The organism is bacterium, assembly GCA_022616075.1.
Taxonomy (GTDB): Bacteria; Acidobacteriota; HRBIN11; order JAKEFK01; family JAKEFK01; genus JAKEFK01.
The window spans coordinates 1-42,455 of record JAKEFK010000179.1 but is presented as its reverse complement, the minus strand read 5'-3'; the positions used below and the strand labels follow the sequence as shown (position 1 = coordinate 42,455).

33 protein-coding genes and 3 pseudogenes are annotated in these 42,455 nt (G+C 48.9%); 25 read left to right on the top strand and 11 right to left on the bottom strand.

Annotation, left to right across the window (positions count from 1 at the left end; all coding sequences use genetic code 11):
• The coding region (locus tag L0156_14190) for an ABC transporter substrate-binding protein (protein ID MCI0604144.1) at window positions 1-2,130 on the top strand (2,130 nt) is incomplete at its 5' end.
• 7 nt (window positions 2,131-2,137) lie between these two features.
• Here L0156_14190 and L0156_14185 read toward each other — a convergent pair.
• From L0156_14185 to L0156_14135, 11 genes and pseudogenes are all read right to left on the bottom strand, one after another.
• Window positions 2,138-3,556: a DUF2079 domain-containing protein gene (locus tag L0156_14185; GenBank protein MCI0604143.1), complete on the bottom strand. Its 1,419-nt coding sequence runs from the start codon at window positions 3,554-3,556 to the stop codon at window positions 2,138-2,140.
• A 13-nt stretch (window positions 3,557-3,569) separates the two neighbouring features.
• Complete coding sequence (locus L0156_14180) at window positions 3,570-5,204, bottom strand: FAD-dependent thymidylate synthase (GenBank protein MCI0604142.1); 1,635 nt, start codon at window positions 5,202-5,204, stop codon at window positions 3,570-3,572.
• A gap of 225 nt (window positions 5,205-5,429) precedes the next feature.
• Entirely contained in the window at window positions 5,430-6,803 is a 1,374-nt protein-coding gene (locus L0156_14175) for an MBL fold metallo-hydrolase (GenBank protein ID MCI0604141.1), read from the bottom strand.
• A 74-nt stretch (window positions 6,804-6,877) separates the two neighbouring features.
• A complete protein-coding gene (locus L0156_14170; protein ID MCI0604140.1) occupies window positions 6,878-9,415 on the bottom strand; it encodes a sigma 54-interacting transcriptional regulator in 2,538 nt (845 codons plus the stop codon).
• Window positions 9,416-9,426: 11 nt separating this feature from the next.
• Complete coding sequence (locus L0156_14165) at window positions 9,427-9,840, bottom strand: dCMP deaminase family protein (GenBank protein ID MCI0604139.1); 414 nt, start codon at window positions 9,838-9,840, stop codon at window positions 9,427-9,429.
• Window positions 9,841-10,092: 252 nt separating this feature from the next.
• Window positions 10,093-10,419 (bottom strand): annotated as a pseudogene (locus L0156_14160) (AAA family ATPase).
• Complete coding sequence (locus L0156_14155; GenBank protein ID MCI0604138.1) at window positions 10,416-11,396, bottom strand: bifunctional oligoribonuclease/PAP phosphatase NrnA; 981 nt, start codon at window positions 11,394-11,396, stop codon at window positions 10,416-10,418. The pseudogene L0156_14160 and the gene L0156_14155 overlap by 4 nt, the downstream one beginning before the upstream one ends.
• Complete coding sequence (locus L0156_14150) at window positions 11,386-12,318, bottom strand: MBL fold metallo-hydrolase (GenBank protein MCI0604137.1); 933 nt, start codon at window positions 12,316-12,318, stop codon at window positions 11,386-11,388. Before L0156_14150 ends, L0156_14155 begins: the two co-directional genes overlap by 11 nt.
• 80 nt (window positions 12,319-12,398) lie before the next feature.
• Window positions 12,399-12,509, bottom strand: a pseudogene (locus tag L0156_14145) (cytochrome c biogenesis protein CcdA).
• 144 nt (window positions 12,510-12,653) lie between these two features.
• Window positions 12,654-13,109 (bottom strand): annotated as a pseudogene (locus tag L0156_14140) (cytochrome c biogenesis protein CcdA).
• A 63-nt stretch (window positions 13,110-13,172) separates the two neighbouring features.
• The gene (locus L0156_14135; protein ID MCI0604136.1) at window positions 13,173-14,621 is read right to left on the bottom strand and encodes a leucyl aminopeptidase; all 1,449 of its coding nucleotides are present in this window, start codon (window positions 14,619-14,621) and stop codon (window positions 13,173-13,175) included.
• Window positions 14,622-14,747: 126 nt separating this feature from the next.
• Between L0156_14135 and L0156_14130 the strand changes: the two genes are divergently transcribed.
• The 24 genes from L0156_14130 (at window position 14,748) to L0156_14015 (ending at window position 42,347) form a co-directional block, all read left to right on the top strand.
• The gene (locus L0156_14130) at window positions 14,748-15,398 is read left to right on the top strand and encodes a hypothetical protein (protein MCI0604135.1); all 651 of its coding nucleotides are present in this window, start codon (window positions 14,748-14,750) and stop codon (window positions 15,396-15,398) included.
• Window positions 15,399-15,546: 148 nt separating this feature from the next.
• On the top strand, window positions 15,547-15,918 hold the full coding sequence (locus L0156_14125) for a polymer-forming cytoskeletal protein (GenBank protein MCI0604134.1): 372 nt from the start codon (window positions 15,547-15,549) through the stop codon (window positions 15,916-15,918).
• 18 nt (window positions 15,919-15,936) lie between these two features.
• The gene (locus L0156_14120; GenBank protein ID MCI0604133.1) at window positions 15,937-16,527 is read left to right on the top strand and encodes a phospholipase D-like domain-containing protein; all 591 of its coding nucleotides are present in this window, start codon (window positions 15,937-15,939) and stop codon (window positions 16,525-16,527) included.
• A gap of 77 nt (window positions 16,528-16,604) precedes the next feature.
• The gene (locus L0156_14115; GenBank protein ID MCI0604132.1) at window positions 16,605-20,045 is read left to right on the top strand and encodes an MASE1 domain-containing protein; all 3,441 of its coding nucleotides are present in this window, start codon (window positions 16,605-16,607) and stop codon (window positions 20,043-20,045) included.
• A complete protein-coding gene (locus tag L0156_14110) occupies window positions 20,045-20,647 on the top strand; it encodes a threonylcarbamoyl-AMP synthase (GenBank protein ID MCI0604131.1) in 603 nt (200 codons plus the stop codon). The genes L0156_14115 and L0156_14110 overlap by 1 nt, the downstream gene beginning before the upstream one ends.
• A 2-nt stretch (window positions 20,648-20,649) precedes the next feature.
• Window positions 20,650-21,495, top strand: coding sequence for a hypothetical protein (locus tag L0156_14105; protein MCI0604130.1), 846 nt, complete (start codon window positions 20,650-20,652; stop codon window positions 21,493-21,495).
• Window positions 21,492-22,055 (top strand): hypothetical protein, encoded by a 564-nt coding sequence (locus tag L0156_14100; protein MCI0604129.1) that lies wholly within the window; start codon window positions 21,492-21,494, stop codon window positions 22,053-22,055. Before L0156_14105 ends, L0156_14100 begins: the two co-directional genes overlap by 4 nt.
• Window positions 22,052-22,540, top strand: a complete 489-nt coding sequence (locus L0156_14095; protein ID MCI0604128.1) for a tetratricopeptide repeat protein — start codon at window positions 22,052-22,054, stop codon at window positions 22,538-22,540. Before L0156_14100 ends, L0156_14095 begins: the two co-directional genes overlap by 4 nt.
• A 2-nt stretch (window positions 22,541-22,542) precedes the next feature.
• Window positions 22,543-23,262: an SDR family oxidoreductase gene (locus L0156_14090; GenBank protein MCI0604127.1), complete on the top strand. Its 720-nt coding sequence runs from the start codon at window positions 22,543-22,545 to the stop codon at window positions 23,260-23,262.
• Between the two features lie 5 nt (window positions 23,263-23,267).
• On the top strand, window positions 23,268-24,296 hold the full coding sequence (locus tag L0156_14085) for a hypothetical protein (GenBank protein ID MCI0604126.1): 1,029 nt from the start codon (window positions 23,268-23,270) through the stop codon (window positions 24,294-24,296).
• A 1-nt stretch (window position 24,297) separates the two neighbouring features.
• Window positions 24,298-24,720 (top strand): heme-binding protein, encoded by a 423-nt coding sequence (locus tag L0156_14080; protein MCI0604125.1) that lies wholly within the window; start codon window positions 24,298-24,300, stop codon window positions 24,718-24,720.
• A 67-nt stretch (window positions 24,721-24,787) separates the two neighbouring features.
• Window positions 24,788-27,097 carry a 3-hydroxyacyl-CoA dehydrogenase/enoyl-CoA hydratase family protein gene (locus L0156_14075; GenBank protein ID MCI0604124.1) on the top strand — a complete coding sequence of 770 codons (2,310 nt, stop codon included), beginning with the start codon at window positions 24,788-24,790 and terminating at the stop codon, window positions 27,095-27,097.
• Between the two features lie 92 nt (window positions 27,098-27,189).
• Window positions 27,190-28,362: an acetyl-CoA C-acyltransferase gene (locus L0156_14070; protein ID MCI0604123.1), complete on the top strand. Its 1,173-nt coding sequence runs from the start codon at window positions 27,190-27,192 to the stop codon at window positions 28,360-28,362.
• 70 nt (window positions 28,363-28,432) lie between these two features.
• Window positions 28,433-30,208, top strand: a complete 1,776-nt coding sequence (locus L0156_14065; GenBank protein ID MCI0604122.1) for an acyl-CoA dehydrogenase family protein — start codon at window positions 28,433-28,435, stop codon at window positions 30,206-30,208.
• Between the two features lie 39 nt (window positions 30,209-30,247).
• The gene (locus tag L0156_14060) at window positions 30,248-30,787 is read left to right on the top strand and encodes a hypothetical protein (protein ID MCI0604121.1); all 540 of its coding nucleotides are present in this window, start codon (window positions 30,248-30,250) and stop codon (window positions 30,785-30,787) included.
• 41 nt (window positions 30,788-30,828) lie between these two features.
• Window positions 30,829-32,307, top strand: coding sequence for a lysine--tRNA ligase (gene lysS / locus L0156_14055; GenBank protein ID MCI0604120.1), 1,479 nt, complete (start codon window positions 30,829-30,831; stop codon window positions 32,305-32,307).
• A gap of 85 nt (window positions 32,308-32,392) precedes the next feature.
• The gene (locus L0156_14050; protein ID MCI0604119.1) at window positions 32,393-33,622 is read left to right on the top strand and encodes a lipoprotein-releasing ABC transporter permease subunit; all 1,230 of its coding nucleotides are present in this window, start codon (window positions 32,393-32,395) and stop codon (window positions 33,620-33,622) included.
• Window positions 33,615-34,304 (top strand): ABC transporter ATP-binding protein, encoded by a 690-nt coding sequence (locus L0156_14045; protein MCI0604118.1) that lies wholly within the window; start codon window positions 33,615-33,617, stop codon window positions 34,302-34,304. Before L0156_14050 ends, L0156_14045 begins: the two co-directional genes overlap by 8 nt.
• 255 nt (window positions 34,305-34,559) lie before the next feature.
• The gene (locus L0156_14040; protein MCI0604117.1) at window positions 34,560-36,962 is read left to right on the top strand and encodes an ATP-dependent Clp protease ATP-binding subunit; all 2,403 of its coding nucleotides are present in this window, start codon (window positions 34,560-34,562) and stop codon (window positions 36,960-36,962) included.
• A gap of 58 nt (window positions 36,963-37,020) precedes the next feature.
• Window positions 37,021-39,357, top strand: coding sequence for an outer membrane protein assembly factor BamA (gene bamA / locus L0156_14035; protein ID MCI0604116.1), 2,337 nt, complete (start codon window positions 37,021-37,023; stop codon window positions 39,355-39,357).
• A gap of 265 nt (window positions 39,358-39,622) precedes the next feature.
• Entirely contained in the window at window positions 39,623-40,162 is a 540-nt protein-coding gene (locus L0156_14030) for an OmpH family outer membrane protein (protein MCI0604115.1), read from the top strand.
• Between the two features lie 14 nt (window positions 40,163-40,176).
• The gene (gene fabZ, locus L0156_14025) at window positions 40,177-40,617 is read left to right on the top strand and encodes a 3-hydroxyacyl-ACP dehydratase FabZ (GenBank protein ID MCI0604114.1); all 441 of its coding nucleotides are present in this window, start codon (window positions 40,177-40,179) and stop codon (window positions 40,615-40,617) included.
• Between the two features lies 1 nt (window position 40,618).
• Window positions 40,619-41,395 carry an acyl-ACP--UDP-N-acetylglucosamine O-acyltransferase gene (gene lpxA, locus L0156_14020; GenBank protein MCI0604113.1) on the top strand — a complete coding sequence of 259 codons (777 nt, stop codon included), beginning with the start codon at window positions 40,619-40,621 and terminating at the stop codon, window positions 41,393-41,395.
• Window positions 41,396-41,405: 10 nt separating this feature from the next.
• Entirely contained in the window at window positions 41,406-42,347 is a 942-nt protein-coding gene (locus tag L0156_14015) for a Gfo/Idh/MocA family oxidoreductase (protein MCI0604112.1), read from the top strand.
• The last annotated feature ends 108 nt before the right edge of the window (window positions 42,348-42,455 follow it).

Here is a 42,455-nt window from a genome sequence, read left to right as displayed (position 1 = left end):
GATCTGGTTCCGAGTACTGTCGGTCGATTGGCACAGCCGGCTCAAGGATTACTGCCCCCGGGAATTCTTGGTCATGATCCAGGCAAAAGACAATCCTCACTGCCCATGGATAAAGCAAAAGAACTGATTGCATCCACCGGTCTTCCACTTCCGATCAAGATGCGGGCTTCCGTGCAACCGATTCTGCAAGACAGGTACTCTGCTTTGACTCGCGCCCTCTTCAAAATATGGTCAGATATCGGTGTCGAAATTTCGATTCAAACTACGGATCAGGATTCTTTCAATGAAAGCTATCTGAAGAATGAAGGCATCGATCTCCTATTCAGCCGATGGATCGCCGATTATGATGACCCGGATACCTTTACCTACAGCTTGTTTCATTCAGGCATCGGCGAACTGCGCAAATATTTTTCTTCCGCTGATCTGGATGAAAAGATGGAAAGGGCTCGAATGGAAAGAGAACCTCAGACGCGTGAACGTGTCTATCGTGATATCGAGAATTGGATGCTACAGAACGGAATCATTCTTCCCCTTTTTCACGATATTGACTACCGGGTTGCACATCCTTCTGTTCAACATCTTTCTCTTTCCAATATTCCTCCATTTGTGAATTATTCTGGTCTGGCGAAAGCCGAGAAAAATGTTGCCACTCCCGCGCAAAAAACGCTTAAGGGAATCCTTCAGGTTCCCATCTGGGGAGAACTGCATGCTCTCGATCCTGCTCTTTCCGATAGCGCCACACATACAACAGTCTTTCCAGCCGTTTTTGAAACTCTGACCCGTTCTACGGACGGCGCTCACATTTCTCCCTGGCTCGCTTCTTCTTTTCAAGTCGAAGACGGCGGGAAACAGTTTCGCTTTCGACTCCGCGAAGGTGTGAAATTTCACGACGGAAGAAGACTCACGTCAAGAGATGTTCGCTATTCTTTCGAGCGTGCACTCCAGTGCAAACAGGGGCAAAGCCCATGGTTGCTTGCTCCGATTCGCGGCGCTTCTAAGGTGACTGGCGGTGAATCTACAGAATTAGAAGGTTTTCGAATTCTTTCCGCATCTGAATTTATAATCTTTCTGGAAAAGCCACTCTCTTTCTTTCCTTCTATTCTGGCATACACTCCGACCGCTATTATTCCCGAAGGAACTGAAAATTTCGGCGGGGACTGGCGTTCCGGTTGTGTCGGGACCGGACCCTTCCGGATGGTTGATTTTCAGCCAGGCCGCAGGTTGAAGCTCGAAGCAAATCCAAACTACTGGATGCCGAATCTTCCGAAAATGGATGGTATCGAGTTTACGTTTGGCGTTTCTCCCGCCCAAGTATTTTCCGGCTTTCAAAGCGGACAATATTCCATCGCCTGGAACCTCGCCCCTTCCGATTTTGAGCATTTGTTGCATGAATCGGAATTCGCTGCGCATTATCAGGAAATTCCCAGCCTGTCTACTCAGTACGCCTGCTTCAACATTCATCACGGTCCATTTGCAGATGAGAATCTCCGGCAAAGGTTTATCCAGAGCCTTGATTGGAATTCGCTCATTCGAAGAAAAATCGGACGAGGCGTCACCCATGCCCGAAGTTTGACCCCTCCCGCTTTACTCGGATATGAACCTTCAAATCGGATGCCCGGCGTTCCGTTTCAGCAAAAATCGCCGGAACCTATTGAAATCATCGTGGCGATTCATGGCAGTTATGAATCGAAACACAAAGATTTTTTACAAGAAGTGGTTGAGCTTCTGCGTGAAAAAGGATTTTTACTCCACATCCTTGAGGGAAGAATTGAAGAATCTTCAAACTTAAGGAAGATGAAATGCGACCTTCAGTTCACCAACTGGATTGCTGATTACCCGGATGCCGATACGTTTCTTTACAGTTTGCTCGACTCTCAAACTGGATTCATCGGTCATTTTTGCGGGACACCTGAAGTCGACAGATTGCTAGAAAGAAGCCGCACAGAAACTGATCCACTCACGCGGCATGGGATTTACCGGCAAATCGAGGAGATCATCCAGCGGAATCACTATGTTTTGCCTTTGTTCCATGAACAAACTTACTGCTTCTTCCGGCCGGAGATTAATATGGTTCCGCTGAATTTCTTCGACCCCGTCTTGCCATACGAAGAGATCTCACCTCGCGGCTAACTGGTTATTACTTACTGCGCTGAAGAACAATCCAGCCGTTTTCTCCAAAAATGGTACGATATCCCGCCGCTTTTCGTTCTGCAAGGAGGGTTTCTATTTCCTCCCAGTTTTGATTGGGCCATGGTTTGAGGCGCTGAGATGCCACGACAAAATCTGCCTCAGGAGCTCCCGGTCGAAGAGTGTAAATGAAATCACGGCGGCTTAAATGCGGAACAATACCATCTTGAGCTACAACTGATGCACTTTCTGGAATGAGTGAAAGCGCTCTCGGACCGGTTTTTTCGACATCGGAAAAGTGGTAGTACTTCGGGGAGAGGAGTCGCCAGACCGGCAGCTTGCCCGGCAGAATCGCGCACATCAGCAAAATGAAAGTAACAGCTACCACGGCTACCCGTTTCTTCAAAATCTCAGGATGAATTCGATCCAGAACACGACGCAGCCCATCCGCCGCCGCCATTGCAAGTATCGGAGCTAAGGGCGCTGAGTAATGAAATCCTGCAGTCCAGTGATTCGGACTTGAAGAAAGAAATCGTGCAAGAACCAACGGAACGGCTAAGATGGATATTCGCGAAATTAGCGGAAGAAACAAGAATGGCCCAACCCACAATAGGAAGGTACGGATTTTAATCGGGGGGTCTACCAGGGATTTGATCACGACCCATGGTCTGGAAATCATGCCGATTAGCAACGCAAATGGGCCCTGTCCGAATTCACTGTACGTGTTGAGAAATCCCGATTTGTCTGGGTCTCCGAACATCGGCATCAGCCACGTCACCACAGCTGCAAAACTGATGGAAGCAAAAACTACTACCAGAATGCCCTTCAAATATTCCCTGGACAGGATAAGAAGGAATCCAAAAAAGATGACGAGCAGATGCAAATCTTCCTTTGTCAAAAGGATTCCGATCAGCGCGGGGAACAGCAGTCTCCATTTGCGGGTCTCTAATCCTAAAATTGCAGTCGCAATCAGCAAGGGAGAAAATGCCAGTTCGTGAAAATCAAAGGCCACCGTTTTTTGTATTCCCCAGAAAAGAACATAGGCAAGACTTAAAACAAAACCGAAACGGGACCCGACTCTCGATCGCGCGTAAATGTACACGGGCAACGCGGATAACGACAGAAGGACTGCCTGCAATACCAAAAGTATTTCCGGGCGTGGCAGCACACGGTAGAACGGTACAAGGATCAGCAAAATAGGATGAAAGTGCTCCGCCAGAATATGTGGATAATCTGCAATGGTGTTTCGCGGTATTTCGAACCGGCTGTAGTGCCACATCGCCTGATCGAAGATTCCCAGATCATATCCACTACTGCTGTAATGCCAGTGTCGCAACAGGGAATACGTTGAGTACAGGATGGCCATCACTGCAATGAGAATGAGGATGGGACGAAGCGAGTGAAGTGAGTTTCCAGATCCGTTTTGCACTGAAACTCCGTGGTTATTTTTTATAGCGGTCGTCGATTTCGCGATCCTTGCGTCGCTGTCTGGCCTCTGATTCACCGCGTGCCCAGTAGTATTCGTTGAAGTCTGCAAAACGAATCGTTTCTGCCAGCTGCGGATGCATTAACTGGATCTCCTTCATCATCTTCTGGCAGACGTGACGATAACTGGGATGCCCCTGGGGAGTCGTGCGTAGTTCGATCATGTGCATGGCCTCCCGGAAATTCATTCCCATCATCCATCGAATTTTATAGCCGAACAGCACTGCATATTGCGCCATCACGGGACCCAACTCGCGGTTCATGAGATCGTAAAGTGCGGCGGATCGTTGAAAGCATTCTTCGGCTTTTTCGTGCATTCCAATGGTCCTGAGTTCTTCTTCAATTTCGAATCCCAGACCGCATTGCAACAATTGCCGTTCCTGGGTCAGCATCCGGTGCCGTTGCAAGTCCCTGTAGGCGCCAAAGTCGGCTTGAATATCGAACGTCAGCGGATAACCCATTTCCAGAGCGCGTCCCGGACGATTTCTTCTGTGCACCCGGTTCCCCGTGAAAGTTCGCAAGAGCTCTTCTTTCTGATCGTACGACATTTGTCGTACGATGGCGAGTAACTGTTGTAAAGGATGCTTGCAGTAAGGATAGAGAGAGGCAGCGAGCGTGTGTTCGAATAAAGTTTCCGGATCACGTGCCATGGGCAAAAGAAAGCAATCCTGTTCATCTTTCGGCGGAACCCCACGCAATAATTCTTCGGTCACTTTTCTCATCTGATGTTCTCGCGCGACTACGTACTCATCACGCTTCGCGCGTTTCACGAATTTCGGGATGATCTTGTTCAACTCGCCATGTGCTTCCGACCCGCGCCTGTTGCATTCGGGTAGATTGTGACTGTAAAGACGCGTAAGCAAACTTTGATAAAAGCGCCCGTTCCCATAGAGTCCGACATTTGTGAGCGTTGCGGCCGGCAATAGACCCCGGAGAACATCACAGGCTTTCGTTTTGAGGTCCGCGTTGTACGTCATTCGAAACTGTTTCTGATAGACCTCTGAATCCATTGCGGCGTATTTTTCCGGAATCCCCTTGCCTCGAATGTTATATTCGGCTTCGTCCAGAGTTTTAAGCCGGCGGAAATATTCGGTCAGTGGCTCCACGGCCGCCGCGTACGTATCAAAGATGAAGTCCATCGCGCGGACATATTCAGAGCCAATAGGGCTATTGAAAATCTCTTCGCCGCGGTAGTACTTGTATTTTCCTTCACTATCCTTCTGGTAGTAGAAAACATACCGCGTGGATTGTTCGATCGGTGAACCTCCGATGCGGCAGTCCTCTACAATCTTCGTCACAAGATTGGAGATCTGTTCCAGGGCCAAATGAGCGCCTTCAAGCTCACCGACACTGTCATCTCCGTATTCGTTGAGGATCCGTTCAATCAGCTCCTGGGTTCGAGTGACATTTAGCTCTCCATCCTTCAAGAACTCTTTGAGCAACGTGCGACGAAGGCCCGTGATTGCGCGGCTGTACCGCGCATAGATCGGTCCCGCGAGACCTGGAATGTTTACGCAAAAAGTATCACCGGTTGCGTTGGTGACGTATCGGGAAAGGATTTCTATTTCTTCCGGAGTGAATTCATCAGTCATAGCGCCTTATTATAGCTCGTAGTGGCAGTGCATTTGCCGTTTGTAGTGAACAGATTTGCTACTTCGAAGAAGTCTGAACCAGCACGAACAAATTGTCGACGGGCAAATGCTCTGCTTCTTCTGCAATGCTAGCAGAGCATTTTCACGTAGATACAAATTTCGGGGAAGCGGCAGAGTTAAGGTAGTTAAGATACGAACACAAGCAGTGTGGAAAATGCTCTGCCACTACAAGTCAACCGATTCCATATATACAGGCACATGAACGTTCCAGCCGTAACTTTCTGCAATTTTCTGCGACAGACTTTGGCTTGCGGAAGTCTCTCCGTGAACAAGAAAGACTTTTTCCGGCGGACGCTGAAAGTTCTGGAGCCACTGCAAAATCTCTTCGTAATCCGCATGGCACGATAGCGCGTCCAAATATTCGATCTTCGCTTCGACAGGGTATTGTTTGCCGTGCACCTTAATCTCCTTGATTCCGTCCACAAGGAGTCTCCCTTTTGTCCCTTCCGCTTGAAATCCAATGAATAATACAGTGTTGAAATGCTCGCTGATTCTGCGTTTTAAATGATGCAGGATTCTCCCGGCGCTTGCCATCCCGCTTGCTGAAATGATGATGCAAGGCTGGGTTCGTGTGTTCAGACTCATAGAATCCTGAACTGTCCTCAACGGACGAACTCCATCCCATTGGAATGGGGTATCGTCTCTCAATTGCAAATGTTCTAATTCTTTAGAAGAATCGGAACGATGATGGTTGTAAATGGACATCGCATCGATTGCCATAGGGCTGTCCACAAAAATAGGAAGTTTCGGAATCTGGCCATTCTCTACCAGATTGCGGAGCAGGAACAGCAGTTCTTGCGTTCTGCCGATGGCGAACGCAGGTACCAGAACGCTTCCCCCATTAGCAAAAGTTCGTTTGATCAGCTCAGTCAGCTTTTTCTTAACATCGACCCTTTGATGCAAACGGTTTCCGTACGTGGATTCCATCACAAGATAATCAGCGGAACGAACTTCATCCGGCCGTTTAATGAGGAATTGGGAAGGTCTGCCAAGGTCGCCGGTAAAGAGGATTGTCTTGTCGCGATACCGGAATTCAATCATGGCAGAACCCAGGATGTGTCCGGCGCGGAGAAAACTGAACGAGAGATTGCTGGACAACTGAACCGGTTTGTAATATTCGAGCTGCTGAAGCTGCTCCAAAACTTTTTTTGCGTCCTCTTCTGTATATAAAGGAAGGGCAGGATCGTGCCTTGTATATTTCTTTTTGTTTGCGAAAGCGGCGTCTTCTTCCTGGATGTGTCCGGAATCCGGCAGAAGCAGCGAGAGCAGGTCCGCTGTCGCGGGTGTGCAAATTACCGGACCGCGAAAGCCAAGTTTTGCAAAGCGGGGCAAGAAACCTGCATGATCAATATGCGCATGCGTGAGCACCACGCAATCGAGACCAGCCGGCTCAAAGGGAAGCTTTGCCCAGTTCCGCTCTTTCCAGATGCGCGGTCCCTGAAACAAGCCGCAATCAACGAGAACTTTCTTTTCCGGGGTTTCAATTAGAAAGCGGGAACCGGTAACGGTCTGTGCTGCACCATAAAAGCTAATTTTCATTTTTTTAACAGAAGAACGCAAAGATCGCAAAGAATATTTAATCTTAGCGCTCTTCGCAACCTTCTGTTCTAAAATTAAATCATTGCAGGGAGCGCGATGTGAAATTCGCTTCCGACGCCCAGCTTGCTTCGAACAAATACAAGGCCGCCGTGCGCAGAAACAATTCGTTTTACAACCGCGAGGCCGAGACCAGTGCCGACACCCTTTAGCGGCGTTTGCCAGTAAGGGTCGAATATGTAGGAAAGGTGCTCGGTAGGAATACCCTGGCCTGTATCTACGACACAGACATCCACGTAGGTGCTGTCTGAATTTACGCCGGATCCTTTGCCGGTGGTCACGCGTAGAATCACTTTGCCACCGGCTGGCGTGAATTTGAACGCGTTACTCAGAAGATTGGAGACTGCGCGCATCATTTTGGGACTATCCACAGAAACGGGCGGCAGGTTCTCGTCCAATTCACTGTAGAAGTTGATCCCTTTCTTTTCCGCCTGTAAAGAAGCTTCTTGCATTGGATCGTGCAAGAGCTCCGGTATCGTGAGGACGCTTCGCCTCAATTCCATTTTATTTGACTCAAATCGGAAAATATCAAGCATATCTTCAACGAGCTGTAAGATCGTTCGTCCCGAAGTGAGACCGGTTGCAATGACCTCTTCAATACGGTCTGCTTTTCCGCCAAATCGCTCTTGCAAGAATTCCAGAGCCAGAATCATTGTGGCTGCGGGCGTTTTCAAATCGTGAACAAGCATGGCAGTAAAGTCTGCTTTGATCCGGTCGAGCTCTTTCAGTTTTTCATTTGACTCTTCCAGCTCTTTCGTACGGTTGCGAAGTTCCTGCTCCAATTCTTTCGCTTCAGTAACATCCCGCATAATTCCACGGGCACCGGATGGATCGCCGTTCTCATCACGCATCAACGAGACGTTAAATTCCAGGTGTCGCAGTTTGCCATTCCGGTCCATCATTGAAACAACAGAACGATCCACACCCTGTTTGATGAGTCTTTCATTGGTTGCTCGCAGGTTTTTTTCAATATCAGGATCGTGAAACAATTCATGAAGCGTGCCGCCAACTATTTCGCTTCGCGGATGCCCGAAGAAACGTTCCCCGGCCGCATTCAAGCTCGTAATCGTTCCATCCAGATCCCTCGTGTAGATGATATCGTTTACATTATCGAACAAGTCATCCAGTCCTTTTTCAACTTCTTGTTTTTTTTCTAACTTAGGTTTCCTGTCTCTTGCTTCCAAGGTTAGATGATCCAGATCGATACCCAACCGGTTTGCCATTCGATAAAGTGAATACCGGCCGATTCCAAGAATTTGCGCGGTCCGAAGTTTGTTTCCGCCGGTCGATTTGAGCACTGTAAGAATGTGATCACGCGTCATCTCATCGAGTGATCGCGACTCCTGTTCGATCGTCTGCTGGCTTTTTTCGGATTCCGGCGCCACTGAAGAAAAAGTGGAAACTGTTTCCGGTCGAAGGCCGAAACTGATCAGATCCTCGATTTGAACGACGCCCGTCCCGTTCAACGTAACGGCCCGTTCGATCGCGTTTTCAAGCTCACGAATATTTCCTTCCCATGGAAGAGTCTTAATCCATTGAATGGTGGCATCGGGAATTGTAACCGATTTGCGCTGGCGGTTATTGCATCTGATTAAGAAATGATGTGTCAGCAGTGGAATGTCATCCTGGCGTTCGCGAAGCGCAGGAATATGGATGTGGATCACGCTCAGCTTGTAGAGCAAGTCTCTTCGAAAGGAAGAGAGCAGGAGCTTTTCTACAGGTTGAGTGGTTGACGCGATCACGCGAATGTCCGCAGGGCGTTCTTCATTGCTTCCAACCGGTTTGATCGTCCGCTGCTGTAACATGCGCAACAGTTTTACTTGAAATGCAGGAACCGTTTCGTTGATTTCATCCAGAAACACGGTGCCACCTGACGCACTTTCAAGAATTCCGCGGTGTGCGACCGAAGCTCCGGCCAGTGCGCCTTTAACGTGTCCGAATAGCTCGCTTTCCAGCAAAGCTTCAGTGAACGCGCCGCAGTTGACTGTAATGAAGGGTTTCCGGGACCTCGTGGAACCCTCATGAATCGACCTGGCCGCAAGCTCCTTTCCTGTGCCATTCTCTCCGGTAATCAGAACAGTGGAATCCGTTTTGGAAATGCGAGCAATCGCCTTGTAGACTTCAATCATCCGAGGGCTCTGTCCGATCATCTGAATCGTTTTGCCGGTGATCTCTTTTTTCGTTTCTCCTTTCTGTTTGTTGGAAAGGAGCGCGCGGCGCAAAACTTCCAGGATTTGATCCTTCGCAAAGGGTTTCGTCATGTACTCAAAAGCATTCAGTTGCATTGCTTCGGCAACCGTTTCAATAGAGCCCTGCCCCGTCATGACCACAATGGGAGTTGTGCTTCCGGATTCATGCAGTTCGCGAAGCACGGACATGCCTGACTGATCCCCAAGCGTGAGATCCAGCAGGATCGTATCAATGGGAGTCGCCATCAGTTTTTCAAATGCTTCGGAAGGGTTCACTGCAAGCTCTATTTCGATTCCTTCAGTTTCCAGAAGGTTGCGAACCATGGATCCAAATTGCGGGTCATCTTCTACAACGAGCACGCGCATTGTTACACCGATTACAGTTTGCGCACCGTAATGCCGGCTTCTTGAAGCAGATTGAGTGCGGTCTCACCCAGCGGGTAATCGTGGTTGTAAATTACTTCACTGATTCCGGCATTGATGATCATCTTCGTGCAGAGCAAGCAGGGAGAGAAGGTGGAGTAGAGCGCCGAACCTTTCAGCGAAGTACCGTGATAGGCTGCCTGCGTAATTGCATTCTCTTCGCCATGGGAGCAGAAACACTCTTCGAGCGAGGTTCCGCTTTTCGCCAGTTGATTGCAGCGTGGACAGCCTCCTTCGTTGCAGTTTCTTGTTCCACGCGGAGTTCCATTGTAGCCGGTTGAAATGATCCGGCGGTCTTTTACAACCACTGCAGCCACTTTTCTTTTTACGCAGTTGCTTCGACTGGCAACAACCTGCGCAATCGACATAAAGTACTGATCCCAATCCGGCCTTCTGGCTTGCTGGAGCACTCTGCCGACAATCTCCGTAGTTTTTTGATGCAAGTCTTCGACGGAACCGTCATTGAGGATCGTATGATCCGCCATCGCCTGGCAATCCTCGATGCTTTGTTTGTGCTCTGAGCTGCTCTGTTTTTCCGCTTCTTCCAACAATAGAAAATCTTCTAATGTTTGCGGGTCCTGTTCTCGTCCGCGGCTCCGAATCCTTTGGAATCGCACTTCCGGAAGCGCGTCCACACTCAACAACACAAAATCTCCTGCGGATCTTAAGGCCAGGACTTCAGCAGGATTTCGGATCGAATCGACAACATAATTCCGATTGGGATCGATTTTTTTTAAAGTCAGCCGCGCGAGAACGTCGGCTCCATATCGTTGCCGCAGTTCATTTCCGGCAAGAATGAGTGTCTCGCGGGTAACCGGAATACTTTTCGAGTGAAGTTCTTCGCGGATTACATCGGACAACGAGTAGTATTCAAAGCTTTTGTCGCGGAGGAACTGAGCAACTTCTCCTTTTCCGGAACCATTCTTTCCCGTGAGGCCGATGATCATGCTAATGGAAAGAGGGCAGGACTTTCGCGCAGGACCCATTCGATCACGGTTTGCAAAGCACCTTCCATCAGAAAACCGGATGCATGGCGGTGACCACCACCTCCAAAGCGGGAGGCGAAGCAGTTCACATCCACGTTTCCACGCGAACGCAAACTCACCTTCACCTTTTCCTGGGGCAACTCGATGAACAATAAAGAAGCTTCCACGCTGTGAATACCGCGCGCGATGTCAACGAATCCTTCGATCTCTTCGACTTCCACACCGGTTTGTTCCATCATGGATTGTGTTATGGCCATCCACGCCAAACGTCCTGCATGCAAATATTCCAGATGAGTCAATGCGCACCCGAGCAACTTTACGCGGGCAGGGGAGCATCTTTCGTAGATTTGATCGTAGATCAATTCTGAACGTATTCCGGTGGAGAGAAGTTGCGCAGCGGCAGCGTGCGTTTGGGAACTGGTATTCGGAAACCGGAATGCGCCCGTATCCGTGAGAATGGATGCATAGAGAGGTTCGGCAATTTGCGCGGTGAGCTCCGATCCCATGAAGTTGATAAACCGGAGAACAATCTCACCGGAGGCGCAAGCATCTTCGCAGATCAGGTTGACGTCTGCGAAATTGCCGTTCACCGGATGATGATCGATGCAGATTTTGATGCCAGGGTGATTCCGGATGAGTTGCGCCATGTTCCCGAGTCTTTCCCAGCGGCTGATGTCAAGAATGAAAACAACTTCGGCATCCGGAAGAGGTCCGGTGCTGTCGAAAAGGCGAATCACGTTCGCCGGATCGAGAAAACGATATTTCCTGGGCGTGGGTGTCGAGTTCACAACTTCAACAGTTTTTCCCATTCCTTGCAGGAGCCTCGCGAGAGCAAGTTCCGAACCGATGCCGTCCCCATCGGGATGAATATGTGTGGTGATCAGGAAACTTTGATGCTGGAGAACTACTTCGCGTGTTTTTTGGAGTTCACAATTCAATTTCTAACCCTTCATGTGATGCGATCGAGTCCTTGAATATTTCTTGAGCTTTCATTTCCATTCTTTCAATGATGGAATCATCGTAAAGCGGATCATAATGAAAAAGAGCCAATCTTTTTGCGCCTGCCTGTGCTGCAACTTCTGCAGCCATGTCAACAGTGCTGTGTCCATAACCCTGAACGACCATATCTCCATGGACATAATCGTCAGTCATGTATTGGGAATCGTGGATCAATAAGTCGGCACCTTTCGCAAAACGGATCAGTTTCTGATCACCGCCCGAGTAACCCTCGGTATCCGTCGCATAAACTAAGCTTTTCCCATCCATTTCTATTCTGTAAACAAACACGCCCCCATTCGGATGAGCAAGACTATGCATCACGCGCACACAAACCTGGAAGGGAACTTGACTGTGATTGTCTCGATAGTAGTTGAAGACCTTCGGTTCACTGCAAGAATCCTCGAGCAAAATGATTTCGGTCTCATGAAGACTACGAATGTTCAGCACAGAGGAAAGTTCAGACAGTGCCACTGGAAAATAAGGGCTAAGCATCGCTGTTGCCAGTCCCTCTTCCAGTTCAACATCTCTCAATCGCGGACCATACAGGTAACAGGTGGTTGTGGGAAGGTAAGCTGGTTTAAAAAATGCAAATCCCTGCGTGTGATCGTGATGGGTGTGGCTGAAGAGAATCGTCATTGTGGTCAGCTGGCGTTCGCTCTTGGATGGCAGATGATTCTTCATCATCTCATTGCCAAGGCTAACAATACCTGTTCCAGCATCCAGAAGAATGAGATGATTTCCAGCGCGCACCTCCACGCAGGAAGTGTTGCCACCATAACGAACCGTTCCGGAACCAGGTGAGGGATGGCTTCCGCGGACTCCACGAAATCTAACTGTGAATTTGTTGCTGCCCGCTGTCATATAAGGTCCTACAGGACCCGTTTCAAGCTAACTCATGTTAGCAATAAAAGTTCAAGGGTTCAAGGGTTGGTTCAAGCCGCCTTCAATTCATCGATAGAAACGCCCGAAATGTAGGAAATGTAAGCGGGCACAAGAGGTAAAACACACGGAGAAATGAAAGAAAGAAATCCTGCAGCAATTGCAGTGATCATGTTGGCCTGGTGGCCCAGACTCGCTTCGAGACCTACGCCAAAAGCGGACGCAAGCCAGCCGCTCATGCGCGTAAACTGATTTGTTGCGACCAGAATTCCGATGAAAATCAACAGCAAACCGCTGACCAGCTCAATCGCTTTGTAGTTTCGCTTGATCACTTTGAACACGCTTACCGCATAGTTGAAAGCGATGCCGGTCAATAGAAAGGGTACGCCGAGTCCTGCTGAGTAAAGAACTAGTAAGAAGATTCCATCCGCGATTGTTTCTTGGTTTGCAGCAATCAACAAAATCGAACTTAGGATCGGGCCGATGCAGGGGGTCCATCCAAAGGCGAATGCGCCTCCGATGAGAAAGGAGCTGAGCATCCCGAGTGGTTTCCCCTGCACATTGAATCTTTTTTCGTATGTAAGAAAGGGGATCTGAAAAACGCCTGCGAGATGCAGTCCAAGAACAATGATCAGCATGCCACCGACAACATTGATGTAAGTCTTGTACAGGACGAGGTATTGTCCAAGCAGGCTTGCGGTTGCTCCCAGTGAAGCGAAGACAACAGTAAAACCTGCTACAAATAACAGTGTGTTGATAATGACTTTACGCATAATCCATGTAGCGCAGGCGTCCCGCCTGCGAGATTCGCAGACGAGACGTCCGCGCTACTTTGTTTACAAATTACTGAGAAACGTTAACAGACAGCGGGCGCCGAAACCGCTGGCGCTGCGCGGATAAATAGACCAATCCCTTTCCTGCCAGGAAGGTCCTGCAATATCCAGATGAGCCCAGCGCGGATGATCCACAAATTCAGACAGGAATAACCCGCCTTGAATGGATCCGGCTTCCGGAATCCCGCTAGAATTTTTCATATCCGCAATATCGCTTCTGATCAGATCTCGATAATGATCCGGCATCGGAAGCGGCCACATGATTTCTCCTGATGATTTTCCTGCTTCCACAATCTGCTGAATAAAAGTATCGTTGTTGCCCATGACCGCTGCAACAAGGCGTCCTAAACCGATTACCTGAGCTCCCGTTAGGGTTGCAATGTCGATCAGGTAGTCCGGTTTTAGAGATTGTGCGTACACGAGTCCGTCCGCGAGAGCCAATCTTCCTTCCGCGTCTGTGTTCGTGATTTCGATGGTTTTGCCGTTCATCGCGCGCACAACATCGCCAGGACGGTTTGCGGCATTATCCGGCATATTTTCGGTTGCCATCAAAAGCGCCGTAATTTTCACAGGCATTTTCAATTCACAGGCTGCGCGAATGCAGGCCAGGGCTGTGGCGGCGCCGGCCATATCCGATTTCATGCTTTCCATTCCCTTTTCTGTTTTTAATGAAAGGCCGCCGGAATCAAATGTTAATCCCTTTCCCACAAAACAAACATGCGCTTTTGACTTGCCCTCCGGCTTGTAAGTGAGATGAATCATTCGTCCCGACACCACGCTTCCTTTTCCGACGCTCAAAAAAGCGTTCGCTCCCATTTTCTCAAGCTGAGCCGTTTCAAAAACGCGAAGATTCAAACCATTCTTCCTGGCAACGTCTGTGGAGATTTCAGCAAGTCTTTCCGCATTGAGAATGTTTGGTGGTTCATTCACAAGATCACGAACGAACATTGCGGCAGAAGCAAAAATTTTTGCTTTCTGCAAAGCGGAAGCTTTTGCGTCTGAGGCGATAAGGAACACCGTTTGAAGAACCGGCTTCGGATCCTTTTGAGGCTTGAATCGCTTGAACGAGTAAGAAGCCAGGATGCTTCCTTCCGCGATGGCCTGTACTTCTTGTTCATTTTGAGGATCAAATGCCAGTGATATCTGTCTGAGACTTTTTTGCTGCGCCGATCGGACCGCGGAATAGGCGGCTTCACGCAGTTCATTGGCGCGCAGATCTTTTCCAGGGAAAGAGGTCAGAATAATGCGCGGGATTTTCTTGTTACCCGTGTAATAAACGGCAGCATGCTGCCATTTTACGAGAAATGCCTCTTCCTTCCGGAGCCGGCTGATCGCACCTTTCGTTTGCGCATCGAATTTCAGCCCGGCCGGGGTCAAAGCGTTACCCGGCAAGGCAAGAATAGCCACGGCGTCAATCTCCGCAGGGCCCTTCCAGAATCTCACACTCGGCATAAGGAGCAAGATTATATTCCGATTCTCATTGTTTGCAATCTCTTTAATCGATTGAACTGCCTTGATTTAGATTGCAAAACTCTGATAGAATGCCTTTCATCTCTACGGGAGCGTGTCCGCGCGCCAATGAACCAATGGCGGTCGAAGTCTGACCAGATTTCCGATCTGGCAAATCAGGTCTCGGAACTTAAAAGAGAACTGGATCAAACCCGCCAATCACACAGAGCTCTCCAGCAACAACACCACACCTTAAAACTTCAGAACGAACGTTTGATGAAAATGGAAGCGCAACATCAGAACGCGCGCAAGAGTATGCTGGAAAAGCGGATTATCTTTTCCCGCGCTGTGATGCTATTTCCTTCCAATGTAGTGATCGGGGACCGCCTGGAGAATTGCATTTTGAAAATTTATCGCGGCAACCATTTGCTGATCGATGATACAGCAGAATTGATCAACTGCCGGATTATCGGACTGGAACACTATGCCGATCAAACTCTTCCACGCCTGAATCGTCCTTTCGGCACAATTGAAATTAAAGGAGTTTTCTACAATACAAATTCCAGGCGATTTGCGATTTCCACTTTTGAACGTGTTGTGATCCATAGAGGAGTGCGGTTCCGCGGAAATGTTTGCGCTTCCAGCATTGTGATTCCTGAGTTAACAAAGATCCGCGGACGTTTTGCCAGCAGAGAGCTGCTGGAGCAGAGAAAGAAGCGGAAACAGCTCATGCGGCTCCCTTCTAATCTATTAGACAATCGGATTGATGAAGAATTGTAAAATGCAGATGTATAATCGGAATGTTGAACTACCTGTTGTTCTTCTGAATTTCACATAACAAAGTAGCGCGGCCGTCCCGGCTGCGAAGCTTCGCAGGCCAGAGGCCCGCGCTACCTTGTTTATTTTTCTATAGAGGTGATGTGCTGTTATGAATCAAGACCGAGTTACAAAACTGGCTGAAGGAACAATTGTCAAAGGTGAGGTTTCATTTCCCGGTGGAAAACTGCGAATTGAAGGCGAATTGCATGGCAATGTGAATTCAGCGGATAGTGTGGAAGTGGTGCAAAATGGGCGGCTTCTCGGTGATGTGCTGGAAGCCAACGAAATCGAACTTTTGGGAAAAATCGAAGGAAACATAAAGACCAAAAAACTGGTAGTTAGGCCGACCGGCATCCTGACCGGGAATTTAGAGGTGGAGCACTTCGTAATGGAGGAAGGCGGAAAAATACTGGGCGAGGTAAAGATGAACCTCGGCGAAGTCCGCGAAGCATGGAAAGCGGTCGCCGGAAATAAGCGTTAAACCGGCTGCGACTGCGTCATGCGGCGTCGTCAGTGGCTTATTTCTGCGTTCCTTTTCCTGACATCGGTTATTTTTTTGCTCTTTTCCAAGACACTTTTCACGTCCGGCACGTCGGAAAGGAACGGGGCGCTGGCGCTCTCTGAAGCCAGCGAATGTCATGCGTTATTATTGCCGAACAGGGAGTACTATCCTTATTTGAAGGGCTTTTTCCAGAAAGCGGAAAAAAGCATAGTTGGAACTGTCTATCTGGTGAGAGCGAACAGCTTTCCCGACAATGAACCCTCCGATTTGCTTCGGGAATTGATTGCCGCCAGCAAACGGAATGTGCAGGTGGAGATCCTTCTTGAAAATTCAGAGGATAAAGATTCTCTGGAATCCAACCGGTTCGCGGCTCAGATGCTGGAAAAAGCGGGAGTGCAGGTTCGTTTTGACAGCGCAAAGATTGCTACTCACGCCAAGACTTTTGTCATTGATGGGCGTTACTGTTTTCTCGGCAGTCACAATCTCACGCACGCCGCCATGGCCCGCAATGCTGAACTTTCCATCTTCGTGGATTCACCTGAAATGGGCGAAAAGATCACGAACTTTGTTCGGCAAATTCCCAGATAGCAAACCAGCCTGCTATAATTGATTCACTTTTTTGCGGGGGCATATTGGCTTATTCTTCCGTTTCCAGAGCTTTGCTCTTGTTTAGAATCCTCGTTGTAGCCATTCTCTATTTCGTTTTTGCTCGAATTGGCCTTTCGCTGTCGATCGCTGCCACAAACGTTTCTCCTGTCTGGCCAGCCGCCGGCATCGCTCTCGCGTCGATGCTCTTGTTTGGTTTCCGAATCTGGCCCGCGATTATGCTCGGCGCATTCATCGCGAATTACCTCGTAGGATCATCACTCATTGATTCCTTCTTGATATCCACCGGAAACACTTTGGAAGCCTGCCTCGGTTTCTATTTGTTGAATCGCTATGCGAACGGACCGAACTTTCTGCAGCGGGTAGAAGACGTTCTAAAATTTGTGCTTTTGGCCGGTTTTGTTTCTACTGTTGCAAGCGCCTCTATCGGAACTGCTTCTCTTTTTCTGACGGAGTCGAACGACCGCATTCCTCTGACATATCTATGGTCGACTTGGTGGCTTGGTGACATGATGGGGAACTTGTTGATTGTGCCGGCTGTTATGGCCTGGAGAAAAAGAGAAACGCACGAAACAAAGGCGAGCGAGATTGCGGACGCGATTGTGGTCTTTGCTTCGATCGTGGCGGTGACTGTCCTGGTATTTAACGGAAACTTTGAAGTCGGAATACCGCTGGTGTACCTGACCGTGCCGCTCTTTATTTGTGCAGCCGCTTTTCGGTTTGGCCAAAAAGGGGCAACCCTGGCAATTTTAATTGTTTCGACTATCGCAATTCTGGGAACCACGCAAGGAGAAGGGCCTTTCGACAGACCGAATTTAAATGAATCGCTTCTATTGCTTCAAGTTTTTATTGGCTCGATTCAACTCACGGCACTGATTCTTGGAGCCAGCCTGATAGAAAGAAAATCCGGGGAGGCGGTTCTGCGTGAATCGGAAGCGAAATCCCGTTCGCTTGTGGAACGTGTTCCCGCGATCGTTTATCAGGTGGAATTCGGTGAGACTCTTTCCTGGCGATACGTCAGCCCGCGAATCAAATCCATTCTTGGTTTTACTGCGGAAGAATGGACTTCCGACTCACAACTCTGGTCCAGGCATGTTCATCCGGACGACCGCGAAGAAGTACTCAGCAAAGGAATGCGAAGCAGCCTTTCCGGAAAACCGTTCGTCTGTGAGTACAGAATGTTTGGGCGTGACGGCAACATCGTCTGGTTTCGCGATGAAGGGAACGTCATCAGAGATAAAGGACGAAAAACCGTATTCATTCAGGGAATCATGCTGGACATCACGGAAAGGAAACGCGCCGAACTTCTTCAGGCCATTTTGCACCGTCTTGCAGAAAAAACAAGTGTCACGCAAAATATGGAGCAGTTCTACGCAGTAGTGCACGAAAATATTTCCGAGTTGATCGATGCCCGGAACTTTTACATTGCTTTGTATGATCCGTCTACGCAGACATTTTCTTTCCCTTACATATCGAGCGAAAAAACAGACACTTTGGATCTCAGGCGCGCGGCAAACGCTCTGAACTTTTACGTACTTTCTAACGGGGCCTTGTTGGCCGATGCCGAGAAAATCCGGGAACTCGTGAAGAGTGGAGTCATTCCTGAAGAGGAAACGTCGTATCTTTCGTGGTTAGGCGTGCCTTTGAAGTCCGGTGAGAATACTCTGGGTGTCATTGCAGTTCAAAGTTATCTGGAAGAAAAGAAGTTTCTACCTGCGGACCTGAACGCTCTGGTGCTTGTTTCTGACGAAGTCGCAACTACTCTGGAGCAAAAACGCGCGGAAAAAGCTTTGCAAGTCAAATCTGCGCAGCTCCAGTCCATTAATCAGGCGATGACCATGTTTTTGGAAACGAACAGCTGGAAATCCGCAAGCCATTTAATTCTCCAATCTGCTCTCCGGGAAACCGGGAGTGAATATGGTTTTATTGGTATTGTTACCGATGAATCTACTCTACGGGTCCTTGCCCATGAAGGAATCGTCTGGGATGCCGATGTCAATCGCGAGTTTTATGAAGAAGCGCAGCGAACTTATGCCGAAAAGGGGTATCTTGAATTTCCCAATTTAAAAAACCTTTTTGGCTCCGTAATCACACAGGCTTCTCCTGTGATTTCAAACGATCCGCTGCGCGATCCGCGATCAGCCGGTTCCCTTCCGAAAGGCCATCCTCCTCTGAATTGTTTTCTGGGAGTTCCTTTTCACTATGCAAACCAGGTTATCGGTATGATCGGTGTCGCCAATAGACCGAACGGATACACAAGCACTGATCTTGAAAAACTCGATTATCTTTCGCAGACAACTTGCGTACTTTACCAGAGCTATCTGCAGGCTCAGAAACAGGAAGCGCTTCAGGAGGAGCTCCGCCAATCCCACAAAATGGAAGCGATCGGTCGTCTGGCGGGAGGTGTGGCTCACGATTTTAACAATTTGCTGATGGCGATTACGGGATACTGTGAACTGGTGTTGATGAGACTAAGCACCAATCCATTGAACCGTGAAATGAATGAAATCTTGAAAGCCGCCGAGCAAGGAGCGGCTTTAACACGCCAGTTGCTCGCTTTCGGAAGAAAACAGATTCTCATGCCGCGCGTTATCCATCTCGATAAGGTCGTTAGAAACATGGAGGACCTTCTCCGTCGTTTGCTTGGTGAAGACATTGAATTGATGATTGTTTCTCAGAACAATCTTGGGAATGTGAAAGCAGACCCCGGTCAGATTGAGCAGGTCATCATGAATCTTGCTGTGAATGCCAGGGATGCGATGCCGGATGGAGGCAAACTCTTTCTGCAGACGTTCAATGTAACGGTCCGAATCGACGATACCAGGAAGCCCGTTGGTGTTTCAGCTGGAACCTATGTGCTTCTTCGAGTCCAGGATACGGGTCAAGGAATGGATGAGGATACGTTGAAGCGAGTTTTTGAACCATTCTTTACGACGAAACAAACCGGCAAGGGAACAGGTCTTGGTCTGGCGACCGTTTATGGGATTGTCAAACAGAGCAGTGGATATGTGAATGTGGAAAGTAAGCGAGGTTCCGGCACAACTTTTGATATCTACTTGCCACAGGTTGATGAGCCTTTGGAAATGCCGGCGATCACTGCCGGTTCGCGGCCGGATTCTTCAGAGCTTTTACGAATGATTTTGCTGGTTGATGATAATGAAGCTGTAAGAAGAGCGACTTCTGCGTTATTGCAAGCGCGTGGTTTTGCAGTTCTGGAGGCATCGAACGGACAGGAAGCCGTCATCATAGCCGAACAGCATCCTGGCGCGATTGATTTGCTGATCACAGACGTGGTAATGCCCCGGATGGGCGGAGCGAATCTAGCCGAAGCAATTTTGGAAAAGAGACCCAATACAAAAATTTTATTCATGTCGGGTTATTCGGAAGAGTCTGTTCTTGGTCGTAACCCCAGCGCGACATTCCTTCAAAAACCATTCTCTCTGGGAACCTTCTTGGAGCGCATTAGCGAATTACTCGATTATCCGGACAAAGCAATTTAGTGCGAACGATTCAAATCAACGGCGGAATTCTGGATAATGCATCTCTAAGACTATGCGTAGATGCTTTGCGGAAAAGTGAAATTCTTTGCTATCCAACGGAAACCTTATACGCGCTTGGAATAGATTTATGGGATGAGGATGCGCTTCATAAGCTGTACGCGTTAAAAAACAGACCTCCCGAAAAACAACTTGCACTCATTGCCTCCGACATTTCAATGGTTGCGACCGTTTGTGACACTGGGGATTCACGTTTTGCTGCGTTAGCCATGCGGTTTTGGCCCGGTCCTCTCACCATCGCGCTTCCTTCTACGGACCGGTCCACGTCTTTTGCGATCCGTGTTTCGTCGCATCCGGTTGCGCGCCAAATCGTTGAAGCCTTCGGTTCACCATTGGTTTCCACGAGTGCCAATCTGACGGGAGAGCCGGCGGTCAGCGATCCTCAATCGTTATCAGAACAGATTACGGCCGGAGTCAGTATCCTCGTCGACGGCGGAATCTTAGCAGGAGGAGCACCCTCGACAATTGTTTCTTTGGTCGAACGGCCCGGAAAAATTTTACGCGAAGGAGCCATTCCGGCAGCAGAAATTGTATCCTTATTATAGTGATGCAAAAAAACGAGATTCGACTGTCCGAAAACCATCCATCGCTGCTGGAAAAAGGTTTTGCAGAATTCGGAATTTATTCGCCGCTCATTGTCAGTCCTGATTCCTTTCTGATCGATGGCTATCGAAGGTTTCAAATGCAGCAAAAGGATGTCGTGAATGCAATTGAGATGGATGTGCCTTGTCTGTTTTCCGCGGCGGTGGAAATGAATCGCAACACGCGTAAATGGGATGAGATCGACTGTTTTCTCTGGTCGCGATGGGCAAAATTCCTGCAGGTTGAGAACCATCCTCTTGCACGGCGGAATTTTCCCCCGGATTTGAATCAGGCGCCGGACAGGATGCTGTTTGCTCTGGCGAATCGTCGCATTGAACTCGGACAAGCGCTCAGAATTCTTCAAGCGCCCGCAGGCAGCTGGTCATTTTTTGTGGAATTCTTATCTTCAAACGTGCGTTTGAACGTGAACGAAACCGCCATTTTTATTGAAATGACTTTTGATCTTGCAAATCGCTGGCAAACGAAAAATCTGAAACAGGTGATGGAGAATGAAAAACTGCAAGCCGTGCTGGACGGGGCGGGAAACACTTCTCGGCGTGCAGGCGAAGCCTTGTTGAAAGAAATGCGTAATTTACGCTATCCTTTACATCAGCAGAAAACTCAAGAATTGTCCTCAGCCTGGCAACAGCTCAATTTGGAGAATTTGCAGGCAAAGAAAGGCCTGTTCCTTGACAAGGGCGTGCTTGAGATTACAATCAGGGCTCGCTCTCAGGAGGAAATGTCTAAGAGGATAAGGGAACTTTCTGAAAGCCTGACTTCACCGGCCTGGGACAGAATTTGGGAATCATGAATAGCAAATCAAAAAATGAGTTACTCGTTTTAATTGTTCTGCTGGCCTTACTATCTATTTCTGTCTATTCCCAATTCTCAAGTAATGAGCAGTCCAACAACATTTCGAGCAGATCAAAGTCAAGCTCACGTGGAACGGTGGCAGTGAACGAAGTCCTGAATGTGGATTCGCTATCAAACGAGGTTCCGCAATTTTCCGGTGTGAAACGGAACATATTTCAGTTCGGTGCAGGCGCTGGATCTGCCGAGTCACAAACTCCAATGATTCGTATTCCTGAAGCTGAGCCTGAAGTGGATGAGCGCCCTTCCGTTCCAACCGTTCATTACCTCGGTTTCTACTATGAAAAGGAAAGCGGTTTAAAATTGGCGGCGCTATCCAATAGCGGGAGAATTTATGTTGGAAGGGTCGGCCAGATTCTTAGCGGAAAATATGAGGTGATGCAGATTGCCGACGATCATGTGATTCTCAAAGTGCTCAACGAAGAAGCGAAAACTATCCGCGTTCCCCTGGGCAAAGCCCCTGCCTCATTTATTGATTGGAAAAAGGAGCAAGAAGAGTGAAAGAAGATCGCGAGGCCATCGATCTCGCTTCCGAACTTTTTCGTCGCGCTTACGAATGTCAGATGTCGGGCAGACTGGAAGAGGCGATTGAATTGTACAAAGAATCGATTGAAGTTTACCCAACAGCCGAGGCATATACCTTTTTAGGTTGGACTTATAGTTTTCAAGGACTTCTGGATGAGGCAATCGACGAATGTAAAAAAGCGATTGAAACTGATCCCGATTTTGGAAATCCATATAACGACATCGGTGTTTACTTGATTGAAAAAGAGATGTATGAGGATGCGATTCCCTGGCTCAAAAAAGCGATTCAAGCCAAAAGATACGAGTCGTACCACTATCCCCATTACAATCTCGGCCGTGTTTATCTTCAGCAGGGAATGTTGAAATGGGCACAGCAGGAATTTGAAAAAGCGCTTGTGATCGCTCCCGACTACGGACTTGCGCTCGATGCGCTGGAAGGGTTAAAAAGGCAAATCAACTAACCATGAATCTTGCCGGCAAGACAGCTTTCCTTACCGGCAGCGCCCGTCGTTTGGGACGGGCCCTCGCGATTCACTTGCGTAAAGCCGATTGCAGCATCGTTGTTCACTATAATCGTTCCGAAGAGGAAGCGAAATCGCTGCAGGCGGAAACCGGATGCAGGCTGTTTCAGGCGGACTTCTCCGAAATCTCAATCAAAAATTTGCAGAACAGGCTTAAGGAGGAAATCGGTTTTGTAGACATTCTTGTGAATAATGCCTCTTCTTTTTCCCATTCCGACTGGGAGGACGTAGGGGAAGAGCAGTGGGACCACGACATGTCTGTAAATCTGAAAGTCCCATTCTTTTTGGCGCATTTTTTCGGCAGGCAAATGAAAGTGAATGGCTTTGGAAAAATTATCAACCTTACTGATATTGCCGCTGAACGCGCCTACTTGAACTACCTTCCTTACAGCGTTGCCAGATCGGGCGTCGTTGCGTTCACCCGGGCGCTTGCAAGAGCGCTTGCGCCCGAAGTCCAGGTGAATGCGATCGCTCCCGGTTCGATTTTGTTTCCAGAGGATATGCCGCTATATCTTCAAGAAAAGATTCTGAGCAAGATTCCGGCCGGCAGACTTTGCACGATCGAAGAATTTTTGAACACGGTTGATTTTTTGCTGGTGGATGTGGATTATATTACCGGCCAAACGATTATTCTCGATGGTGGAAGATCACTGACATGGTGAATTTGATGCGAATTCCTACTTATGGTTGGCATCAACAAAAAGGTGCCGTTTTCGAAGATTATTTCGGTTTGGAAATCCCTTCTCATTACGGAGATCCGGGGCAAGAATACTGGCACATTCGAAAGGATTCAGGCGTGCGAGACGTGAGCCATTTCGGAAAAGTTCGCGTTACCGGGCGGGATCGTCTTCGTTTTCTCAACGGGATGCTGACCAGTGAGATTAAAACTCTGGAACCGGGTAAGGGAACATACGCTTTATTTCTGGATGTAAAAGGCCACATCCAGTGCGATATGAAGGTTTACGCTTTCCCCGATCATCTTCTCCTTGTTTTGCAGCACTATCTGGTGGAGAAACTGATGACCGGTCTGGACCGGTACATCATGAGCGAAGACGTCAAGATGCAGGATGTGACGTCCGAATTCGCAATGATTCAGGTGCTCGGTCCCGGATCCGGGCCCTTCCTGACAGAAAAGGGGTTGGACAATTTACCGGAGCCTTCCTACAATCATCGTACTATTGATATAGCAGGATCGCCGTCAAATCTGATACGGCTTCCTTCCGGTTGTGCTCTGCTTGTCCCGGTTTCTGGAGGTGCTGATGTCCTCTCGTTTCTGGAAGGTGCTCCGATCGGCGCCAGGGCTTTTGAAGTGTTCCGGATTGAATCCGGTCTTGCTTTGATGCACCGGGACATGGACGAATCCAATTTTCCACAGGAGAGCGGCCTGAAACACACGCTCGATTTTCAAAAGGGCTGCTATCTGGGACAGGAGACTATGGCGCGGATCGATGCCCAGGGTCACGTGAACCGTCATCTGATGGGCTTTGCCCTATCAGCCCCGGTGAACGCCGGAGATAAAGTGTTTCGTGACAGCAAGGAAGTGGGAAGAATCACAAGCGCAGCCCATTCGTTCCTCCTGAACCAGCCTTTTGCCATAGGCTACATTCGCAGAGAATTCGCCAGGGAAGGGGAACGGGTGGAAGCGGGCCTGAGTAATACTACAGCAATAGTACGGCAACTGCCACTGAAGAGTTGAAATGCGAAACGTGCCGAAACTCGAATTGGAAGACGTGAAAATCATTCTTGCAGCCGCCGAGTCGGAAGCACGAAAAATAGGCGTGGACATGGATATTGCAGTGGTGGATGCTGGAGGGCACTTGCTTGGTTTTTACCGCATGGATCAGGCGAAGGTAACGAGCATTCAAATTGCAATTGATAAGGCTTTTACATCGGCAGGAACGCGTAAAGCCACACGCGATTACAAACCGGTCGGAGCTCCAGGCGGACCAGCCTTTGGAATCCATGCCAGCAACCAGGGGCGATTTGTGATTTTCGGCGGGGGATTGCCAATCATCGTAAACGCGGAATGTATCGGAGCTGTCGGATGCAGCTCGGGCAGCCCGGAACAGGATGAACAGGTTGCACAGGCCGGGATCGAAGCATTTATGACGGGCTTGTAGTAGCGCGGGTGTCCCGCCTGCAGCTTGCGCAGACGAGACGTCCGCGCTACACACAGGTGATACTTTTATGAAAAAAGTTGCTGTTCTGGGAGCCGGCACGATGGGTTCGCAAATTGCCGCTCATCTTGCAAACGCTTCGATTCCTTGTTTGCTTTTTGACCTTCCCGGTCTGGCTCTGGCATCGCTCGAGCGTCTGAAAAAAATGGATCCTGCGCCGCTGTTTGACCCATCTCTGCTTTCACTCATTGAACCACTTGATTTTGGAACTCATTTCCCGCGCTTAAAGGAAGCGGATTGGGTGCTCGAAGCGGTGATTGAGAATCTCGATACAAAACGAGAATTGCTCCGCGCGATCGCTCCCCACCTTCGTCCGGATTCCATTGTGACTTCCAATACCTCCGGAATTCCTTTGACCACCATCGCTTCGGAGATGCCTCCGGATTTCAAAAAACGGTGGTTTGGAACACACTTTTTCAACCCGCCCCGCTATTTGAAACTTCTCGAATTGATTCCTACTAAGGAAACGGACGAAAAGTTCTTGAATATCATCGCTGACTTTGGCGACCGTTTTCTTGGAAAAGGTATTGTTTACGCAAAAGATACTCCGAATTTCATTTCCAACCGGCTCGCAACTTTCGGCGCGCTCTATACGTTGAGAGTCATGCAGGAAGAACAGCTTTCGATCGAAGAAGTGGATGCATTGACAGGCTCGATTGTGGGGCGGCCTAAAACGGCAACATTTCGCTTGTTCGACCTTGTCGGAATCGATGTGCTCGGCCTGGTTGCAAAAAATCTATATGAAAACGTTCCGGATGATGAAGAACGGGAGATTTTTCGACTCCCCGGTTTTCTGGAACAGATTCTGGAACGAAAATGGCATGGGAACAAAACAGGTCAGGGATTCTACAAGAAGTCGGGAAAAGAGATTCAGGCTCTAGATTATCAAACTCTGGAGTATCGCCACCAGAAAAAAGTCGGATTCCCTTCTGTGGAAATGGTAAAGCCGATCGAAAACCCGGTTGAACGGATTTCGAATCTGATCCGCGGAAAGGACAAGGCCGGATCTTTCCTGTGGAAAACGACTTCTGCATTCCTTGCCTACGCTGCAAATAGAATTCCCGAAATCTCCGATGACATACTGAACATCGATAATTCCATGAAGTGGGGATTTGGCTGGTCCCATGGTCCGTTCGAACTCTGGGATGGAATCGGTCTGGCGGAATCAGCAAAAAGAATGAAGCAGGAAGGAAAGCGATTTCCGGAATGGCTGGAGCGTCTGCTGCAGCAACCGACTCCTTCCTTTTATAAGGTGGAGAAAGGTCAGCGGCACTACTGGGATATTTTCACGGACACTTACAAGCCGGTTCCTCAAAAAGAGGGGATTTTGTTTCTTGATTCCTGGAAGCGGGAACACGGCGTGATCAAGAAGAATGCCGGTGCAAGTCTGGTAGATCTCGGGGACGGAGTCGTGTGTCTTGAGTTTCACTCCAAGATGAATTCGATCGGCGGCGATACGATTCAAATGGCACGAGCAGGGATTGAACTTCTCGATAAAGGTTACGAAGGGATGGTGATCGCCAATCAGGGCGAGCATTTTTCTGCAGGCGCGAATCTAATGTTGCTTTTGCTGGAAGCGCAGGAAGGAAACTGGGATGAGCTGAATCTTGCGATCAAAGCTTTTCAACAGATGACGATGTCCTTTCGGTACTCATCCAAACCGGTGGTAGCTGCGCCCTTTCAGCTCGCCCTCGGGGGTGGATGCGAGGTCTGTCTCGGGTCGGATGCCGTGCATTCGGCTGCTGAGGTTTACACAGGATTGGTGGAGATTGGCGCAGGGTTAATTCCTGCCGGTGGCGGGACCAAAGAGATGCTTGCCAGACAGATGGCGAAAGTTCCAGCCGGCGCGGATCCCCTACCTTTCTTGCGTAAGGCTTTCGAATCGATCGCGCTCGCAAAGGTCTCGCGCTCAGTCCTGGAAGCAAGGAAGCACGGTTATTTCGAAGAATCGGACACCTTCAGCATGAACACGGACCGGCTCGTTCAGGATGCTAAGAATGTAGTACTACGCTTGTCGAAGTCCTATCGCAGGCCGCAGCCGCGCAAAGACATTCTTCTGATGGGCAGGGCCGGCTTTGCGTACCTGCAGATCGGCGTCTATCTCATGAAAGAAGCGGGTTACATCAGTGAATATGATGCGAAGCTCGGGGAGAAGATCGCCTGGGTGCTGACGGGCGGGGATCTGACGGAACCGGCACGCGTGGACGAACAATATGTTCTGGACATGGAACGAGAAGCATTCTTATCTTTGTTAGGTGAGCGGAAAACTCAGGAGCGGATCCAACACCTTCTGAAAACCGGCAAACCTCTGAGGAATTAATTTTCTGTAGTGGCAGAGCATTTTCAGTAGCTTAAATGTAAGCTACTGAAAATGCTCTGCAACTACTACTTTTGTAAAAACTAGGAGTTTGTATGCAAGAGGCATTTATCGTGGCGGCGGCAAGAACAGCGGTCGGCAAGGCGCCTAAAGGAACTTTGCGCAACACAAGGCCGGATGACATGGCGGCCTTCGTGATTCAGGATTTGTTGCGCAGAGCTCCTGAAATCCAAAAAGAAGATGTTGAAGATGTGATTCTTGGATGCGCGATGCCTGAAGCGGAGCAAGGTTTGAACGTGGCCCGGATGGCGTCGTTCAGGGCCGGTTTGCCGGTAAGCAGCTCCGCCATCACCGTCAACCGTTTTTGCGCCTCCGGATTGCAAGCGATTGCATTTGGAGCAGAACGGATCATGACAGGTTCCGCGGATTGCATCATCGCAGGTGGCGCCGAAAGCATGAGCCTGATTCCGATGGGAGGGCATCGTGTGATGCCGAATCCGGTCCTGGTTCAAGAGAATCCGAATGCATACATTTCCATGGGACTCGGAACGGAAACGGTTGCGCGCAAGTACAACATCAGCCGTGCAGATCAGGATCAATTCTCGTTGAGTTCCCACCTGAAAGCGATTGCCGCGATCGAAGCGGGAAAATTTCAAGATGAGATCGTTCCATTGGAACTCGAAGAAGTGTATCTGCAAAATGGAAAACGCACGAAAAAGGGTGTGCGGTTTGAAATCGATGAAGGTCCACGCAAAGACACAAGTTTCGAAGCGCTTTCCGGATTGAAGCCCGCGTTTCGTCCGGACGGAATGATCACCGCTGGGAATTCATCGCAAACCAGCGATGGGGCTGCGGCGGTGATACTCGTTTCACGAAAAAAAATGGAGGAGCTTGGACTGAAGCCGCTTGCCAGGTACGTGGCTTATGCCACAGCCGGAGTTCCACCGGAGCTTTTTGGCATCGGACCGGTTCATGCAATTCCCAGGGCGTTGAAGATTGCGGGATTTAATAAGGATAATCTCAAAGTGATCGAATTGAACGAAGCGTTTGCTGCGCAATCTCTGGCTGTTATTCGAGAAACCGAATTGAATCCGGACGTCATCAATGTCAACGGTGGCGCGATTGCGCTGGGGCATCCCTTAGGTTGCACGGGCGCAAAGTTAACGGTGAGCATCATTCAAGAACTGAAACGAAAGGGAGGCGGTTACGGCATGGTGACGATGTGTGTCGGTGGCGGAATGGGAGCTGCCGGAATATTTGAAGTATAATCGCGCAAAGTAGCGCGGGCGTCCCGCCTGCGAAATTCTGAATGCGCGGAGGGATCCTATGGGCACTGTAATGGAAGAAATCAAGCTGGGAAAGAAAGGCGGGGGATTCTTGCTGGAGCAGATTCAGCCGGAAGAAACTTTTGCGCCGGAAGATTTCTCGGAAGAGCAGCAGATGATTGCTCAGACCGTGGAAGACTTCATGGAACAGGAAGTTTTGCCGTTGGTTCCCCGCATCGAAGAAAAGGAATTGCAGTGCACCGTTGATCTTTTGCGTAAAGCCGGTGAATTGGGATTGTGCGGCGTGGAAGTCCCGGAAAAATACGGCGGGTTAGGTCTCGACAAAACGTCGGCGATGCTGGTTGTTGAAAAGATGACGAAATACGCCTCGTTTGCTGTTTCTTTCGGCGGCCATACCGGAATCGGGACTCTTCCCATTGTTTATTTCGGAAATGAAGAACAAAAGAAAAAGTATTTGCCGAAATTCGTAACAGGCGAGTGGATTTCTTCTTACGCGCTGACCGAGCCCGGTTCGGGTTCGGATGCTCTTGCCGCAAAGACGACTGCAGTGTTATCACCCGATGGCAAAGAATACATTTTGAACGGAACCAAAATGTGGATTACCAATGCAGGTTTTGCAGATGTGTTTATCACTTTTGCGAAAGTCGATGGAGATAAGTTCAGCGGTTTCATCATCGAAAAAGGTTTTCCCGGAGTTTCCACAGGCGCTGAGGAAAGGAAGATGGGGATTCGCGGTTCCTCTACGCGCGTGTTGATTCTGGAAGATGCGCGCGTGCCGGTCGAGAATTTGCTGGGTGAGATCGGGAAAGGGCACCAAATTGCATTCAACATCCTGAACATCGGCCGTTTTAAGCTGGGCGCCGCTTGCGTTGGTGGATCCAAAAATTGCATTCATCATTCCGTGAAGTACGCAAACGAACGGCACCAATTCGGACGTCCGATCGGAAGTTTTGGCGCGATCAAACATAAACTGGCCCAAATGGCCGTAGTTACATTCGTTGGTGAAAGCATGGTGTATCGCACAGCAGGTCTGCTGGATGCGGCTTTATCGCGCGTCGATTTGGAAAACCCGAAAGAAGCGTTGAAAGCCATGGAAGAATACGCAATCGAGTGCGCAACCATCAAGGTCTTAACCAGCGAATATCTGGATTACGTTGTGGATGAGTCGGTTCAAATCTATGGCGGCTACGGCTACAGTCAGGAGTATCCGGCGGAGATGGCGTATCGCGATTCGCGGATCAACCGGATTTTTGAAGGAACCAATGAAATCAATCGTTTGTTGATTCCCGGGATGCTTCTGAAACGCGCGATGAAAGGACAATTGCCGTTGCTTACCGCCGCGCAAAAGCTCCAGGATGAATTGCTCGGATTCCCATCCACAGAAGAGGGAGAAGCAACGCTCTTTTCGCGGGAACAAAAAATAGTGGAAAGCATCAAGAAAATTGCTTTGCTCACAGCCGGCCTGGCCGTGCAGAAATACATGATGCAGCTGGAAGAGCACCAGGAGATCCTTTGCCACATCAGCGATATAGTAATGATTGCGTGGGCGGCGGAAAGCGCGCTATTGCGCACACAGAAGTTGCTCTCCACACAGGGGGAAGAAAAGGCGCGCGATACCATTATGTTGATACAGATTTATTGCAACGATGCGGTGAGCAACGTGGAGAACCATGCGAAGGAAATACTTGCTGCGGTGTCGGATGGAGATATGTTGCGCACAAATCTTGCTGCGTTGAAACGTTTTCTAAAGTTTCAGCCGCTCAACACAATCGCGCTGCGCCAGGAAATCGCCGATGTGATGCTCAACGCCGGCAAATACCCGTTTTAGCAATTTGTATCGCCGGCTTCCAGCCGGCAAGGATCGTTTATGCCATTAGTTCATTTTGACCGGCAGGCAGTTTTGGATTTCTTCAACATTTCAGTTGAAGACGCCGAAGCCACTTTGCCTGAAATCGGTTACAAGGATCCGATCGATGTCCATGACGATTTCTCGGGCGATGATGTGAAAGCCATTGCGATGACTTATGCGCATCGTAAATATCCTGACGCCAAAGACACTGACAAGGTCTCTTTTGGAAGCCAGGTGAGCTACTACGTTTGTGGAATGTATACGGGGGTTGCGCATTATTATAAGGAGCAAAAAGCGGAAAAAGCTTTTGAGGAATTCAAGAAAGCCTTTGGTGTGGATCCCGGAGATGAAGGCCCGGAGATAAAAGGGGAAATTGCGCCCGCAGAGTTTTCAACCGCGAGTATTTTGTTGTTGGAAGGTATGATTTTGCTTCCCGATGGCAGCGCGAGCATTGGCGCGGCCCTTGACTTGATTCAACAACATGCATCACGTTTTGATCCGAAACACCTGAACGCGATTCAATCCGTGTTGCGCTCTATTCCCGAAATCAAACTCTAAAAAATAGTTGACAAAGTCAACTATTTATTTTGAAAACGAACATGAGTACAGAAGAAGAATATATACAGCAGCGGCGTCTGAAACTGGACAAACTTCGAGAGCTCGGTATCGATGTGTATCCGCGCCGATTTGATTTTACGCATAGTATTACAGATATAGTAAGCGAGCTGAAGGATGTTCCGGCAGAAGAGCTGGAGAACAAGCATCGCCACGAAGCTGTGGCAGGGCGGATTGTGGCTCTGCGGGGTTTTGGCAAGGCCTGTTTTTTGAGTTTACAACAGGATGGAGCGTGTTTGCAGGTGTATCTGCGAAAGGACGTACTGGGAGACCAGTTTGCGATTTTCGAGTGTCTCGATCTTGGCGATTTTATCGGCGTGGAGGGGGAACTGTTTCGTACCAGGACCGGTGAATTGACGGTGAAAGCCGAGAAATTGCATTTTCTTTCCAAGGCCTTGCGCCCCCTTCCCGAGAAATGGCATGGCCTGCAGGATGTCGAGCTTCGCTATCGCCAGCGCTACCTGGATCTGATCTCCAATCCGGAGGTCCGGCGCATCTTTGTAGTGCGTAGCAAAATCATAGCGGAGATGCGCAAATATTTTGACGCCCACAATTTTATTGAAGTAGAGACTCCGATGATGCAGGTTTTGGCGGGAGGCGCGCTGGCGCGGCCCTTTAAGACACATCACAATGCGCTGGACATGGACCTTTACATGCGGATTGCGCCCGAACTCTATCTCAAACGGTTAACAGTGGGCGGCCTGGATCGTGTTTATGAAATCAACAGGAACTTTCGCAATGAAGGCATTTCCACAATGCACAATCCGGAATTTACGATGCTCGAGTTTTATATTGCTTACTATGACTACCAGGCATTGATGCAACTTACCGAAGACTTGCTGTGTACTGTTGCGAGAAACGTTCTTGGAAAAGAGGAGCTGGAATATAACGGTAAAACAATGGCACTCGCGAGACCCTGGAAAAGACTACCGATGAAGAAGGCGCTCATCGAGATGGGAGGATTGACAGAAGGGCAGCTTCAAGACGAAGAGTTTTTGCGAAATCTGGCTTTCGAACGAAAAATCAAAGATGCCGGAAAACTTTCGCGCGCCAAATTGATCGGAGAACTCTTTGAAGAGCTGGTGGAGCCACAGCTGGATGGTCCCGTATTCATCACGGATCATCCGCGCGAACTCTCTCCATTGTCCAAGTCAAAACCAGACGATCCGGAAGTCGTGGAACGCTTCGAGTTGTATCTTGCAGGGATGGAAATCGCGAATGCTTACAGCGAATTGAATGATCCTTCGGAGCAAAAAAGCCGTTTTGAAGATCAGCTTCAGGCGCTCCAGGCCGGCGATCTGGAGGCGCACGGTATGGATGAAGACTACGTGACTGCGCTCGAACATGGAATGCCTCCCACCGCTGGCGAGGGAATCGGTATCGACCGCTTGACCATGTTGTTTACAAATTCTCCGTCGATCCGCGATGTCATTCTCTTCCCCCTTCTCAAACCAAAAACATGAACTCTTTTAACGCAGAGACGCAGAGAACGCAGAGAAAAAAAACTCTAAAATCTCTGCGTCTGTGCGCCTCTGCGTTGAAGAGCTAATGCGATTTGAACTCTCCATTGCGTTGCGGTATTTAAAGGCCCGTCGGAAACAGGCCTTTCTATCGGTCGTTTCTTTCATCGCTGTTCTCGGTTTCGTTCTGGGAGTGATGGCGTTGATTGTCGCTCTTGCTTTGATGACCGGCTTTCAAGAGGACATCCAGTCCAAGATTCTGGGAGCCAGCGCTCACATTATGGTCTATTCGGCAAATTCCAGAGGCTTAAACGACTGGCATAATACTATGAATGTAGTATCCTCCGATCCGTCGGTGCTGTCCGTTTCTCCGGTCGTTTATGGAAAAGTTATGATCTACAGCTCGGCTGGCGCCAACGGAATCATCGTCAAGGGAATTGATCCGGGACAGGAGGGAAAAGTCACTGAGCTGGCGGCCAAGATCGATCGAAAGGTGCTGTCTGAACTAAAAAATCCCGGGCAGGAAAGGGATGGAATCGTGCTGGGCGCGGACCTTGCCGCAAGCCTGCGTGTGCATCGCGGCGATCTCGTAACGCTTGTATCTCCCGACAGCATGCTCTCCCCTTTGGGGATGATGCCGAAATTCAAAAAGTTTCGAGTTCTTGGCGAATTCAACTCAGGGCTCTACGAATACGACACGAGCTGGGCGCTTGTGGGGATGCAGACCGCGCAGCGGCTGTTTTCGCTGAGTAATGCCGTCAGTTTAATAGAAGCGCGGATCAACGATATTTATCGGGCGGAAGAAATTGCGAACCGGCTTCAAAAAACACTCGGGAACCGGTTTGTGGTCAACAACTGGATCCGCCAGAATCAGTCACTTTTTTCCGCGATGAAACTGGAAAAAATCATGCTCTTCATCACCATCGGATTGATCGTGCTGGTTGCGTCCTTCAACGTGATCTCAACACTTGTGATGATGGTGCTGGATAAGACCAGTGACATTGCAATTCTCATGGCTATGGGATGCACTTCGCGCCAGATCATGCGCATTTTTATGCTGCAGGGGATTTTGATCGGTGTGGCAGGAACCATTGTAGGAGCTTTGCTTGGCGTTGTTGGTTCCTGGGTAATGGATCATTATCGCGTGATCCAATTGCCTCTGGACGTGTACTTCATTCCGTATCTGCCTTTTCGGGTTCGACCCGTTGATTTTGTTCTCATCACGGTGACTGCTGTGGCCATCAGTTTTGTTTCCACTCTCTATCCTGCCTTGCGGGCCTCGCGCATCAATCCCGCGGAAGCGTTGCGTTATGAGTAAGAATTTTGTTTTGTTGAACGCTTTGCAGATCCATAAAACCTATCAATCTGCTTCGAAACAAATCGACGTTTTGAAGGGTCTGGATTTTGAAGTCTATACCGGGAAAATGATAGCCATCATGGGCGCATCCGGCGTTGGAAAGAGCACACTTTTGCATTTGCTCGGCGGATTGGACCGGCCGGATTCCGGCGAAATTCTATTTGAAGGGCGCGACATTCTGCAGTATTCGCCGGTTCAATTGGCTCACTTTCGTAACCAGAAAGTAGGTTTTGTTTTTCAGATGCATCACTTGCTGCCGGAGTTCGACACGCTGGAAAACACGATGATGCCCTATCTTCTGAAGAGGTATGACCGCGCGGAAGCAGCGGTGCGAGCAAAAAAGATTCTTGCTGAAGTGGGCCTCTCAGATAGATTGGACCATAGACCAGGGCAGCTTTCCGGTGGAGAACAACAGCGTGTTGCTGTCGCCCGCGCGCTGATTCAAGATCCGGTTCTGATTCTTGCTGATGAACCCACGGGGAATCTGGATGAAAATACGGCCGCTTCCATCTTTCAACTTTTTCGCGATCTGCATGGCCGCCGCCAGCTTGCTTTTGTGATCGCAACGCACAATCCGGATCTCGCGGCAGTCTGCGATGAAACTTTCATCCTCCACGAAGGCAAACTCCAAAAAAAAATTTAACGCAGGGACGCAGGGACGCAGAGTTGAGAAAGCTTTTTCTCTGCGTCTTCGCGTCTCTGCGTTAAAAATCAAGGCTATTTTTCGTTGCAAAGCGTAATTCGTTTTGTTACAATTAATTGCTGCCAAGCGGCGGTTTTTATTGAGCAGAGGGTGGAATCATTGTTCCACTGCTCACCTTTTCAAGTTGCACGTCTTCACGAGCTGAAAGTGAGGCTTGAAACCTGAAAACGTTTTATATTCATAAAAAGGGTGAGCATGTTTGAGCATTATACAGAAAGGGCGATCAGGGTCATTCAATTTGCTCGTTACGAAGCCACGCAACTGGGGAGCCGCACGATCGAAACCGAGCATCTTCTCCTTGGTCTAATTCGCGAAGGAAATGGGATCACCAGCCGAATTTTCAATCGATGCAAGATCACGTTTGAAGAGATTCGAAAAGAAATTGAATCGCGGATTATTTTAAAGGAGAAAATCTCCTCCACCATTGAACCTCCTCCCAGTCCGGATGTGGACAAAGTGCTGACGTTTGCCGCTGAAGAAGCGGAGCATCTGAATCACAAATACATTGGAACGGAGCATATTCTTCTGGGCATCCTGCGCCTGGAAAACTGCGTAGCTGCTGAGATTTTGCGTCAAAAAGGAATGAAGCTCACGGTCATTCGTTCAGAAATTTCAAACATTTTGAACGAAAAGACATCAGGGAAAGTGAAGGAAGCGCCGACACTTTATGAATTCTGCAGGGATCTCACGGATGCGGCGGCGCGGCATATGCTGGATCCTTTGATCGGACGCGAACCGGAGCTGGATCGGATGGTGCAGGTCCTTTGCCGGCGCGCGAAAAACAATCCTTTGCTGGTAGGAGAGCCCGGTGTTGGGAAGACGGCTCTGGTGGAAGGTCTGGCCCAAAGAATTGTGGATGGCGAAGTGCCCTACCATCTCACCGATAAGCGTGTACTTGCGCTGGATATCTCTCTTGTTGTTGCCGGAACGAAATACCGTGGACAATTTGAGGAACGCATGAAGGCGATTCTCAAAGAGCTTGCGGAATCTCCCGAAATCATTGTCTTCATCGATGAGATTCACACACTGGTTGGTGCAGGATCAGCGGAAGGATCGCTGGATGCCGCAAATATTTTGAAACCAGCCCTGTCGCGACGCGAGATTCAGTGCATCGGCGCTACGACTCCGTCAGAATTCCGCAAACACATTGAAAAAGACCGCTCTCTGGAAAGGCGATTTCAGCCGATACGGATCAGTCCTCCTTCGGAAGATGACAGCATACAAATACTTTCCGGTCTGAAGGAAATCTACGAGAAATTTCACAGTGTAAAATACACGGACGACGCCATTCGCGCCTCGGTGTTTTTGTCTTCGCGTTATCTCACCGAAAGATTTCTGCCTGATAAAGCCATCGATTTGATGGATGAAGCAGGGTCAAAGGTGAAACTCACCGGTTCCCCGCAACCGAGCGAAATCTCTGACATCAAGAAGAAGATCAAAACAATCGTGGACCGGATGGAAACAGCGATTCAGAAAAAGGAGTTTGAGAAAGCCGCATTTTATCGCGATGAAGAAATGTTGCAGCGAGAAAATCTTTTTATGTTGAAAGAAAAGCTGAACGCGACGCAGGCTCATACTAGCATTGTTACGAAAGAAAACATCACGGAAGTCATTTCGAAATGGACAGGGATTCCTCTTAGCTCCTTGAACGAAGCCGAATCAGAAAAGCTGCTCCATATTGAGGATGAGCTTCGGAAATGGATCATTGCTCAAAGTCCCGCGATTGACGCAGTTTCTCGGGCGATCCGCCGGTCCCGCATTGGTCTGAAGAATCCAAATAAGCCAATCGGTTCCTTCCTGTTGTTGGGACCTACCGGCGTCGGTAAAACTGAATTGGCGCGGTCACTGGCCAGGCATTTATTTGGCAGCGAAAAGGCTTTAGTCCGCTTTGATATGTCTGAATTTATGGAGAAACATTCGGTTTCCAAGTTGATCGGTTCCCCTCCGGGCTATGTGGGTTATGAAGACGGAGGGCAACTAACAGAGCTCGTAAAAAGGAATCCATACTCCATTGTGTTGCTGGATGAAATTGAAAAAGCTCATTACAGTATCTTCAATATTCTGCTTCAAGTGCTGGAGGACGGTCACTTGACGGATTCATTCGGGAACCACATAGATTTCAAGAACACGATAATCATTATGACTTCCAATATCGGAGCCCGGATGATTGAAAAAAAGGGGCGCATGGGGTTCCGGGCGCCGGATGCCATCCAGGAATATGAGGACATTCGTGAAGAAGTGCTGCAGGAAGTTCGAAAGATCTTCAACCCGGAGTTCATCAACCGTTTAGATGAAATTATTGTTTTCCATCCGCTGTCAGATGATGACTTGCTGAAAATCATACAAATGATGATTGATCAAATCAATGCAGATCAGAAGGAGGAGCGGCCACAGATCCGGTTGTCGGATGCCGCTATGGCCTGGTTGTTGGAACGGGCTTGCAAAGACAAACGATACGGCGCTCGCCCGTTGAGACGCGCTATCCAACGCTACGTTGAAGATCCCATCGCAAATCTGCTTATTCGCAGCGGAAACACGAAGACTCAGAACATTGAAGTGGACATGCAGGATGAAAAACTGATCTTTAATCCATCCTGAGATTTCTAGCCGGGGCCGCAATCATCGAACCCCGTGCGGAGTTTAAGGCTGTTTCATCATGAAATACATTCTATCTCTCGTTGCGTTTTTCCTTTTACTGTCCGCTGCTTTTGGTCAGGACAACAACACAGTCTCTTCCGTTCGTATTGAAGGCAATCAGCGGATTGCGACTGAAACTTACCTTTACTACATTTCCGTGAAAGCGGGTGACCCATATGATGAGGGCGCCGTTCAGAGCGACTTTCGGCGGCTCTGGCAGACCGGTTTTCTGGATGACCTGAAAGTCGAGACAGAAACGACGCCGAAGGGTATCGAAGTTATTTTCAAAGTTAAGGAACGACCGCTGGTGAAAACGATTGAATACACCGGCAACAAGAAGGTCTCTACTGACGATATTCAAACCAAGCTGAAGGATGAAAATATCAATATTCGAACCGATCAACCGCTCGATTCTTATATCGCTCAAAGAGTTGTGAATTCGATCAATAAACTGATGACCGAAAAGGGGTTGCAATTCGGGTCGGCCAGCTACAAGACCGAGCCCATCGGTGATTCGTACACAAAACTGGTTTTTGTTGTGGATGAAGGCCCGAATGTGAAAATCGGGGATATTGAATTCGATGGAAATAAGGTTTTTTCGGATGGAAAACTGAAAGGACGGATGAAAGATACCAAAGAACACTGGATGTTTTCCTGGATCACCAAGAAGGACGATTTTGAGAAAGAAAAATTCGAAAAGGACATGGAGCGAGTTGAAGAGCTTTACTTCAACCATGGGTACATCAACGCGCGCATCGATGAACCGAAGATTGAGCTGGATCCTAAAAACAAAGAACGGATGAAGCTCACCATTCCTGTACGCGAAGGCCGCCAGTACAAAGTTGGTAACATTGAATTTACGGGGAACACAGTTTTTGATTCCCAAAAGTTGTTGCCGAAGATTCCGCTGCAACAAGGGAAGGTTTTTAATCGAAGCTTGCTCAAAGAGGGAGTAGACGAGATCCAGAAGCTTTACGGAGACGAAGGCTATATTTACGTTTCGATCGGTCCGGTTTTTGATGTGAAGAAGGACAAGGACATTGTGGATCTAAAGATGGAGGTTCAAGAGAACGGCCAGTTTTACGTGAACCGTATGGAGTTTACGGGCAATGATTACACGCGTGACAAGGTCATTCGCAGGGAAATGTTGATTCAGGAAGGAGAACTGCTCCGGGTTTCGAAATTTCGCGAGAGCATTGATCGAATCTACCGGCTCGGCTTTTTTGAAGACCTGAAGCCGAACATCACTCCTGTTTCGGATAAAACGAACCAGGCGGATATCGCTGTAGAAGTTAAAGAAAATAAGAGAAATGAGATTCGGCTGGGCGGTGGATACAGTGAGCTCGATGGGTTCTTTGGTGACGTCGTTTTTTCAACTAAAAACCTTTTCGGCAGCGGAAAGATTTTTACCTTGAGCTTGCAAAGCGGAACCCGCACTAAAAACTATGCGGTGCAAGTGCTGGAGCCATACTTTCTGGATCGTCGAATCGCTCTTGGATTCAGCGTATTCCGCAGCCGTTATGATTATTTCAATTACCTGAAAGACACGATTGGCGGAAATGTTTCCTTTGGGTTCCATATCGTCGGCGATCTTAGAGGCGCCGTGTCGTACGGTTATCAAACGGTCGATATTGATCTGCCTGGTGAAATCACCATACCGCCAGCCGATGAAAGTCTGTTTCCGGGTGCGGAATTACTGCAGAGCGACCGCATCGAAAGCCGCGTTATTCCGCAGATTCTGCGCAATACAATCAACAATCCGATTGATCCAAGCCGCGGAACCCGTTTCGTTTTTTCAAATGAAATCGTCGGTGGACCGTTTGGTGGGGACGTAAGCTACTATAAGCCTTCTGCAGCCTTCACCATGTACTTGCCCGGTTTAACCAAAAAACATCACACCGATATTAATGTGGAAGGGGGTTATGCCACTGGATTTAATAGTGAAGAGCTTCCATTTTATGAAAGATATTATCTCGGGGGAGAACAAAGCATTCGTGGTTATGACGTTCGGACAGTTTCTCCCATCAGGATCGAGCCGCTATCGCAGCGTCTTTTCCTGGTCGGCGGAAACAAGTACTTTCTGATCAATGCAGAGTACGTGATGCCGCTTGCCGGTCCTTTAAAAATTGCGGCATTTGTGGATTATGGAAATGCTTTTGATAACGACCACAACATCTCCTTGAAGGACATGCGCGGAAGCACCGGTTTCGAGGTCCGATTTACGGCTCCTTTCTTGAGCGCCCCTTTCCGGTTTATCTGGGCATATAACTTTAACTATGACGATCTGCTGATACTACCCCCAGGCAGCCGGCCGGAAAGGACGACATTTCGATTCTCCGTCGGAACGACATTCTAGGGGACGGTGCACTTGCCCAAGATTTCCCTCCTTATGAAGGAGGGGACTAAGGGGAGGTTGGGAAGCTTCTAATAGGACCCCTTTTGCTCTCCCCTTTATAAGGGGGAGAAAGATGGTTGCAAGCAAAGTCACCGGAATTATGATATTCTTGGCGTCTTTGCCTCAATTGCATTATTCTTTTTCACCAAGGAGTTACGGATTTCACGGAGAAAAACTGATACTTCTCTGTGTGCTCCGTGACTCTGTGGTAAAAAAATTATTAACAATGGAGAGAAATAGTTCTATGAAATGGCTGATGTTTCCTTTATTGGTTTTGTTTGCGCTACCGGTATTTGCTCAAACGGCGGGGATTGCTGTCATTGATCCTCAAAGGGTAGTGCAGGGTTCGGAAATGGGGAAAAAGGCGCTGGCTGAAATCAAAACGCTAAAAGACAAGAAACAAGCGGAGATCGACAGGCAGCAGACCAGTATTCAGACGATGCGCGACAAACTGGAAAAACAGCGCGACATTCTGAGTGTAGAAGCCCGGGAAAAACTTAATGGCGATATCCAAAAAGCAATTACCGAATTGAGACGTTACTCCGAGGATTCAGAAAATGAAATCCAACGAGAGCTGGGAAAAGCGATCAAAGGTATCGAAGAAAAAGTGCTTCCGATCATCCAGAAAATGGGTGAAGAAAGGGGTTATTCCGTGATCATTCAACGGGATCAGCTGGTCTACTTCAGCGCGAAGAATGACATCACGGATGAAGTGATCAAGTTGTTCAATGATGCTATAGCAAAGGGTGCCGTGCCTAAGAAGTAAGAAAGGACTGAATGATGGCACTGGACATCAATGCTATCTTGAAGGCGTTGCCCCACCGCTATCCTTTCCTGCTGGTGGATCGCGTTCTTGAATTTGAGAAAGAAAAAAGAATTATCGGAATCAAGAACGTGACGTACAACGAACCTTTTTTTGCGGGCCATTTCCCCGGACGTCCGATTATGCCCGGGGTTTTGATTATTGAAGCGATGGCTCAACTGGGTGGGGTCCTTTTGCTTCAGGATCACGAACTGAAAGAAAAGGGACTTGTCTATCTGGTTGGGATCGACAACGCAAAATTCCGCAAGACCGTAATTCCCGGCGATCAATTGCGGCTGGTGGTGGATGTGCTGCGCTACAAACACACAATTTGCAAGATGCGCGGGGAAGCGTTTGTCAATGAAACGCTGGTAGCAGAAGCGGAATTTCTAACTTCCATCGTTGTTCAGAACTCCTAGCATGTCTTCGATTCATTCCACAGCGATCATTCATCCGGAGACGGAAATGGCGGAGGACGTTTGCGTCGGTCCCTATTCCGTAATCGGACCTGGCGTACGAATCGACAGCGGAACGGAAATTGCGCCGCACGTCGTGATTGAGGGTCCTACCATCATTGGCAAGAATTGCCGTTTTTTTCCGTTTGCTTCCATCGGCCAAATTCCACAGGACTTGAAATTTCACGGGGAACGAAGCGAATTGATTATCGGAGATGACAACGTTTTCCGGGAATTTGTCACTTTCCACCGTGGAACTCAAGGAGGTGGAAAGAAAACGATCGTAGGACACAACAATTTTTTTATGGCCTACACACATGTCGCTCACGATTGCACTATAGGAAGCCATGTAATCATGGCAAATGCAGCGACACTGGCGGGGCATGTAACGGTAGAGGACTACTCCCTTGTCGGCGCATTTTCCGGCATTCATCAATTCTGCCGTGTAGGAGAGTACGGTTTTGTGGGTGGTTACTCCGTGATTACAAAAGATGTTCTACCTTATTCGAAGACCGTAGGGAACAGAGCGCATTGCTACGGGATGAACTCCATTGGCCTCCGGAGACGGGGTTTTAACGATCAAAAACTCAGCGTTATCAAGCATGCCTTCCGCCTTCTGCTCCAATCGAAATTGAATACCAGGCAGGCTCTGGAAAGGATTTCTGAAGAAGTGCCGCAGATAGAGGAAATCACCTATCTTCTGGATTTCATTCGCTCTTCCACCCGCGGAATTATCAAGTAAAGTTCTTACAATGCGTTTAGCTCTCATCGGCATTGGACATCAGGGTAAGCACCATCTTCGATTCCTCAAAAATCTCCCGGGGGTCGATCCCGTTTTGCTTGTGGATATCGTTTCGGAAAAAGCTATCGCTGCCGGCCAGGAATACCATCTTCCTTACGATACTTCTTATCGTTCGCGCATGGACCAGTTTGATGCTGCAATCATAGCTGTCCCGACATCTGACCATTTTGCGATTTCTACGGAATTGATTCGCGCCGGGAAACACGTGCTGATCGAAAAACCAGTCGCGGCTACGGCCGAAGAAGCTGAGCAACTGGCCGATTTGGCGGCTGCGCAAGGCATCGTAGCCCACGTCGGATTGCCTGAACGTTTTAATCCTGTGGTGCGAAGGGCACTGTCTGACATCACCAGGCCGCTTTTTATAGAGACTCATCGTCTCGGTGTTTTCTCACCGCGCAGCCTGGATATCGATGTTGTGCTGGATCTCATGATTCATGACCTCGATCTTCTCTACCTTTTTTTAAAAGAGGAACCCGCTCACATCGAAGCAGTTGGAATTCCAATTCTTTCGCGGCAGATCGACATTACCAATGCGCGATTGAAATTCCCCGGGAAATGTGTCGTGAATCTCACCGCTTCTCGCGTCAGCGGCAAAAGGATGCGGAAGATGCGATTGTTTCAGCCCTATTCCTATCTTTCCCTCGATCTTGCGGAGCAAACCCTCTCGCAGTTTTCTTTGCAGCCCAATCTTTGCAATGCAGGCTTTCCTGAGATATCTCAGCAGGAGTACAAACCGGAGGAACGACAACATCCGTTGCTGGAGGAGTTAAGCGCTTTCCGCGATGCAGTTGCTGGCCGAAGTTCTTCGGGTGTTGAGATTCGGGAATCCCTTCCTTCGTTGAAGATGGCGCTGGCGGTGAAGCAATGTACCGCGGGCGTCCCGCCTGCGTAAGTAGCGCGGGCGTCCCGCCTGCGTAAGTAGGGCAGGCGTCCCGCCTGCGTAAGTAGGGCAGGCGTCCCGCCTGCGTAAGTAGGGCAGGCGTCCCGCCTGCGTAAGTAG

Excerpts from the sequence above, each read along its gene's own strand:
- L0156_14180 (MCI0604142.1), bottom strand. The coding sequence starts at position 5,204 with ATGACTGATGAATTCACTCCGGAAGAAATAGAAATCCTTTCCCGATAC.
- L0156_14175 (MCI0604141.1), bottom strand. The coding sequence starts at position 6,803 with ATGAAAATTAGCTTTTATGGTGCAGCACAGACCGTTACCGGTTCCCGC.
- L0156_14170 (MCI0604140.1), bottom strand. The coding sequence starts at position 9,415 with ATGCGCGTGCTCGTTGTAGAAGATGACCCGCAATTTGGATCCATGGTT.
- L0156_14165 (MCI0604139.1), bottom strand. The coding sequence starts at position 9,840 with ATGTCGATTGCGCAGGTTGTTGCCAGTCGAAGCAACTGCGTAAAAAGA.
- L0156_14150 (MCI0604137.1), bottom strand. The coding sequence starts at position 12,318 with ATGACAGCGGGCAGCAACAAATTCACAGTTAGATTTCGTGGAGTCCGC.
- L0156_14135 (MCI0604136.1), bottom strand. The coding sequence starts at position 14,621 with ATGCCGAGTGTGAGATTCTGGAAGGGCCCTGCGGAGATTGACGCCGTG.
- L0156_14130 (MCI0604135.1), top strand. The coding sequence starts at position 14,748 with ATGAACCAATGGCGGTCGAAGTCTGACCAGATTTCCGATCTGGCAAAT.
- L0156_14125 (MCI0604134.1), top strand. The coding sequence starts at position 15,547 with ATGAATCAAGACCGAGTTACAAAACTGGCTGAAGGAACAATTGTCAAA.
- L0156_14120 (MCI0604133.1), top strand. The coding sequence starts at position 15,937 with ATGCGGCGTCGTCAGTGGCTTATTTCTGCGTTCCTTTTCCTGACATCG.
- L0156_14105 (MCI0604130.1), top strand. The coding sequence starts at position 20,650 with ATGCAAAAAAACGAGATTCGACTGTCCGAAAACCATCCATCGCTGCTG.
- L0156_14100 (MCI0604129.1), top strand. The coding sequence starts at position 21,492 with ATGAATAGCAAATCAAAAAATGAGTTACTCGTTTTAATTGTTCTGCTG.
- L0156_14090 (MCI0604127.1), top strand. The coding sequence starts at position 22,543 with ATGAATCTTGCCGGCAAGACAGCTTTCCTTACCGGCAGCGCCCGTCGT.
- L0156_14085 (MCI0604126.1), top strand. The coding sequence starts at position 23,268 with ATGCGAATTCCTACTTATGGTTGGCATCAACAAAAAGGTGCCGTTTTC.
- L0156_14080 (MCI0604125.1), top strand. The coding sequence starts at position 24,298 with ATGCGAAACGTGCCGAAACTCGAATTGGAAGACGTGAAAATCATTCTT.
- L0156_14075 (MCI0604124.1), top strand. The coding sequence starts at position 24,788 with ATGAAAAAAGTTGCTGTTCTGGGAGCCGGCACGATGGGTTCGCAAATT.
- L0156_14070 (MCI0604123.1), top strand. The coding sequence starts at position 27,190 with ATGCAAGAGGCATTTATCGTGGCGGCGGCAAGAACAGCGGTCGGCAAG.
- L0156_14065 (MCI0604122.1), top strand. The coding sequence starts at position 28,433 with ATGGAAGAAATCAAGCTGGGAAAGAAAGGCGGGGGATTCTTGCTGGAG.
- L0156_14060 (MCI0604121.1), top strand. The coding sequence starts at position 30,248 with ATGCCATTAGTTCATTTTGACCGGCAGGCAGTTTTGGATTTCTTCAAC.
- lysS (MCI0604120.1), top strand. The coding sequence starts at position 30,829 with ATGAGTACAGAAGAAGAATATATACAGCAGCGGCGTCTGAAACTGGAC.
- L0156_14050 (MCI0604119.1), top strand. The coding sequence starts at position 32,393 with ATGCGATTTGAACTCTCCATTGCGTTGCGGTATTTAAAGGCCCGTCGG.
- L0156_14045 (MCI0604118.1), top strand. The coding sequence starts at position 33,615 with ATGAGTAAGAATTTTGTTTTGTTGAACGCTTTGCAGATCCATAAAACC.
- L0156_14040 (MCI0604117.1), top strand. The coding sequence starts at position 34,560 with ATGTTTGAGCATTATACAGAAAGGGCGATCAGGGTCATTCAATTTGCT.
- bamA (MCI0604116.1), top strand. The coding sequence starts at position 37,021 with ATGAAATACATTCTATCTCTCGTTGCGTTTTTCCTTTTACTGTCCGCT.
- L0156_14030 (MCI0604115.1), top strand. The coding sequence starts at position 39,623 with ATGGAGAGAAATAGTTCTATGAAATGGCTGATGTTTCCTTTATTGGTT.
- fabZ (MCI0604114.1), top strand. The coding sequence starts at position 40,177 with ATGGCACTGGACATCAATGCTATCTTGAAGGCGTTGCCCCACCGCTAT.
- lpxA (MCI0604113.1), top strand. The coding sequence starts at position 40,619 with ATGTCTTCGATTCATTCCACAGCGATCATTCATCCGGAGACGGAAATG.
- L0156_14015 (MCI0604112.1), top strand. The coding sequence starts at position 41,406 with ATGCGTTTAGCTCTCATCGGCATTGGACATCAGGGTAAGCACCATCTT.